The organism is Janthinobacterium sp. DSP2-3-3 (assembly GCF_049897325.1).
GTDB lineage: Bacteria > Pseudomonadota > Gammaproteobacteria > Burkholderiales > Burkholderiaceae_D > Janthinobacterium.
Genome location: NZ_JAFCWA010000011.1, coordinates 1 through 57,355 on the forward strand (window position 1 = coordinate 1; position 57,355 = coordinate 57,355).

Below are 57,355 nucleotides of genomic sequence, written 5' to 3' on the forward strand. Positions count from 1 at the left end.
ACAAAGCGTTGTGTTTGTCAGCTGCGAAGAAGGAAGAGTATGAAGCGTTTGCAGCATTTCGTCAACCTTCTTTTTCACCCTGCTTTACTCGGCATTTGCATGCGTCGTTCAGCGAGGGGTCGAATTATAGCCAAGCTGCGGCGGCTCCGCAAGGGCCATTTGCGGTCATTTATGGCAAGACGAACGATTTCACCAAGGTCAGCTCGCCAGCGGCCCGCATCGGTACCTGGAAGCTCTGCAGTTTTTCACGCGGCGTGCCTTCGTTGGTGATGATCGATATGCGGGCGACGGTCAGCATGGCGGTGTTCTCGCCGCTGCCGTAGTAATTGACATAGGCGTGATAGTTACCCTTTAAGGGCGCCGCGCTGGAAAAGATTTCCGGGCCGTAGCCGGTGGTCACGTCCACATCCAGCGCGCCGCCATCTTTCAAGACGCGATTGCCGTACCAGGCGTGACCACCGTCCGGCGTGAGCACATGCAGATCAAGATCGGTGCTGGCGCTGTCCCACGACAGCACGATACGCAAACGCGCCTGCGTCTTGCCCTGGTAGCTGTCGACAAACTGGGTCCGCGCGCGGCTCCTGCCATCCGGCGAACGCACTTCCACGCTGTTCGAGCCGCTGCCGAATCCATAGGGGCGGCCGTAACTGCCATCCTCGGCCACCTCCATCGGCATCGCCACGCCATTGACTACCAGCGTGGCGGGCTTGCCCTTGACGGCGCGCCCGATACGTCCCCGTATCTGCGCCGTTTCGGCCTGGCCCGGCTGCAGGTTGACCGACGCGGCGGGGTAATTGACCGCTTGCGTATAGTCTTCGCGCGCGTCGGCCGAATTGCGCCAGCCGCCCTTCGGTGCATCGATGGTGACCTGAGCCTGCGCCCAGAGTGGCAATAACATTAGCAAAATCCAGCAGCGGATAGGGGAACTCACAGGGCCTCCAGGTTAAGGTCGACGAGCCGGCGGGCCAGCCGCTCGACATATTCTTCGTCCTGGCCGCGCGGATGGCGGCGCAGACCAAGGTGTAAATATTCATGGGCCAAGGTGATGCGGTCTTCGCGCGTGGCCAGCGGGCGCATGAAGATGCGGTTGCGCGACTGTTCCGAATACGGCGCGCCGCTGGACAGCGCACAGACCAGAGGCGCTTGTGGCGACGCCTCGTAGCCGGCCTCGCGCAGCAGCACGCGCTGCCAGCGCTGCACGGACCGCGCCAGCCAATCCTCGTTCTGCGCCAGGCGACGGCAACGCGCGCCGGTGTTGCCAAAGGTGCTCAGCGCGCCGCCGGGATAAGCCGCCGCCAGCAATTCATCATAGTACTTGCCCTGTTTAGCCTGCCGCACCGCCTCGCTCCACGCCATGGTCCCCTCGGACGGCTGATTGCTGTGATAGCGCACGGTGACGCCATCGACGATCAGTTGATCGGTCCAGCGCGCAATCGCCAGCGCCGCCGGCGTGGCGGGGCTGGGACTGACGCGCTGGGTCGCGCTGCTGTCAGCGATCTGCTGGCAGCCCGCCACGCTCACCGCGTTCTGCTGTAAATACGTGCGCGCAGCAATCGCCAGCGCCTTGGCCGCTTCCGGCTCGCCAGCATTCGCTTCACGGTCAAGCACCCGCGCCACATATTCATTGACGCCGAAGCGGCCGCGCAATTGCGGACGGCCGCCCTTCTCTTGTACCAGCATCAGCTCGCCGGTACTGCGCAAGGCCAGGTTCTGGCCATTTTCGAATTGCACATGGTAGCGGCCATTGAGCGGCCCGGGTACGGCCACGCCACGCTCGCCGCGCACGGCGCGAATCGGATAACGCTTGAAGTAATCGACCACCACGCAGCCGCCATCGTCGGCCGCGCCCACTTTCGGCAGACTGGCGGCCAACTTGGGCGCCCACTGCTCAAAGACATTGCTGCTGCCGCCCGCTCCGCCAAACCAGATCGGCGTACCATCGGCCAGCCAACCGGCCGCGCCGCCGATACGTTCGTCTGCCCGGCGCTGCTCGTGCCAAGAATACGTCTTTACGCGCAACTGGCTGCCAAACCAGCGCGCCGTCCCGGCCCCGCGCCCACCGCGTCCATCTAGCACCACGCGCAACAGGGCCGCTTCGGCGTCCAGGCGGCTGGCGGCCGGGATGCTGTCCAGCGCGCGCAGCAGGCTGTCCAGGCGCACCATGCGCGCCGGGGCCAGCTGAGCGGAGTCAAACAGCCAGGCAAAGTCGCCTGCCGGCGCGCTACCCGAGCGACCAGTCCAGTACTGGCGCCACGAAGCCGGCGCGATCATCAAGCGCTTGGGCGAGAAAAACAGGCCGCAGGACTGCGCCAGTGCTGCGTCGTGGCCAATGCTCTGGCCCGTATCGCAGCAATACACTTCTTCCGGATCGCGGCCGCCGCAGCGGTAATCCGGCATCGCTACCTTGTTATCGGTCGCATACACATACACGAAAAGCTTCCACAGGCTGGCTAGCGGCACTTTCCGCGTGCCGTCGAAGGGCAGAGGCGCCGCGCCGCCCTTGCGTAGCTGGCGCACTTCCGTCTTGCCATCGCGCCGCCAGGCCACATCCAGCGATGCAGACCAAGCGGGCGCGGCCAGCAGCAGGGTCGCCATCAATGCAGGAAGTGCCACGCGCATCACTCGACCTTCAGCGTGCGTGTGGTCTTGCCGCCGCCTTCGAAGGCTTTCTGCTCCGGCTGGTACATGCGGTAGAAGCGCGCGGGCGGCAGCACATAACTGCCCTTCTGCGCGAAGCGAATCAAATGACGCACGGTCACGTCGCCGGCCAAAGGCTCGATCGGCACGGCATAGCCGTCGCGGCGCTCGGTGTGGCGCGCGCGTTCCAGCGCGGCCGGCTTGTCGCCTGCCATGACCATGCCCCAGGTGGTCGATTCGACCATCGCGCCTGGCGGCAACGCCACTTCCAGCAAGCCAAAGCGGTGCTTCGCGCCCGGCGCTGCCTTCAAGGTGATTTCATCGAGGTACAGCGCGTCCGTACTGAGCGCCTCGCCCGGATCGACCAGTTCCGTCGTGTAGCCGCCCTTCCCTTGCTTCATGCGCAGGATGCGACGCTCGACGGCAACCGGCAAGGTTTGCGCTTCGGCGGCGTGGCTGTCGTACTGCAGCACGGCCACCGTGCCGGCCGGTACCGGAGCCGATGTGGCGAGACGCAATTTATCGGGAATACTCCTGGCGTCCGTCCAGCGCCAGAACGGCTGACCGCTGCGGCTGTCGCGTTTTTGCCAGGCGCCGTCCAGCGCCACGGCCGGTCCCTTGCCGAACGATACGCCGCCCAGCTTCTTTTGCACCCACAGCAAGGTCATCGCGCGGTCCAGGGTCGGCATCTCGGCGCGCACGCTGGCCAGTACCGCATCGGCCTGCGATGACGGCACTTCGCCGGCCAGCATCAGCAAGGCCTGCGCCACCGGCGCTTTGGACTCGCGCAAGACTTGCCAGGCGCTGGCCACTTGCAACTGCAGCCCATGCGGCAAGGCGATGCCATTCTGGCTGGCGACCAGCGCCACCAGGCCCAACGCCATCGCTTGCGCTTCGCGGTCAGAGGCGCCGCCCAGCAGCAGGCTGCCGCTATCGCCCGCCTGGCGCGGCTTGCCGCCAAGGATGGCGATGGCACTGTCGTCCACCAGGCCGGCCGCCAGCGTCTGCGTGGGCAGGCCCATCTCGCGCGCCATCCACAGCACCAGCGCGCGGTCGCCCATCGCATCTTTCAAGCCATGTTCGCTGTAGACGGCCAGCAGCTTGTTCCAGTGCTCGGGCGGCAGCTCGATGTGCAGCGCGCGCGCCGCGTACCAGTCGGCATAATAGGCGTAGGCCGTCATCAACGCATTGCCGGCCGTGGCATTGCCCCACCAGCCGAAGACGGCGTTCGGACCGGCCATGGAGACCAGGCGCAGGCGCTGTGCAGTGAGCAGCGTTTGCAGGCGTTCGCTTGCCGCGCCGGCGTCCGGCCCCAGGCTTTGCGTGGACAGCGCGAGCGGAATCAAGCGGCTCGCCGTCTGCTCCACGCAGCCATACGGATAGTCGATCAAGTCGTCGGCAATGCGCGCGAAGTGGTTGGCGGCACCCTGTGCGAACGAGACACGAATATTGCGCGCGTCCGCCGGCAGCTTGAACGCGAGATCACCGGTGCTTTCCCCCAGCGGCAGCACCAGCGAGCGCGGACTGCTCCAGGCGGCGGGCAAGGTTTGCATGGCCGTGTCGAACGCGTCGACCAGTTTTCCGTTCTGTTTTACTTCCAGGCGCAGCGGTCCGGCCCCTGGCGCAAGCGGGAATTCGACATAGTTCACGCCCGGCTTGGCGGACACCTGTTCCGTCTTCGGCTGCGCCCCGCCGGAGAGGATAACGTCGAGCGCTTGCTCCTTGCCAGTCTGGTTGAACACGGCCACCGAGGCGCGCGGCGCGTCGCCGGCGCGCATCCAGTCCGGCGCGGTCCACTTGGCATAGAAGTTCTTGTCCGAACGCAGATAGGCGGTGCGCTGGCCCACGCGACCGTGGCTATCCATCGCGCGGCCGGTGATCCTCCAGCGGGTCAGCGCGTCCGGCATGGTGAAGCTCACGCGCACATTGCCATTCGCGTCGGTCTTCAGCGATGGCGCCCAGTACGCGGTACCGATATTGTCGCGGCGCGGACGCTCAAGCACCTTGACGCCGCGCTCGTTGTAGTTGTGGCGCGCGGGCGCACCGGCAGTGCGCCCCTGCGCCATGTCGTAGCTGATGAAGGACAGGCTGGCCGTGGTGCGCACGTTGTTGCGACGCGGATGGTAGAAGAAGTCGCCGATGTCCGGCGCGATTTCCGGTTGCAGCACATAGATCATTTCATCGACCACGCCCAGCGCCACCAGGGTGCTCAGGGGCTTGCCATCGAGAGTGGCCTTGACGTCCAGGGTCACCTTCTCGCCGGGCTGGTAGACCTCCTTGTCGCTCTTGAACTGCAGCGCGATGCGTGGCTCGATCACTTGCAGGCCGGCGTTCTCGAACACGAAGTCGCCATTGCGCGTGTACGCCACCGAGAACGTCATGTTCGGGCCGTGCTCCTCCTTGACGGGAATGCGCACGCGCCACTGCCGCGGCGCCACGCGCGTAGCCTGGTACCAATCAGCGGCGCCGGCCATCAGGCCATAGTGTTCCACCTTGTCGCGCTCGAGCGTCAACAGCGCCTGGTCGACCTTGTCGGAAAAGGTGATCAAGGCCTCGGCGATGTCACCCGGACGATAGCGGGCGCGATCGAGCACGATCTCGATACTGCCCGGCGTCGTCTGCACGCCATCGCCGGCGACCCAGTGGCTGGCGGCGGCCAGCAGGTTGCCGCGTTCGTCGCGCAACACCAGCTGATACGAGCCGGAGGCCGGGAATGTCACGTCCCAGCCCTTGGCGCTTGGATCGAACGCGCCCTCGGTCTTGCTCTGTTTTTCCAGTTGCACCATTTCCCAGCGCACGGGCTTCGCCGCGCCCTGGCCATCGGCCAGCAAGTCGAAATGCACGGCCTGGCCCGGATCGGAAAACTGGCGCGTGGCCTTCAACTGGTAGCTGCTGCTCGAGCGTTCTATCATCAGCTCGCGCGTCGCCTTGACGCGGTAAGCCGCGCCATCGGTCGCCAGCACGGTCAAGATGTAGCGCGAGGGATCGGCGGCGGGCGGCAAACTGAAGTCCACATTGCCGCTGCCGTCGCTCGTCACTTCCTCGGTTTTCAGGGACACCGGGAACAGGCCGCTGTAACGCAGCTCCCCTTCGACCATGGTGTTTTGCTGGCTGCGCAGCGACAGGGTCATCTTCGCATTTTTCACGGGTTTGCCATCGGGGTAGCGCAGCGCGATGCTGCCCTTGACCACCTCGCCCGTCTTGAATTCCGGCTTCGATGGCTGGACGTTGATTTCAAAGTGCGGCTTGACGTATTCGGCCACGCGGAAGGCCGCGCCATACACGCCATCCTTGTAATTGAAGCGCAATTCATAACCGCCGGCGGTGGCTTCCGTGGGCAGACGGAAGCGCGTGTCAGCGCCCGTGTCACCGGACAGCTGCAGCGATTGCGTCAGCAGCGGCGTGCCGTTCGGATTGAGCACGGTGAGGCTGATCGGCGCGGCAGCCGCCGCCTGCGATGCGCGCGCCGACGTAAATTCACGGCCCAGTAACTTGACGTTGACCTCATCGCCGGGCCGGTACAGTGGTCGGTCGGTCACCGCATAAATCTTGGTGTTATAGATCTCGCTGTCATAGTAAAAATTCTCGGACACGAACACGCCGCCGGCGCGGTCCTGGCCCAGCACATATGTGTGTTCCGGGCTGCCGCGTTCGAGCGACGCGACGCCATCAAAGCCAGTGACCGCCGACTGCAGCACGCCGGTGCCGTCGGTCCACGCCACGCTGGCGCCGGCCACGGCGGCGCTGTTGTCGCGCCGCGCCGTCCAGACCAGCATCTGGCCGGACGACACCTTGGTGACGGCCACCGTGTCCGACACGAACACCAGGGTGGTGGCGCGGTGCTCGCCGATGATCGCTTCGACCAAGTACAAGCCCGGCTTGCGCTTGCCCAGCGGGATCATCACATTGCCGGCGCCGGCGACGATGAAATCGCTGCTCGACCCATCGAGCTTGACGCCCTTCGGCGGTGCGATGGCCTTGGCTTGCCAGATCGGATAGCGGAAGCTGTCGACCAACTCCATGCCCTTGATCGGCTTGTACTGCGGATGGTTGGCGAATACGGTCGGCCGGCGGATCGCGTCATTCGTGGCCAACTGCGGCTGTTCCTTCGTTACCGCGCGGCGCGCCTCGCCGGAAAACAGCTTGCGCCAGGCCAGGCGCGACTGCTTCCACCAGCTATCCCACAGAAAGCTCAAGGTGTTGGCCAGGCCTTCGCCCTGGTAATTGCCTTCGACCTGGATGCGATGCAGATTGCGCTGCTTCTTCAGGAATTCCATCGGCTCGGGCACGCGGTAGATGACGATGTCGGCGCCCGAATACGCTTCCAGGTTCATGCGTCCCATGTCGCGGCCGGGCACTTCCAGGCGCACGCGTGCTTCATCAAGACTGCCATAGCTGGCGTCCGACAGCAGGAAGAAGGGCTCGCCCTTGAAGGTCGTGTAGTTGCTCGGTTCACGTTCCTGCGCCGAAGCGCCGCCAATGAGCACCAACGCCAACAAGCTGACAAAGAATAGCTTCATGATAAAAACGCCAGCCGGAACACACCGGCGAAATTCGGATTGTTGACCACAGCTTGCCACCGCGTGTCCTTCCAGCTCGTAAGTTCTTTGATATCGACGGTCCGCAGACCATTGTCGTCGGGGGTGACGGTGCCGGTGTGATAGGCGATGCGCGCACCCATCCAGACCATCAGGTGCTGTTCGTCGCCCTGGTCGAAAAACAGCAGGTCGCCGGGCAACGCCTGGCTGATCTCGCGGGCGATGAAACGGCTGTTGTGCTGCACCAGCGCCAGCGCCGTGACGAAGTGGCCAACCTTGCCGCCCGTTTGCAGCCAGCGATTGCGCAAGGCGGCCTGGCTGGCATCCAGGTCCAGCTCGGGCGGCAGACGCCGGTCGCTGGCGATGCCGTTCGCATGCAGCCACTTCGCGTCATGCACGGTGAGCGCTTCGTTAACGGCAAAGCGCACCAGGCCGGCGCAATCGCGGTGCGTCCAGCGCGGCGACGGGCCCCGTTCGATTTGCGCGTTGACGATGCGCAGCATCCAGGCCTGGAAGGCACGGCTCTGGGCTTGCGACAACCGCACTTGCGGTTCGGCCGCCGCGCGCAGGGCCCAGGCATAGGGGTTGGTAACAGCGGCAGCCCCGCCAGCCATCCAGCGCAAAACGGCACGGCGCGCATGCCACACCGTCATCGCGCAGTCTCCTGCCATTCCAGTGTTTCCCACACCAGGCCTGTGCCGCTGCCTGGCTGCCGCTTGAGCACCATGCGTAGCGGCGGATATTTTTTCAAGGCGTTCAGGCGCGGCACCAGGTGTTCATTGGCGGCTGCGCGCAAGACCGGTTCCTTATTCGCCGGCAGGGTATCGAAGGCTTCCAGCTGGATCAGCCCGGCCAGCGATGCCGGCGCGATCAGGCCGATGGTGCGCGCGCCATCGGGCAGCAAGTCGCTGGCCGCCGGCGCCTGCTTGCGGCGCACGGCCAGCACCTGGTCCACCAGCTTGCCGTCGGCGGAAAAGACAACAGTATTGCCGGCCACGGCCAGCGCCGGCGTGGACTGGCCCAGGGCAGTGGCGACGCTGCGCTCCCAGCGCACGAACGCACCTTTGCCATCCTTGCCGGTAGTCTTGCGCACGGGGTCCTTGCCGCCGATGGCCGCCTCGAACAGGCTTCCATACAGGGCGTCGTTGCCAGCATCAGGACGGCGAGTGGCCACGAATACGGGCGTATGCAGCCGTGAAGTGCCGTACCAGCAGGCGGCGGCAGGCCCTTGCAAGTGCTCGGCCAGCGGCACCACCGGCTCGGATGTCTTGTCGCCTAAGCGCTTGAGCACGGGCTGCAGCGCGGCCCAGTCCACCGGTACGCTGAAGCAGGCACTGGGACTATGGGGAAGCAGCGGCCACAAGGCGCTGCTGTCGTAACCGCCGTTTTTCAGCTTGTCGGCATTGAGCAGCACCTTGGACTGCCAGGCGCCCTGTTGAAAATCGAAGCGCAGCGCTTCGAGCGCGCCAAAGAAAGGCTGGTAGCCGAACGACAGGAAGTCCGCCTTGACGGCGATGCTGTGGCCCTCTGGCGCGGCATTATCGAGATGGAATTGCGCATGAAAGACATTCTGTTTGGCCGGTTCCGGCGCCAGCAGGCTGGCCACGGTTTTCTCGGCCGTGCCATCGCCATGCTTGCCATCGGTGCCGCCATACAGCATGCCGGGATGGGACAGGATGACCAGGCGCTGGCCATGCGCGGCAAACAGCAAGGTGCGCTGATAGGCATAGTTCAGTGCATACACGGGCACCTGACCGCCATCGACGCGCAAGCTGCCGGCCACGCGCATTTGCGTATCCTTCAAGGCGATCTTGCCCGCTTCTTCGAGCAGGCGTGTCAACTGGTTGCGTGACACGGCGATGGCGAAATGCTTGAGCGAGCCGTCGGCGTCGCGCCACAAGGCCACTTCCGCCGGCTGGTCCAGCACCATGCGCAGCAACTGGTCGCCCCATCCCAGCGCATGTTCGTAGGCGATGCGGCGCAGACTGCCTTTGAGCCCCAGCCGGTCTTCGCTTTGCTCGTAATAGAACAGGAAATCCTCGCGCAGCACGTCGCGCGCCAGCGGCACCGTCAACAAGTCGCGCGGCAAGGTAGACAGGCTTTTCGTGCGGACCAGCGCGTCGGGCCTGGATAAATCCAGCTTCAGGCCGTTGACCGGCCCCATCACGCCCCAGCCTAAGACCCGGTAGCCGACCAGCGCGGCGGCCACCAGCGCCACGCCGGCAAGCGAGCCGAACAGGACTTTTTTATTAAGCACTTTTTTATTAGGCACTTTTTTATTAAGCACTTTTTTATCTTGTACTTTTTTCACCAGCACCGTGTATCCCCTGTTGCCCTGTCGAAGCATTGCCAAGTTGGTAATTATTGACAAATGGTAACATGGCATTTGTGGCCGCAGCGCACAGCTGACGCGACAGCGTAAAATAGCGGTTTCGCCGTTTCAATCGCCTCCCATGACCATCCTGCTCTCCACCCTGAACGCCCGCTACACCCACGCCTCGCTGGGATTGCGCTATTTGCTGGCCAATATGGGGCCGTTGCAGGCGCAGACGCGGCTGCAGGAATTCGTCATCGGCACGAAAACCACGGAACTGGTCGAGCGCATCCTGGTGAACAAGCCGCGCATCATCGGTTTTGGCGTGTATATATGGAACGTCGAAGAAACCACGAAACTGGTGGCCATGCTCAAGCGCGTGGCGCCCGAAGTCATCATCGTGCTGGGCGGGCCGGAAGTGTCGCATGAAGCAGGCGAGCAAGAGATCGTCAAGCTGGCCGATTACCTGATCACGGGCTGGGGCGACGTCACCTTCCCCAAGCTGTGCGGCGAGATTCTCAACGGCCCGAAACCGCTGATGAAGATCCACGCGGGTGTGCAAGCGCCGTTGGCGGAACTGCAGCTGCCCTACTCCTTGTATACAGACGACGATATCCGCCACCGCACGATTTACGTGGAAGCGTCGCGCGGCTGTCCGTTCAAATGTGAATTCTGCCTGTCGGCACTGGACAAGACGGCTTGGCCCTTCGCCCTGGAGAACTTCCTGGCCGAGATGGAATCCCTGCATGCGCGCGGTGCCCGCCTGTTCAAGTTCGTCGACCGCACCTTCAACCTGAACATCAAGACCAGCCTGAAGATCATGCAGTTCTTTCTGGACAAGATCGACGCGAATCCGGACGATCCCATCTACGCCCACTTCGAGCTGGTGCCCGACCACCTGCCCGATGCCTTGAAGGAAGGCATCAGCAAGTTCCCGCCCGGCGCGCTGCAGTTCGAGATCGGCATCCAGAGTTTCAATCCGGACGTGCAATCGCTGGTGAGCCGCAAGCAGGACAATCAAAAGGCGGCCGATAATATCCGCTGGCTGTGCGAGGAATCGAACGCCCACTTGCACGTGGACTTGATCGCCGGCTTGCCGGGCGAAGATGAAGCCAGCTTTGCGGCCGGTTTCAACAAGCTGGTGGCATTGAAACCGCATGAAATCCAGTTCGGCATCTTGAAGCGGCTGCGCGGCACGCCCATCATCCGCCATACGGAGCACTATGGCATGGTGTTCGACCCGCACCCGCCCTACACCATCCTGGCGAACAAGCAGCTCGATTTCATGAGCATGCAGCGCCTGGTGCGCTTCGCCCGCTACTGGGACCTGGTGGCCAACTCGGGCCGCTTTGCCAATACGGTGCAATGGATGCTCGGTGATGCGCCGTTTGAAAACTTCATGGATTTTTCGAACTGGCTGTACGCCCACACGGACGCCACCCACCGCATTGCCATGGAGCGCCTGGCCAAGCTGGTGGCGCAATGGCTTCAGACGCGCGGCATGAGCGCGGCCGAGGCCAATGCCCTGCTGGCCAGCGACTACGCGGGCGGCGCACAGACGGCCGCGCACGCCAAGCCAAGCGAAGTGAGCACTAGCAGCGCCAAGGTGCGCCCGGACGTCGCCCTGCCGCAGCGGCAAGCGCGCCACCTGGCGTCCTGACAGGCCGGCGATTGAACAGCGGTGGCGGTCTGCGCCATTCTCCCTTAAACTGGCGCGATGCCGACTGTACAATCGCCGAAACTGACCCTCTCCCAGACCAGCTCCCAACAGGGAGCCCTTGTCACTGCCAGCGGCACCTGGCAGGTGCACGCCCTCGCGCATGACAATGCGATCAAGGCCATCGACACCCAGCTCAAGCCCTTGCAGGGCGACGCGAATGCCAGCTGGGACCTGTCACAGATCGACAGCATGGACCATATCGGCGCCCAGCTGTTCTGGAATGCCTGGGGTAAGCAGCGTCCCGCGCAGCTGACCCTGGCGCCATCGCAGGAAGAGTTTTTCCGGCGCATCGAAGAGACGGGTCCGCTGGAAACGCCACCCTCGCGCGCCAACCGCCTCACGCCCGTGATGAAACTGGGCATGACCATCTTGCTGTTCTTCGAACACTTGAAGGGGTTTATTGGCCTCGTGGGCCAGGTGACGCAGGATGTCGGCCGCTTCGCGCGCCATCCCATGCGCGGGCCGTGGCGTGAAATTTCCGCCAATATCTTCCATGCGGGCTTCCAGGCGCTGGGCATCACGGCCCTCGTCGGCTTTTTGATCGGCGTGGTGCTGTCCTATCTGTCGGCGCAGCAGCTGCGCGCCTTTGGCGGCGACATTTATCTGGTCAACCTGCTGGGCATGAGCGTCATCCGCGAACTGGGGCCTTTGTTAGCCGCCATCCTCGTGGCCGGCCGCTCAGGCTCGTCCATCACGGCGCAGCTGGGCGTCATGCGCGTCACGGAAGAGCTCGACGCCATGCTGGTGATGGGTATTTCGCACGGTTTTCGCCTGATCATGCCAAAAGTGCTGGCCCTGGCCATTTCCATGCCCCTGCTCGTCATCTGGACGGATACGGCCGCGCTGATCGGCGGCATGGTGGCGGCCAAGGTGGAACTGAATCTGTCGGCGCGCTACTTCATCCAGAAGCTGCCGGACGCCGTGCCGCTGGCCAACTACATGATCGGCCTGGGCAAGGGCGTGATTTTCGGCATGCTGATCGCACTTGTCTCCTGCCACTTCGGCCTGCGCATCAAGGCCAATACGGAAAGCCTGGGGCACGGCACCACCACTGCCGTCGTCACGGCCATTACCGTGGTGATCCTGGCCGACGCCGTGTTCGCCATCGTCTTCAATGGAGTGGGATATTGATGGCGGACAACGATAACGCTTGCAAGGTGAGCGAGGGCAACGAGGGCCGGTTCAACCTGCATGGCAGCGCGCCCGTGGTGGAAATCACCAATCTGTGGACCAAATTCGGCCGCACCGTCGTACATCAGGACTTGAACCTGGAAATCGAACGGGGCGAGATCCTTTCCATCGTGGGTGGCTCCGGCACGGGCAAGACGGTGCTGCTGCGCCAGATGCTGGGCCTGGAACATCCGGCGCGCGGCTGCGTCAAAGTCTTTGGCGAAGATATCAACCAGGCAAGTTCCGACCAGTTGCAGCAATTGCGCAACCACTGGGGCATGCTGTTCCAGCAAGGCGCCCTGTATTCGGCCCTGACCGTGTTCGACAATGTGGCCCAGCCGATGCGCGAATTGCGCGTGCTGCCCGAAGCGCTGATACGCGACGCGGTACTATTAAAAATGAACATGGTGGGACTGGGCCCGGAACATGCGCTGAAAATGCCGTCGGACCTGTCGGGCGGCATGATCAAACGCGTGGCGCTGGCGCGCGCCCTGGCGCTGGAACCGAAGCTGCTGTTCCTCGACGAACCCACGGCGGGCCTGGACCCGGACTTGTCGGAAAGTTTTGTTTCTTTGATCCAGTCGCTGCACCGCGAGCTGGGCTTGACGGTGGTGATGGTCACGCATGACCTCGACACCCTGTTCGCCCTGTCCACGCGCATCGCCGTGCTGGCGGAAAAACACGTGATCGCCATCGGCCCCACGCGCGAGGTGATTGAAGTCGACCACCCGTTCATCAAGCAATTTTTCCTCGGTGACCGCGGCAAGCGCGCGCTGGCCGTCCTCGATGAAAAACAGGCGGCAGCGGGCAATGCTGCGCAGCCAGGCGCTGACGCCGGCACAGACAAGAAAGCGGAGAAGTAATGGAAAACAGATCACATGCCCTGATGACGGGATTTTTTACACTCACCCTGCTGGTGGCCGCCATTTTGTTCGGCGTCTGGTTCAACCGCGACCGCGTGGAAAGAGTCCCGTATCTGCTCGCCACCACCCTGTCCGTGCCAGGCCTCAACCCGCAGGCGACCGTGCGCTACCGGGGCCTGGAAGTGGGCAAGGTTGACGCCATCGATTTCGACACGCAAAAGGCGGGGCAAATCCTCGTGCACATCAGCGTCGCGCCCGACACGCCCGTTACCAACACCACCTTTGCCACCCTGGGCTACCAAGGCGTGACGGGCATCGCCTACATCCAGCTCGACGACGAGCACGTGGGTTCCAAATTATTGGGAACCAGCAAGGACAAGCCTTCGCTGATTCCCCTGCGCGCCGGCTTGCTCGACCAGCTGGAAAAGCGCGGCAAGCGCATCCTCGACCAGGCCGAGCAGATCACCAACAAGGTCAACAATCTGCTCAGCCCCGACAACCAGGCCGCCATGCTGGGCGCCTTCAATGAAGTGGGCAAGGCAGCCAAGGCCTTTGGCACCATTCCGCAGCAACTGGAGCCGACCCTGACGCAATTGCCGCAACTGACGGAACAAACACGCCAAACCTTGACGGCCGTCAGCACGGCCAGCAAAAATGTGTCGGACTTGACAGCAACGTGGAAAAAACTGGGCAACGATATCCAGGCGCCCGGTGGCGTGCTCGACAAGGTCAATGGCACAGTCGACCGAGTCGGCAATTCGGTGGAAACGGTGGCCAATGGCGTATCGCTGGAAGTCTTGCCGCAGGTAATCGAGCTGAGCGGCGAAGCGCGTTCCTCGATGCGTGCCCTGAAAACCACCATGAGCACGCTCAATGAACAGCCGCAGAGCATCTTGTTCGGCGCCCCAGACATTCCACCCGGTCCGGGCGAGCCCGGTTTTTCGGCGCCGGGCAAATAAGGAGAACACAGCATGCACATCCCTCGCAATCTCACCGCACTCATCCTGGCCGGCGCTTTCCTGCAGGGCGGCTGCGCCAGCCGCGGCCCCGTCCCCACTTTTTATGATTTCGGCCCGGTGGCGCCGATGGCGACCGTGCCGGCGAGCACGCCGCCCGTGCCCGTGCTGGTGATCGCCGACGCCAACGGCCCTTCGTGGCTGGACAGCCAGCGCATGTATTACCGGCTGCTGTATGCCGATGCACAACAATCGCGTCCGTACGCCTACAACCGCTGGAACACGCCGCCGCTGCAACTGTTGAGCCAGCGCCTGAAAACCCGCGTGGCGCAAAGCGGCGTGAAAGTGCTGTCTACCACGGACGCGGCCGCCGGCATCCCCCTGCTGCGCATCGACGTCGATGATTTTTCGCAAAACTTCGATACGCAAACGCATAGCAGCGGCCACGTCTCGCTGCGCGCCTCGCTGTTTCGCGGCCACCGCCTGATCGACCAGAAAACCTTCAGCCGCAGTGGCCCGGCCGGCAGTGCCGACGCGCAAGGCGGCGCGCAGGCGCTGGCGGCGGCATCGGACGCCATCGCCACCGACTTGCTGACCTGGCTGGGCACGCTGACCATGCCGAAAGAGTGACCGCAGCACGATGACCGCCCCCGCAGCCCCCGCCAGCCCGTCAGCGCCACTGCCGCCCGTACGCTCGTCGCCCGTGTCGCGCGCGACCCTGCTCGCCTACGTCTTCCTGATCATCTACGCCAGCTGGTTTCCGTTTACGGGCTGGCACAGCAATGGCTTGTCGCCGCTGACTTTCCTGGAAAACACGCGCATGCCCCGCTACTGGACGGGCTTTGACGTGGGCATCAACATCGTCGGCTACATCCCGCTGGGCGCGCTGATCGTGTATTCGCTGTTTCCCAGGATCACGGGTTTCTTTGCCGTCATCGTCGCCAGCCTGTGCGGCATGTTGATTTCCGGCAGCATGGAAGCCGTGCAAACCTATTTGCCCAGCCGCGTATCGTCGAATCTCGATTTTTATACGAATGCGGCCGGCTGCTTTATCGGTTCCATCATCGGTGCCTTGACAGCGCGCAAGCTGCTCGACCATAGCAATCTGTACCGCTTGCGCCAGCGCTGGTTTGCCCAGCACGCCAGCCAGGGCTTGGTGCTGCTGGCCTTGTGGCCGCTGGCACAGATCTATCCGCAAGGCTATCTGTTCGGCCTGGGCCAGCTGCTGCCCATCCTCTCGGACTGGCTGTCGCAGCTAACAGGTATGGAGATCGACCTGGCCACGTATCTGCGCCCCGACGTGATATTGACGGTCGAACAATATTGGCTTTCTGAAACCATCATCACGGCCTGTGGCATGACGGGCGCCGTGCTTACCTTGCTGTGTCTGCTGCGTCGCGCCGCACCACGCGCCATGCTGATGCTGATCTTGATCACCGCCGCCTTGATCGTGCGTTCGATGGCCAGCGCGCTGCTGTTTTCGCCCGAAAACGCCTTCGTCTGGATCACGCCGGGTGCCCAAGGCGGTTTCTTGATCGGCCTGATCATGCTGGGCGGCCTGGCGTTCGCGCCCCATGTGGCGCAGCGCCGCATCGCGGCCGCCACCTTGCTGCTGAGCCTAGTGATGGTGAATACGACGCCGATCAACCCGTATTTCATGTCGACCTTGCAAGGCTGGGTACAAGGCAAGTTTCTCAACTTCAATGGCGCGGCGCAATTCCTCGCCTTGCTGTGGCCATTCATGGCCTTGTGGTTCTTGTGCCTGCCCTCGCACCGCCTGAACCGGCAAGATGACGTGCAGCGCCAGCGTCGCGAAGACCACCCATAAGCGCTATCATGGCGTATTGATGAATCAGCAGGAGAACAGTATGAGCGACGCACCGTATTTTGAACGCCACGTTTTTTTCTGCATGAATAAACGTGAAGACGGCCGCAACAGCTGCGGCGACCATGGCGCGGAAGCGGCGCAAAAGCATTGCAAGCGCCGCATCAAGGAACTCGACATGAATGGCGCGGGCAAGATCCGCATTAACCAGGCCGGCTGCATGGACCGCTGCGAAGAAGGCCCGTTGCTGGTCATTTACCCGGAAGCGACCTGGTACACCTATGTCGACACCAGCGACATCGATGAAATCATCGATACGCACCTGGTGGGCGGCAAGATTGTCGAACGCCTGAAAATCTAAGCCCCATATTTAATCCTAATTTAAGCCTACGCCACCAGTATGAGCATCATGAACAGAAACTCCGAAAAATTTACCCTCGCCGGCCATGCGGGCAGCATGGAAGGCTTGCTCGATTTCCCGGCAGACACCCCGCGCGGCATTACCCTCGTGGCCCATCCGCATCCGCTGTATGGCGGCACGATGGATAACAAGGTCACGCAAACCCTGGCGCGCGCCTTTGTCGCCCTCGGTTACGTAGTGGCGCGCATCAACTTCCGCGGCGTGGGCGCTTCCGAAGGCGTGCATGACCATGGCGTGGGCGAAACAGACGACATGCAATTGCTGTATGAACACATGCGCAGCCTGTACCCGGGCTTGCCCGTGGCCTTGTCCGGTTTCTCGTTCGGTACCTTCGTGCAATCGAAACTGCAGGAACGCCTGGCCGCCGCCGGCACGCCCGTCGAGCGCCTGGCGCTGATCGGCAGCGCGGCCGGCAAGTGGGCCATGGCCGATATTCCGGCCGATACCATTTTGATCCACGGCGAACTGGACGACACGATTCCCCTGTCCGCCGTCTTCGACTGGGCCCGTCCACAAGACATTCCCGTGATCGTGATCCCCGGCGCCGACCACTTTTTCCACCGCAAGCTCAATCACATCAAGCACCTCGTGATTGCGCTGTGGCATGGTGACAAACCCGCCATCGCAGCAGATGATCATTGAAGTGTGGGCTTACTACCGTCACCACGGCTATAATTGATCCGTTTTTTCCACGCGGCCATGTCAGTAGCAACAACATGGCCCCCAGCCTTCATCTTTTTCGCAGACCAGCCTCCATGAAAAAACTTTTAGCGGCACTGGCCTCCAGTGTACTTTTCCTATCCGCCGCCTACGCCCAGAGCGTTCCAGCCCCGACCATCGCCGCCAAGTCCTGGCTGCTGCTTGACGCCACGAGTGGCCAGATCATTGCTTCGCAAGATCCGGACGCCCGCATCGAGCCGGCCTCGTTGACCAAGATCATGACGGCCTACCTGACGTTTGCCGCTATCCGCGAAAAGAAACTGGCGCTGGACCAGAAAGTGAATGTCTCCGTGCGCGCCTGGAAAGTCGATTCGAGCAGCTCGAAGATGTTCATCGACCCGGCCACCCCCGTGTCGATCGACGACTTGCTGCATGGCCTGATGATTCAATCGGGTAACGACGCCGCCGTGGCGCTGGCTGAAGCCGTCGCCGGCGATGAAGGCACCTTCGTCGTGCTGATGAACCGCGAAGCACAACGCATGGGCTTGAAAAACACGCGTTTTGCCAATCCGCATGGCTTGCCTAGCCCCGAGAACTATTCCACAGCACAAGACTTGTCCGTGCTGGCCAAGCGCGTGATCGCCGATTACCCGGAATTCTACAAAATCGATTCCGTGAAAAGCTTTACCTACAACAAAATCACCCAGCCTAACCGCAATCGCCTGCTGTGGCTGGACCCAACCGTCGACGGCATGAAGACGGGCCACACGGAAGCGGCCGGCTATTGCATGATCGCGTCAGCCCGCCGTCCAGGCGGCACCGGCGAGCGCCGCCTGATCTCCGTGGTGCTGGGCACCACGTCCGACCAGGCCCGCACACAGGAAAGCCAGAAGCTGCTGAACTGGGGCTTCCAGAACTTCGATACGGTCAAGCTGTACTCGAAAGGCCAGGCCGTGGCCACGCCGGAAGTGTGGAAAGGCTCGAAAGGCACCGTAAAAATCGGCTTCGCCCGCGATGTGCTCGTCACCGTACCCAAAGGCACGGCTGCCAAGATGAAACCGGTGCTGGAACGCAAGGACCCGCTGGTTGCGCCACTGGCTGAAAACGCCCCTGTCGGCAAGCTGAAAATGATGGTCGACGACAAGGTTCTGCTGGAACTGCCTGTCGTGGCACTGGAAACCATCAACCAGGCCACCATCTTTGGCCGTGCCTGGGATTCGATGCGTCTGTGGATGAAGTAATTATTTCTTGTACTCCATAAAAAATGCCCGCAGACGCTGCGGGCATTTTTTTCGTCTTGCGCTACGTCAAATTACTTCAGCGGCGCATCCTTCAGGTGCGGCTGACGCGCCACGGGCGGGAAGGTGCCGTGGCGGCCTGCCGCAAACGTCGCTTCCGTCTGCGATGCTGCCACCGGCACGGCCACCTTGCGCACCTTGGCCACCTGCGCCGCCGTCACGGGTGCGCCGCGGTTGCCCCAGCTGGTCTGGATGAAAGTCACCACCTGCGCAGTCTGCTCATCGTTGAAGATGTCGGCATACGGCGCCATCGTCAGCGCCGACGGCGCCATGCGCGTGGCCGGCACGGCGCCGCCCGACAGCACGATATTAATGGCCGACGTGGGATCGCTCGTCTGCAGCACGGCATTGCCGGCCAGCGCAGGGAAAGCCTTGTCGTAGCCCTTGCCGTCGGATCGGTGGCAACCGGCGCAGCGGTCCAGGTACAACTGTGCGCCCTTGGAATTGACGATACCGCGGAACAATTGCTTGCCCAGCTTGTCATCAGCGACAAACGCCGACGTGGCCGGGTTCGATGGCGGCAATGACTTCAGGTATTTCGCCATCGCCGCCAGGTCGCCATCCGTCATGTGCTGCATGGAATGGGCCACCACGTCGTTCATGGCGCCGAACGAGGCCGTATGGCTGTTACGACCCGTTTTCAGGAATTCGGCGATCTCGGCCGCGCTCCAGCGCGCCAAGCCGCCGCCATGCTCATTGCGCAAGGAGGGCACGGACCAGCCGTCGATCACGCCACCGCCCGCCAGGAAGGTGGTATTTCCCACGTCCGTCAGCGATTTTTCCTGCATGCCCACGCCGCGCGCCGTATGGCAGGCGCCGCAGTGACCCAGGCCCTGTACCAGGTAGGCGCCGCGCAGCAATTGCGCATCGCCCGTGGCCGGAGCCTGGTAAGGCTGCGGCGTGGGCGCAAAGGCCCAGCGCCAGATGGTCAAAGGAAAACGCATCGACAGCGGCCACGGAATATCGGCCGCCTTGTTTGGCGTCGGGTCCGCCTTCACGCCATGCATGAAGTAGGCGTACAAAGCTTGCATGTCGGCCTCGCTCAAGCGCGAATACGATGGATAGGGCATGGCCGGATAGACGGTGTAGCCATGTTTCGTCACGCCAGTGCGCATCAGCTTATCGAAATCGGCAAAACTCCAGTCGCCGATGCCGGCCTTTTTATCTGGCGTAATGTTGGTGGAATACACCTTGCCGATCGGCGTTTCCATGCCCAGGCCGCCCGCGAACGGCTGACCTTTCGTGCCGGCCGTATGGCAGGCGATACAGTCGCCGGCGCGGGCCAGGTATTCGCCCTGGCGTATCAGCTGGGCGTTCGGGACGGTGGCGGTGGTAGCGGTGCTAACCGCGCTGGCGGACCAGGCGGTGCTGGGAGTACTGGCGGCGAGCGCCAGCAGCAGCGCGCCCACGGTAGTGGTGAATGTGTTGTTCATCTTCTTGTTCTTTATCAAGCGACCAGGGGACGGGGATCTTTCAGGTATTGCTCGCGGATGGCTTTGGCCGACCAGTAGGTCAGCGCACAGGCGAGGCCCGTCGGGTTGTAGCCGATGCCGACCGGGAACACGCTGGAACCGACGGCAAACACGTTGTGCACGTCCCAGCTTTGCAGGTAGCGGTTGACGACGCTGGTCTTGCGGTCCGCGCCCATGGCCGTACCGCCCGCCCAGTGGGTGGTCTGGTAATTGCGCAAATCGAGGTGGTCGCCCACGCTCTTGACGGAGACTTTGATAGCTTCCGGATTCATGGCTTCGGCCACCTTCATCATCTTGTCGGTAACGAAACGGCTCATCTTGATGTCGTTTTCCTTCCAGTCGAAGGTAAAACGCAGCAATTGCTGGCCATACTTGTCCGTGTAGGTCGGGTCGAGGTCGACATAGCAGTCGCGGTAAGTCATGTTGGCGCCATGGCAATCGAAGGACACCGTGTTCAGGTAGCTCTTCTTGACAGCCTTTTTCCAGGCCGAACCCCAAGCGGGCGTGCCATCCGGCGTGGCAATGCCCGAGATCGGCTTCGAGCCGGCCGGGTTGCACCAGGCGGGCGAGCCGCCCACAAAGCCCAGCGGGCCATGGTCGAAGTTGTCGCCATTCCAGTCATCGAGCGCGACCCCGGTGCCGCCGGCGCCGATGAAGGGGTTGGTGTTCGTGTCTTCCTTGAAGAAAGTCTGGATGGTGGACATCATCTGGTAAGCGATATTGCGCCCCACCACGCCTTCATTGCTGACGGGATCGTATGGCTTGCCGATGCCCGACAGCAAGAACAGATGCGCATTATTGTAGGCAAAGGCGCTGGCGATGACCAGGTCGGCCGGCTGCTCGACGGCCTGGCCATCCGCATTGATATAGGTCACGCCCGTTGCGCGTTTTTTACTACTGTCGAGGTTGATGCGCACGACATTGCAATTGGCGCGCAATGTAAAGTTCGCCACCATGCGCAGGGCCGGCATGATGTTGACGTTGGGCGAGGCCTTGGAATAGTTGTAGCAGGCGTAGCCGGAGCAGAAACCGCAGAAGTTGCACGGTCCCATCTGGCAGCCATACGGATTCGTGTACGGGCCGGAGGCGTTCGATGAGGCATTGACAAACGGGTGGTAGCCGACGGCCTTGGCCGCGCGGCGGAACAGCTCGGCCGTGTACGGCACTTTTTGCGGCGCCAGCGCGTAATTGTCGGAGCGGTCGCCCTCGAACACATTGCCGTCGCCGACGACGATGCCATTGACTTTATACGCCTGGCCCGAGGTGCCAAACACTTTCTCGACGAAATCGAAGTGCGGCTCCAGTTCGGCGTAAGTCACACCAAAATCCTGGATCGTCATGCCTTCGGGGATGAATTTCTTGCCATAGCGGCGTTCGTAGTGGCTGCGGATTTGCAGCTCTTCCGGCAAGACGCGCCAGTGCATGCCCGACCAGTGCAAGCCCGCACCGCCCACGCCCGTGCCGGGTTTGAAGGCGCCGATCTGGCGGTACGGCACGGCCACGCCGGTGATGCTGTGGCGGAAGGTGAACGTGCTCTTCGACATATCCTGGAACAGCTTGCTGCGCTGGATGTAGGTCAGCTCGTCGAGGGTCTTCGGATAGGCGCCGTCCGGATAGGTGTCGCGGTACTCGCCGCGTTCCAGCGCGACCACATTCAGGCCCGCTTCCGTCAATTCCTTGGCCATGATGGCGCCGGTCCAGCCGAAGCCGACAATCACGGCATCGACAGGCTGCATTTTCAAATCTGCTTTGATATCACTCATGATGGTTTTTCTTTTTCTTTGATCTGGTACAACAAAGTTACGGTTACAGGCTCAGGCAATCGACACGGGAGGAAGCGGGTATTTTTTCCCGTACTGTTCCACCCAATCCATGTAGTCGGCGCGCGCGCCGGGGAAACCCACCATCTTCCAGGCCAGCATGTCTTTGTTGCCACCGTGTACGGGGTCGCAAAAGTAGCCTTCGCGCGTATTTTGCAGCAGCTGGTTGAAGAAGATCTTCGATGGCACCTCGCCGATGTCCAGGGTACCCTTTTGCAATTGCGTGATGACGGCATCGCGCTCGGCCGCGTTCAACTGCACGAAAGGCTTGCCCGACTGCTTGTTGACGGCCGTGTTCACGCCGGCCAGGGCGCTCTTGTACAGCGCGCGCGGCGCCATGTGGAACTGGTAGCCGAATTGTTCGATCGAGGGCACGAACGGCCCCTGCATGTACCACAGCGCGCCATACGCGTAAGGCGTGTTCATCTGCGAGTCGATGAATTCATGCACACCCGATTCCAGCGCGCCCGGCCCTTCGGCGTCGGCGGGAATCAAGCGATCGACCAGTGCGCTCAGGGTGGCCCATTCGGTGGCGTCGAAGAAGCGCGGTTTGTAGGCAGGCTGGTCCTTGGAGACGGCCATGGCCAGGCCGCCGCCGGCACCGGCCAGCAAGGCCACGGCAGGCGCGGCGCCGACGGCCTTGCGCAAGAAGTTACGCCGATGGGGCGAAATCCCGATGATTTTCATAGGTTTTCCTCAGGCGGCGCGAGCCGCCACAGTGATGGATGTGGGAGTCAGAAAGAAAATGCGGGCAAGCGCCGCTGATATTGCAGATTTCACGTAGAGATGACTGAGGGGTATCGCGGCGCGGCGCGGCGCATCCACTTGCCGGTTAATTGATCAAGGTGATTGACAAGCAGTTGCTTTGCATTTACGGTGCACATCGTACCATAATTAAAATAAATATTCAGAGACAGGTTCAAGGTGATTAAAAATGCAGCAGCGCCGCGTGGACGTCCGCGCAAGGCGGGTGTGGAAGATGCGGTGCTCGAAGCGATCGTCATGCTGGTTAGGCAACATGGACTGGAAACGGTGACGATACAGATGGTGGCCGATGCGGCTGGCGTGGGACGCCAGACGATATACCGGCGCTGGCCGCGACGCGAAGACATGCTGCTCGACGCGCTCGTCAAGCGCACGGCGGAAAAGCTGCAGCGCGCGCTCGACATGCCGGACGGCCAGGAAATCGAGGCGATCTGCGCGCGTATCTTCGACAACCTGAACGCCGATGGCCGCTTTACCTGCGATTTATTGGTGCTGATCCACAACGATGCGGCGGCGCAGCTGCGCTTTCGCGAGCAGATCGTCGCGCCATGGATCAGCCTGGTGGTACAGCGCCTGGTGAACATCGGCGTGCGCGCCGACCTCGACCTGCGTTTATTTGCCTTCATGCTGCAATCGGCACTGGTGTACCAAATGCAACTGGGCGGCCAGCTCGACCTTGCGCTGCAGGAACGTTGCTGCCGCTTTATCCGCAGCATGCTGTAGCACTGGATATAATCGTGGCGAATACTTCTTCACCACCACCAGAAAGCCAGCCCATGAGCCATGTATTTTCCGCCAGCCTGCAAGCACCGCGCAGCCGTTTAAGCAGCAACGGCCCCGAACTGTCGCGCATCGTCGCCGGCATGTGGCGCATCGGCGAATGGAATATGACAGCGCAACAACGCCTGGCCTTCATCGAGCAATGCCTGGCGTTGGGCGTATCGAGTTTCGACCACGCCGATATCTATGGCGACTACAGCGCCGAAGGCCTGTTTGGCGAAGCGCTGGCCCTGCAACCGGGTTTGCGCGACAAGATGGAGCTGGTCAGCAAGTGCGGCATCAAGCTGCTCTCGCCGCACCGTCCCGGACACGCCATTCAGCATTACGACACGAGCGCGGCGCACATCACCAGTTCCGTGGAACACACCTTGCGCCAGTTGCACACGGACCGCCTGGACTTGCTGCTGATCCACCGTCCCGATCCGCTGATGGATTTCGACGAGATCGCCGGCGCGTTTACCCAATTGAAGAAAGATGGCAAGGTGCTGCATTTCGGCGTGTCGAACTTCAGCCGCCACCAGTTCGAGTGCCTGCACCGACGTTTCCCGCTGACAACAAACCAGGTGGAGTTTTCTCCGCTGCACGTGGCGCCCCTGTTCGACGAAACCTTCGACGGCTTGCAGGATGTGGGGGTGGCGCCGATGATCTGGTCGCCGCTGGCCGGCGGCAGGCTGTTCCAGGGTGGCGATGCGAATGTGGAGAACTTGCGCAATGTCATCAAGCAGATCGCCGACCAGCTGCAGCGCCCGTTTGCCAGCGTGGTGTTTGCCTGGATCATGCAATTGCCATGCCGCCCGCTGCCGCTGACGGGCTCGGGCCGCATCGAAGCCGTGGGCGTGGCCGTGGAAGGTACGCAATTCACACTCAGCCGCAGTGACTGGTTCGCCATCCTGCGCGCCGCGCGCGGACACGAGGTCGCCTAGTCTATCTCGTCGGGGTCGTTGAATACCTGCGGCAGCGCAATGCCGCGCCAGCCCAGATACCAGGCCAGGTTCAGCGCCAGGGTGGCGGCGATGTAGACGGCGAAGAACAGCGCGAAGAAGCTGGTCTTCAGCCACACCAACAGGGCGACGGCAACGATCAGCACCAGCAGCGCGGCCAGGCTTTTCTTTTGCTTGGAGCTGGGGAAACGCAAGGTCGACACCATCAGGCTGCCCACGCCCACCAGCAGCAACATCAGCAGATAGCTGTGCAGCATGGAATCGATGGGCGCCGGCCAGGCCACCACCACGGCCGCCACACAGGCGGCACCGGCCGTGATCGGCATGCCGACAAAATACAGCGGGTCGGTACGCCCGACATTCACATTGAAGCGCGCCAGGCGCATGGCGCCGCAAGCAACAAAGAAGAAGCTGGCCATGCCGCCAAAGCGCAGCAGCAGCGGATCGTGCACGCCCATCTGCACAAAGCCGTAGCAGTACAACAAGACGGCCGGGGCGCAGCCGAAATTCATCACGTCGGCAATGGAATCGAGCTGTACGCCGAACTGCGAACTGGTGTTCGTCAGCCGGGCCACATAGCCGTCAAGCGCATCAAACACCCCGGCGAGCACCAGCAGCGCCGCAGCCAGGCGATAGGCATCCGCGTCGCCCACCGCGGCGTTATCGACGGAAATGACGATGCTGGCAAAGCCGCAGGCTATCGACAGCAAAGTCACCATGCTGGGCAAGGCGTACTTGGCGCGCTGCAGGCGCGACTTGGGCAATGTGTTCAAATTATGGGCAATCAAAGTAGCGGGAATGAGGCAATGCAGCTGCAAACGCTGCGCTACGCTCATTCTACCCTGTGCAGCCACGGCACCGTCTGCGCACGAGCGGGCGGCATATCTTTTCATGGATGCTCTACGACAGATCAAAATGCCTTAGAATCGTTTCACAGGGCAGCACACCGGCCCCCATCTCTGTCCGCCTACCTATACAGGAGTCAACTTGATTGTCTCGTCACTGCGTTGGAAACACTGGATACCCGCCCTGCTGAGCGCAGCCCTGTTGAGCGCCTGTGGCGGAGGCGGCAGCGACAGCCGCAATGCTGCGCAAACCACCTCAACTCCGGCCGGGCAGCTAGTACAGGAACCGGGCGCTCCCGTCCTCAGCAACAATATTGCTACCGATGGCTTCAACTGGTTCAACTACCGGCGCAGCCAGGTCGGGCTGTCGCCACTGGCGCGCAGTGGCTTAATCGACAGCGCCGCCCTGGGCCATTCCAGCTATCTCAATCTCAACAGTACGGTGGCGCACGAACAAGTGCTGGGCAAGCCCGGCTTTACCGGCGTCAAACTGGGCGACCGCCTGGCCAAGGCCGGCTACGTCGTCACGTCGCTGCAGGGCGAAGTCATCGCCGGCGCGAGCAACACGTCCGGCTTTTACCTGGCCGAAGAACTGGTCACGGCCATCTATCACCGCTTCGTCATTTTCGAGCCGCTCTTCAAGGAAGGTGGCGCGGGGGCGGCCGTCAGTGGCGCCGGCTACGCGTATTTCACCACCGACCTGGCAGGCAACCGTAACTATGGCCCCGGGCTGACGGCGGCGCAAATCGTCACCTATCCCTTTGGCGGACAGCAAAAGGTGGCCGTCAGTTTTTCCAGCGATAACGAAGCGCCCGATCCCGTGCCGAACCAGGACGTGGTCGGCTACCCGATCAGCGTGCATGCCAACTACGGCACCAGCGTCAGCGTGACGGCGTTCAGCGTGCGCCAGCGCGGTGCCGGTACGGACTTGACGGTGCGCCTGCTGACCAGCGGCAGCGATGTGCATACGCCGGTCTCGGCCGCATCCATCATTCCGCTGGCACCCTTGAGCGCGAACACCAGCTATGACGTGAGTTTCATTGGCAAAGTCAATGGCGCGGACATCACGTACAACTGGTCATTCAGCACACGCTAGCCTGGCATCGCATGGCAAGCGGGCGCGGTATTGAGGACGACAGGATGTAAAATAGTGCTTCCTGCTTTACTGACAGTGACAAGTTTTGGGGCTCTCTGCACAGCATGCTGAAACCACACGCCACTTGCGATGATGATGCCGCCGTCGCGGCATCCAACATGGTTCGTATTCTCGACGTCGAGAACGGACTGGGCCGCATCATGGGCGACCGCATCCTGTACCTGAAAATCCTGCGCCGCTTCCTGCATGACCACAGCACCACGCCGTGCCAGATCCGCGCCGAATTCGACGCCGGCAACTATGCCTGCGCGCGCCTGAAGGCGCATACCCTGAAGGGCGCCGCCGGCATGATCGGTGCGCACCACGTGCATGGCCTGTCGGCAACATTGGAGTCGGCACTGCGTGCACAGGCGCCCGATCTGGCCCAGCAGATGCTGCAACTGGAACTGGCGCAAGATCAATTGCTCGGTGCGGTCAGCAGCATGCTGGGCACGCCGGAAGCGACCCATACGGCGGCGCAGGACGTCGCGCCCGATCCAGCCGCCCCCGCCATCCAGTTGCTGCTGGCGCGCCTGGCCAGCCATCTGCGCGAAGGCGATGGCGCGGCCATCGACATCCTGGAAAACTCGGCCAGCCTGCTGGCCGCCAGCCTGGGCGTGCACGTCTACCAGGAAGTGGCTGCCGCTGCGCATGAGTTCGACTTCGACGGCGCGCTGGCGGCGCTGCTGCGGCGCCGCTAGCGCTCAGCTGCTGTACTGCGCCTCTTCCGCATACGCCACGCAACAACTCTTGCAACAGAAACGGCGCACGGCATCGAGCGGCTTGTCGCAGTACCAGCACGCGCCTTTGGGCGGCAAGGAGGCGATCAATTCCGGCATGGCGGGCAGTGGTCGCGCCACTACCTCATCCTCGCATTCCACGACATCCGGCTGTTTGCTGTCCATGGCGCTTCCTTTCCTAGCGGCACTTCAAGGCCGCTCAGCAAGATTACGTCAGCGCAGTTTGCAGCCCATGACATTTCTCAACGGCGGCCACGCTTGCCCCAACGGCACGCTGAAATTTCCGAACGACAACGTTGTCACTTAACACTACAATCCGTGTTCCGTTCACTTGCGCGTTCGCCATGAAACCTATCCCTCTACTGCTCTCCTGCTTGCTGCTCAGCGCCTGCGCCACGCGCGCGCCCACCGCCTACACCCTCAATTCGGGTGCCGAACGCACGCCGGAACAACTGGCAGTGGTATTCGAACACGCCGACCTGACCCTGCGCATCGACCCGGCCAGCCGCAGCATCACCGGCGATGCGCGCCTGACCTTCCTGGCGACCCAAGCGATCTCGCGCTTCGCGCTGGACCTGGACAGCAACCTGCCGGTCGATACCATCGAAGTCGACGGCAAGGCGCTGCGACCGCAAGACTATGCCAACCCGGACGGGCGCCTGAGCATGACCTTGCCGGCCACCGTCGCGGCAGGTGCGCGTACCACCATCCGCATCGTCTACCACGGCGCGCCGCACGTCGCCGTGAAAGCGCCGTGGGATGGCGGCATGGTGTGGTCGAGCACGGCCGCTGGCGCGCCATGGATCGCCAGCGCCGTGCAAGGCGAAGGCTGCGACCTGTTCTGGCCCTGCATCGACCACCCGATGGGCAAGGCCCAGCTGATCGACCAGCACATCCAGGTGCCGGCGCCGCTGGTGGCGGCTGGCAACGGCATCGCGCTGGGCATGGATGAGGCCGATGGTTGGCGCACCTGGCACTGGCGTGCCAAGCATCCGAGCACCTATGGCATCGCCCTGAACGTGGCGCCCTACCGCAGCCTGCAGGGCGAGTATGCGAGCCGCTACGGCAACCGCATCCCCCTGCAGTTCTGGTACCTGCCGGAAAGCGAGGCCAAGGCAAGTGCCCTGTTCGCGGAATTGCCGCCCATGCTAGATTTTTTTGAAAGCACCATCGGCCCCTACCCGTTCGGCGACGAAAAAGTCGGCATTGCCGAAACCCCGCACAAGGGCATGGAACATCAGACCATCAATGCCTATGGCAACAAATTCGCCAGGACCAGCTACGGCTACGATGAACTGCTGCAGCATGAATTTGCGCATGAATGGTTCGGCAACCAGCTAACCAACAGCAACTGGGACGATATGTGGCTGCACGAAGGCTTCGGCACGTATATGCAACCGCTGTACATGCAATATCTGCGCGGCGATCAGGAATACTTTGCTTCGCTGCAGCAAATGCGTGCCGGCATCGTCAACAAAGCGCCCATGGTCTCGGGTAAGCCGAAAAGCGAGGAAGAGGTCTACGATTTGAAAAAGGGCGGGCCGGGCGGCGACATTTATGTGAAAGGGGCGCTGGTGCTGCACACCTTGCGCGGCCTGATTGGCGACGAGGCCTTCTTCCGCGCCGTGCGCCTGCTCGTGTACGGCACGGAACAGCCGCAGCCGGGCCACTTCCACCCGCGCTATGGCAGCACCAAGGAATTCATGGCCATCGTCAACAAAGTCACGGGCAGCAATTACGACTGGTTTTTCCAGGCCTATCTGTACCAGGCCGCGCTGCCAGAGCTGTCCGCCGTGCGTGACGGCGACACCTTGCGCCTGCTATGGAAGACTCCTGCCGACATCGCCTTTCCGATGCCAGTGGAAGTGCGTATCGGCAAGGAAATCCATACCGTTTCCATGTCGCTGGGCTTTGGTGAACTGCCCCTGCCGGCTGGCGCCACTTACACACTCGACCCGCACTCACGCGTGCTGCGCCGCGCCGAGCATATCGAGATGTTCCATCAATTCAGGGAAGAACAGGCCAAGCGCAAGAAGAGCTGAGCAGCCACAGACCAGGGCAGCCGCTATTTCCGGAAACTGCGCACCGCGTCATTGGCATTCTCGGCAATGATTTTTTGCAGCGTCGGCTGTCGCGCATACTTGGCGGACAGCCGTTTCCACTGGCGTTGCGCCTGGCCGCACGATTGCTCGATGGCTTGCGTGATTTCGCGCTGGCGCGCCTTGTCGTGCTCATCCCATTCGCCGGCAAAGTGCTCGCACATTTGCGCATGCTCAATGAATTGCGCCACGTCGCGCGGCAGTTTTTCCTCGGCCATCGCCAGCAAGGGCAGACAGCACAGCACGCAAGCGAGCAGTCTTTTCATCATGTCCTCTTACTTGCCGATACAGAAACGGCTGAAGATCACGCCCAGCAAATCGTCAGGCGAAAATTCGCCCGTGATGCTCGACAGTTGCACCTGCGCCAGGCGCAGCTCTTCGGCGAACAGGTCCAGCGACTGGTCATCCTGCGCCGCGTGCGCGGCAGCGATGTTCAAATGCTTGCCGGCCGACTTGAGCGCGATCAAATGGCGTTCGCGCGCCAGGTACAGCGATTCGCCCGTCTGCTGCCAGCCGGCGATGCGCAGCAGCTCGGCGCGCAGCAAATCGATACCGATGTGCTCGTGCGCCGACAGGTAGACGTGCGTGGCGTCCGGCAAGCTGTCGACGCCGGGCTTGTGGCCGGACAAATCGATCTTGTTCCACACGCGCACCACGGGCACGCCTTCGGGGAACGCGGCAACGATGGTTTCATCGGCCAGGGTGGGACCATGGTCGGCGTCGAGCAGATGCAGGATCACGTCGGCCTTGCCGATTTCACCCCAGGTGCGTTCGATGCCGATGCGCTCGACGGCGTCGATGGTGTCGCCGGCGCTGCGGATGCCGGCCGTGTCGATGATGTTGAGCGGAATGCCTTCGATCTGGATGGTTTCGCTGACCTTGTCGCGCGTGGTGCCGGCGATCGGCGTGACGATCGCTACATCGGCGCCCGCCAGCGCGTTCAGCAACGACGATTTACCGACGTTGGGCTGGCCGGCCAGCACGACATTCAGACCTTCGCGCAGCAGCGCGCCCTGCGCCGCCTGGGCAAACACTTTATTCAAGGCTTCGATGACGGCTTTCAATTGACCGCGCGCATTCGATTTTTCCAGGAAATCGATCTCTTCTTCCGGGAAATCCAGCGTTGCCTCGACCAGCATGCGCAAGCCCGTCACCTGCTCCACCAGCGCGTGGATGGTGTTGGAAAACGCGCCCGACAGCGATTGCGAGGCGGACTTGGCCGCCGCTTCCGTGGACGCGTCGATCAGGTCGGCCACGGCTTCGGCTTGCGCCAGGTCAAGCTTGTCATTCAAGAACGCGCGGCGCGTGAATTCACCGGGTTCGGCCAGGCGCAAGCCGCTGTCCTTGCCCGCTTCCAGCACGCGCGCCAATAATAATTGAAGCACCACAGGGCCGCCGTGGCCCTGCAATTCCAGCACGTCTTCGCCCGTGTAGGAATGCGGGCCCTTGAAATGGATGGCGATGCCCTGGTCGATAATGCTGCCATCGTTTTCCGTAAATGGCAGATAAGTGGCATGGCGCGGTTTCAGCTGCTGCGCGCCGAACAGGGCCGTCATCAGGGGAGCGAGGTTTTTGCCGGAGGCGCGTACCACGCCGATGCCGCCGCGTCCGGGTGCGGTGGCGATGGCGGCGATAGGGGAAGAGTCGAGTTTCATGGGGTTATTGTAGATTATTCGCAGGGCGCGGAACTGAGCCGCATAAAAAAAGCCCGCGCGAGGCGGGCTTTCTGTTCGCTGGCCGGAATTACTTGGCGGCGACCGCGTATTTCTTGGTGATCACCCATTGCTGGCCGATCGACAGGACGTTGTTGACGACCCAGTAAAGTACCAAGCCCGACGGGAAGAAGAAGAACATTACCGAGAATGCCAGTGGCATGAACAGCATCATCTTCGCTTGCATCGGATCGGCCGGAGCCGGGTTCAGCTTGGTCGTGATGTACATCGAGATCGCGTACAGCACGGGCAAGATGCACCATGGGTCATGCTGGGCCAAATCGGTGATCCAGCCTATCCATGGCGCGCCGCGGATTTCCACGGACGCGTTCAGCACCCAGTACAGGGCAATAAACACGGGCATCTGGATCAGGATCGGCAGGCAGCCGCCCAGCGGATTGATCTTTTCCGTCTTGTACAGCTCCATCGTGGCCTGGTTCATCTTTTGCGGATCGCCTTTGTAGCGTTCGCGGATGGCTTGCATCTTCGGCGTGACCAGTTTCATCTTGGCCATGCTGCGGTAGCCGGCGGCCGACAGCGGGAAGAACGCCAGCTTGATCAGGATCGTGAAGGCAATGATGGTCCAGCCCCAGTTGCCCAGCACGCTGTGGATCTGTTCCATGACCCAGAACATCGGCTTGGCGATGATGGTCAGCCAGCCATAATCCTTGACCAGTTCCAGGCCAGGCGAGACCGGTTCGAGCAGGTGCGCAATTTGCGGACCCGAATACAGTTTGCTGTCCATGCTGGCCGTGGCGCCGGGCGCCAGGGTAGGCAGTGGCAGCACGTTGCCGATGGCGTACAGGTTGGGGCCGACCTTCTTGGTGAAGATATCGCGCTTGGCATTTTCAGGCGGCACAAAGGCGGATACAAAGAAGTGCTGCGAAATCGCAAACCAGCCGCCATTCGCCGTGGCAGGGTGCAGGCCCTTCATGGCGTTGTCGTTGCCCTTCTTCTCGTCTTCCACAGCCGCTTTTTCGATTTTCTCGAACGTCAGCTTCTGATACTTGTCTTGCGGCGTGTACAGGGTCGGACCCGTGAAGCTGCTGTTGAAGAACGAGTCGCCAACCGGCTTGTTGCCGTCATGCGTCAGTTGCAGATACAGCTGTGGCGTGACAGGCGCGGCACCCACGTTGGCCACGTCATGGCGCACGTCGATGACGTAGTCGCCACGTTTGAAAGTGAACGTCTTGGTCAGCTTGACGCCGCCTTCGACCGCTTCCATCACCAGTTGAATCTGCTTGCCATCGGCCAGGGTACGCACGCCAGGCTGCACGGTGAAACCGCTCGCGTGGGTAGGGAATGGACCGCCGACCAGGCCCGATTGCGCCAGGTAAGTATGGTTCGCGCCTTCGTCGAACAACACTTCGTTTTGCTTGCCATCGTCAGGCTGGCACCATTTGAACAGGCCGAAGCAGCCGCCAAACCAGCCCGGATTGCCCGCGCCCTTGAATTTCAGCAATTCCAGACGCTTGACCTGGCCGCCCAGGGTGTCGATATCGACCTTGATGACGTCGGTGGTGATGGTAATCACTTCGCGCTTGAACGCGGCGGAATCGACAGCCTCACCCGGCAGGGCAGGCACGCCTGCCGCAGCCGCGGCAGCCAGGGCATCCGTCTTGGCAGGGGTCGCTGGCGCCTTGGCGGTTTGTTCCGTGTTCGCGGAGAACATCGACGGCTTGCCGTTCGAGATCATCCATTCGTTCCAGAGAATTACCAGCGAGACGGAAAACACGATCCACAGGATGGTACGTTTATTGATATCCATTAGGGTATTTGTCAGGAGTGGTTGCAACCGCAAGCGGTCGTTGAAGATTGTTTAGCATCGGCCGGCGGCACCGGGTCGACACCCCCTTCATTCCAGGGGTGGCAACGACACACGCGTTTGGCAGCCAGCAGGCTGCCTTTGGCGGCGCCGTGCACGCGCAGCGCTTCCATCGCGTAATGCGAACAGCTCGGATAGAAACGGCAATTCTGTCCCAACATGGGGCTGATCAGCAACTGATAAGCGCGCAGCAGGAACAGCAACAGGGTTTTCATGGCGCTGACGGTGGTGGCGCAGCAACAGAACGGGCCTGGGCGGCGATTTGCGCCGCAAACAGGCGGCTCAATTCTTCACGCAGCTCGGCTTTGAGCCGGGTCGTGGTGGCCGGGCCATCCTTGCTGTTGACGGCGCGCGACAAACGCACCACGCAGTCGACCGGCGGCATCGCGCTGTTGCGAAACAGCTCGCGCGTGACGCGCTTGATCGTGTTGCGGGTCGCCGCGCGCGGTGCGAAACGCTTCGCCACAACGACGCCCAGCCGCGCATGCGGCAATTGATTGTGTCGGGTGTACAGCACAAAATGCGCTGTTTTTTGCGAAGGGCGCAAACGAAAAACGGATGAAAATTCATCCGTTTTAACGATACGCCGAACGCGCGCGAAGTCGTGTGAACCTTCGCGTTGATTGCCGACTGGAGTACAGCTAGCCACGCGATCAGCTGTCAACGACAAGCCTATACGGCCAGACGTTTGCGGCCCTTTGCGCGACGTGCGTTGAGCACATCACGGCCACCACGGGTAGCCATACGAGCGCGGAAGCCGTGCGTACGCTTGCGACGAACGACGGAAGGTTGGTAAGTACGTTTCATGTTGGTCTCGCTAAAAACAAAAAAAATGCAAAATCGGGTCTGACGTCCCGTCAGTTTTTGGTGCCAATGACAATCGCGCACTTATGCCAAGGCACAAGCTGGCCAATCTCATCGCCCGCTTAATCCACGCTTAGTCCATATTGTCGTTCCAAATGAATAAACACGGAATACGGGCGGGGAACCCTGAATTATTCAGCATATGCCCCCCTCTTGTCAAGGATTGCCGTGATCGCCCGGAAATTTGCGCGCCGGACCCCGTCTGCCGGCAAGCCCCCGCCACACCCCGCGCCAGCACTGACTGTCACGGGATAACCGGGGGATAAGTCGCCTCTTATACACACGGCGCCCCACCCTGGCACAGAAAAATAACAGCCGTGCCTGTGGATAACTTTGGCAGTCGGGAGTAGAATAGCGCGTTACGTGTGGCGAGCCCTCGCGCGACGCCGGCCTTGCAACACGGTGAACGCAGGGCAGAATCGATACGCCCTCCCACACCTTTTCACATAGACATACATGGATAATTTCTGGCAGGCCTGTTCCGCGCAGTTGGAACTGGAGCTGACACCGCAACAATTCAGTGCGTGGATCAAACCGCTTATCCCTCTCGATTACGAAGAGGGCAAGCTGCGCATTGCTGCGCCCAATCGCTTCAAGCTCGATTGGGTCAAGACCCAGTTCGCCAGCCGCATCACTGCGCTGGCCATTCAGTACTTCGAAGCGCCCACGGAAGTGCAGTTCGTGCTCGACCCGCGTCTGGCCCTGCCGAAGAAGCCCGTCACTACCAGCACCCCGGCCAGCGATCCGAATGGCGGCGCGCCCAGCGCGCGCGCCGCGGAGCCGCAGCCGAGCGTGCCGGAACTGAGCATCGGCGCCGCGCCGCGCCGCGAGCAGAGTCGCATCAACACCGACCTGACCTTCGACAGTTTTGTAACGGGTAAGGCCAACCAGCTGGCGCGCGCCGCCGCCATCCAGGTAGCGAACAATCCGGGCGTGTCGTATAACCCGCTGTTCTTTTACGGCGGCGTCGGCCTGGGCAAGACCCACTTGATCCACGCTATCGGCAACCAGGTGATGGCCGACAATCCGGGCGCGAAGATTCGCTACATCCACGCAGAACAGTATGTTCGAGACGTAGTGACCGCTTACCAGCGCAAGGGTTTCGACGACTTCAAGCACTATTATCACTCGCTCGACATGCTGCTGATCGATGATATTCAATTCTTTGGCGGCAAGAGCCGCACGCAGGAAGAGTTTTTCTATGCGTTCGAGGCATTAATTGCTGCGAAGAAACAGATCATCATCACCTCGGATACGTATCCGAAGGAAATCACGGGCATGGACGACCGCCTGATCTCGCGCTTCGACTCGGGCCTGACGGTGGCCATCGAACCGCCGGAACTGGAAATGCGCGTGGCGATTTTGCTGAAAAAAGCCAAGCAGGAAGGCGTGACCTTCTCGGACGACGTGGCCTTCTTTGTCGCCAAGCACTTGCGCTCGAACGTGCGCGAGCTCGAAGGCGCGCTGCGCAAAATCCTGGCGTACTCGCGTTTCCATGGCAAGGACATCACGATTGATATCGTCAAGGAAGCCCTGAAGGACTTGCTGTCGGTGCAGAACCGCCAGATTTCCGTGGAAAACATCCAGAAAACGGTGGCCGACTTCTTCAATATCAAGGTTGCCGACATGTATTCGAAGCGCCGGCCCGCGAATATCGCCCGACCGCGCCAGATTGCCATGTACCTGGCCAAGGAATTGACACAGAAGAGCCTGCCGGAAATCGGCGAGCTGTTCGGCGGCCGCGACCACACCACGGTGCTGCATGCCGTGCGCAAGATCGCACTGGATCGCACCAAGAACCCGGAATGCAACCACGAATTGCATGTGCTGGAGCAAACCTTGAAGGGCTAAGCACCATTTGGCAAGACTGGCTCAAAACGTGCTTTACCCTTATTATCTGGGAGGGCACCGCAGCCGGTCTATCGGGGCTCCCTATGGCGACAATTGTTAAATTAATACGTTAAACGTCGTACTGTTCAACCTATACATTGAGGATAAATATGCAATTGGTCAAAACCACCCGAGATACCCTTCTCCGGCCACTGCAGATCGTGAGCGGTATTGTCGAGCGTCGGCACACTATGCCGATTCTGGCCAATATCCTCATCCGCAAAGACGGTGAAAATGTCTCCTTCCTGTCGACCGACACCGAAGTGCAGATCACCACGCACGCGGAAATCGGCTCCGGCGCGGACGTCACGGGCACCACCGTGGCCGCGCGCAAGCTGCTGGACATTTTGCGCGCGCTGCCCGAATCGGGCGACGTCACGATGACCCTGCTGAACAAGCGCCTGACCGTGCAAACGGGCAAGTCGCGCTTCGCCCTGCAAACCCTGGCGGCAGAAGAGTTTCCAACCGTGCAACAAGCGGAAAGCTACAACGCCTCCGTCACCCTGCCGCAGAAAACGCTGAAGCACCTGTTCAACATGGTGCATTTCTCGATGGCGCAGCAAGACATCCGCTATTACCTGAACGGCTTGCTGCTGGTTCTGGATGGCAATCATGTCATCGCCGTGGCCACCGACGGCCACCGCCTGGCGTTTTGCCAGGTCGCCACCGAGCAGACGTTTGCGCGCCAGGAAGTGATTATTCCGCGCAAGACCATCATCGAACTGCAGCGCCTGCTGGAAGAGAACGATGAGCCGGTGCAGCTGGACATCGCCGCGAACCAGGTGAAACTGACCTTTGCCGACATCGAGCTGATCTCGAAGCTGGTGGAAGGCAAGTTCCCCGATTACACGCGCGTGATTCCAAAAGGCTACAAAAACGACTTCACCATCGGCCGCGATGAACTGCTGCGCTCGCTGCAACGTGCCGCCATCATGACCAGCGACAAGTTCAAGGGCGTGCGCTGCATCATCACCCCGGGCAGCATGAAGATCAGCTCGACCAATGCGGACCAGGAAGAAGCCGTCGAAGAGCTGGAAATCGACTACGGCGGCGATTCAGTCGACATCGGCTTCAACGTGACGTACCTGCTGGACGTGCTGAACAACCTGAAATGCGAATACGTCAACATCGCGCTGGGCGACTCGAACTCGTCCGCCCTGATCTCCATCCCGGACAATGCCGACTTCAAGTATGTCGTCATGCCGATGCGGATTTAAGCGTAACCCAATGCAAAACTGGGGTCTGATCCAACAGGGTCAGGTCCCGCAATCAGCAATCGTTATTTGAGAAAGCAGTCCATGTCCGAGAATCCACAAGACACCCCGATCCAGGCCAAAACGGAAGAATACGGCGCCTCCTCCATCCAGATCCTGGAAGGCCTGGAAGCCGTGCGCAAACGCCCGGGCATGTACATTGGCGACACCTCGGACGGCACCGGCTTGCACCATCTGGTATTCGAAGTGCTGGACAACTCTATTGATGAATCGCTGGCCGGCCACTGCACGGACATCCACGTCACCATCCACAGCGACAATTCGATCTCAATCACCGACAATGGCCGCGGCGTGCCGACCGGCCTGAAAATGGACGACAAGCACGATCCGAAGCGTTCGGCGGCGGAAATCGTCATGACCGAGTTGCACGCGGGCGGCAAGTTCGACCAGAACTCGTATAAAGTCTCGGGCGGTTTGCACGGCGTGGGCGTGTCCTGCGTCAATGGCCTGTCGAAATTGCTGAAACTGACCATCCGCCGCGATGGCAAAGTGCATCACATGGAATTCGTGCGCGGCGTGCCGCAAGATCGCCAGATCGTCATGGTGGGCGACATCGCCACCTCGCCGATCAAGGTCATCGGCGACACGGACAAGCGCGGCACCGACGTGCATTTCTGGGCCGATGAAGAGATTTTCACGCACGTGGAATTCCACTACGAAATCCTGGCCAAGCGCATCCGCGAACTGTCCTTCCTGAACAATGGCGTCAAGATCAAATTGTCCGACCAGCGCACAGGCAAGGAAGAAATCTTCGCCTTCGAAGGCGGCACGCGCGGCTTCGTCGAGTACATCAACAAGGCCAAGTCTGTCTTGCACCCGACCATTTTCCAGGCCACGGGCGAGCGCCTGTCGGACCAGGGCACGAACATCTCGGTCGACGTGTCGATGCAGTGGAACGATGCCTACAATGAACAAGTGCTGTGCTTTACGAATAACATCCCGCAACGCGACGGCGGCACCCACTTGACGGGCTTGCGCGCGGCGATGACGCGCGTGATCAACAAATATATCGATGAACACGAGTTCGCCAAGAAGGCGAAAGTGGAAATCAGCGGCGACGACATGCGCGAAGGCTTGACCTGCGTGCTGTCCGTGAAAGTGCCGGAACCGAAATTCTCGTCGCAGACGAAAGACAAGCTGGTATCGAGCGAAGTGCGCGGCCCCGTCGAAGAGATCGTCGCCAAGACCCTGGCCGATTACCTGCAAGAAAAACCGAACGACGCCAAGATCATTTGCGGCAAGATCGTCGAAGCAGCGCGCGCGCGTGAAGCGGCCCGCAAGGCCCGCGACTTGACGCGCCGCAAAGGCATCATGGACGGCCTGGGCCTGTCGGCCAAGCTGGCCGACTGCCAGGAAAAAGACCCCGCCCTGTGTGAACTGTACATCGTCGAGGGTGACTCGGCAGGTGGCTCGGCAAAACAGGGGCGCGACCGCAAGTTCCAGGCGATTTTGCCGCTGCGCGGTAAGGTACTGAACGTGGAAAAAGCCCGTTTCGAGAAAATGCTGTCGTCCGAGCAGATCACCACCCTGATCGCCACGCTTGGCACCTCGATCGGACCGGACGAATTCAACGTCGAAAAACTGCGCTACCACCGCATCATCATCATGACCGATGCGGACGTCGACGGCGCCCACATCCGTACCCTGCTGCTGACCCTGTTCTACCGCCAGATGCCGCAACTGGTCGAACGCGGCCACATCTATATCGCGCAACCGCCGCTGTACAAGGTGAAAGCCGGCCGCGACGAGCGCTATCTGAAAGATGACGCCGAAGAAGCCAGCTACATGATGACGGTGGCGCTGAACACGGCCGTGCTGGTGCCGCGCACAGGCGCTGAAGGCATTTCCGGCGAGACGCTGACGGAACTGGTGCGCAAGTTCAACCTGTCGAACACCATCATGACGCGTCTGACGCGCGTCATCGACCGCGCTGCCCTGACGGCCATCATGACGGGCGTGCAGCTGGACCTGTCGACCCTGGACTTGGCGGAAACCTCCGCCCTGGCCCTGCAGACGGCCATCAACGACAGCGCCGTGCGCGTGCATGTGCGTTCCGACGACTTGTCGGAAAAACACATGCTGCGCATCGAGCGCATGCACCACGGCAACATCAAAGTAACGGCCATCGACGCCGACTTCGTGCAAGGCCCCGATTACGCCGTGCTGAGCAGCGGCGCCGCCACCTTCGAAGGCTTGATCGGCGAAGGCGCCTTCGTGCGCCGCGGCGAAGGCGAGCGCATCAAAGAAATCGCCGTGGTCGACTTCCACCAAGCCATGCAATGGCTGCGCGACGAAGCCGAACGCACGGTCTCGAAACAGCGCTACAAAGGTCTGGGTGAAATGAACCCGGCCCAGCTGTGGGAAACCACGATGGACCCGACCGTGCGCCGCCTGCTGAAGGTACAGATCGAAGACGCCATTGCGGCGGATCAAATCTTCACGACGCTGATGGGCGACGACGTGGAACCACGCCGCGCGTTTATTGAGAATAATGCCCTACGGGCGGGGAATATTGACGTGTAAGTTGACGTTTTATTAAACAACATCAAAAGCCAACCCTGCGGGTTGGCTTTTTTTATTTTTAAATGCTAGGATAGCAATATTTAAAAATGCACTTCTTAAATTAGGTTAAGCATTAATGGAACCATTTGACGCGTTACAAGGCATAGAGAACCTAACAAAATTCAGCGGCATTGCTGCGGTACTAGGAACCGTACTGCTGATATTTCTAGTTTGGCGCAGAACAAAATCGACCCATCCGTTAATGTCTATGCTTTGGAGAATCGCCGATGGAAAAAATAAATGCAGTGACAAAGAAATAAGTAAATTTCTCAGCACTCGATCCTCACTTATGCAATTTCGCTTTACAACAGGCATTCCAATTCGGCTTCATTCTCAAATTTCGACACTATTGCAATGGAGCAAAAATAACGAAGAAGATATTGGAGATATAGCTGGATGCGGAGGCTATTTTGATTTCGAAAAACCAGAGCTTATTGAAAATAATATACCTAAAACATGGTATGTCGGCATGCTCATACTGCTTGGAATTTTTTGCCTTCTCTTCTCTATAACATTGGGTATTGCTGCGATCCCCGATAAAGCATTTTTGCAAATAAAGAAAAGTGAAAAGTGGGTAATGGTCGATACGCAATTTGTAAAAAGATTTTCCCTATTTTATGATTTCCCTGCTTTTGGCACAGAAAACTGCGAAAAAAACAAATCCGACATAGAAAAAAGATCTGGGTTAAACAACAATGATATAAATTTGATGTGCAATCTTCTTAAAGACGAAAAGAAAATAAATTACCTAAAGGAAACTATCCGAGAACAAAGATTTATTTTTATTTTTTATATGGTATTCATATTGGCATTCCTTCCGTCCAACTACAAAGGAATATTCAATTATTTCATGGCTATTGCAATGAGGAATCGCCAAACTGCTCGAAATAAAGCCATCCGGGAACTTGAAGACTACTCCGTGTAAATTACGAGGAGACGGGGTCAGGAGACGGGGTCAGGTCCGCCATTACAGGAGACGGGGTCAGGTCCGCCATTACGACACGATCTCAGCCATGCCGACATTCAAACCTCTGCGCAATCTCAGCGCCAATACATCATCACGCAGCACATCGCTGGGGTTCCAGAGTTTCTGGACAATATCGTTGTCGTTCAGTAGCTTGTTTCCTGATTCAAAATGTTGATGTAAGCACCATAGGCATACACGCGGTTGCGTTTTTGGCCAGTCACTTCCTGCACCATGCCCAGCGTACCTGCCATGGCGTCGAGAGCCTTGCCCACCGTCGCGGCGGTCAAGCCGGTGGTCTTGCTCAAGGCAGCAATATTCAAGATGGGATGCGCAAACAGCGCATCGAGGATTTTCCTGGCCGACCCCGCCAAGCGCCCGAGTTCCGCCAGCCGCGCCTTGTCTTGCGCCAGCAACTGCGTCAGCGCCTGGGCCGTGCTGACGGCCTGATTGGCGGTGGCGGTGATGGCGTCGGCAAAGAACAGCAGCCACGCTTCCCAGTTGCCGCTGATGCGTACCTGTTGCAGCAAGCTGTAGTAGGTTTCACGATGCTGTTTGAAAAACACGGAAAGATACAGCAGCGGTTCCTGCAAAATACGGGCTTCCATCAGTATCAACGGTATCAACATGCGGCCGAGGCGGCCATTGCCATCCAGGAAGGGATGGATGGTTTCAAATTGCACATGCGACAATGCCGCCTTGATGATGGCGGCAGTCGGCTGCGGCACGTCGTTGATGAAGTTTTCCAGTGCCGCCCAGCAGTCAGCGAGCTGGTTAGCGGGCGGCGGCACGAACGTTGCCTCGTCGGCGCGATGGCCGCCGATCCACACCTGATTGCAACGAAATTCGCCAGGGCTGCGCTGCACGCCCCTGCCCGACGTCATCAGCACTTGATGCACTTCCGTCAACAATCGAAAACTAATGGGCTGCCCTTGCCGTATCCGTTCCACGCCCAGCGACATCGCCTTGACATAGCACGAGACCTCTTGCACATCATCCAGCGGCACGCCAGGCTGCCCTTCTATCTCATATAGCATCAGGTCGCTAAGCGATGATTGCGTGCCTTCAATTTGCGAAGACATGACGGCTTCCTTGCGCACGTAGCTGTACAGAAACAGCCGTGCATCGGGCAAGAGCGTGCTGATGGCATCGAGTCGTCCCAGTGCGATCAAGGCTTCGTCCAGCCGGCTTTGCAGCTTGCCGTTCAAGTCCAATCCCGGCGTGGGTGGCAGTGGCAAGGGTACAAAGGCCTGGCACGCCACACCACCGGCAATGGTCGATGTGTAGTTCCCCGTGAGTCCACGTTGCATAGGTTCGCTGAAGTTAAAATGAATGGAGGCATTATTTTAACTTAAAGAGAAAAATGAAATAATGAAATCCTTATTTTATGTTGCCGTAATCAAGCCGCCTTCGGCCACAGCACTTCCCCAAAGGTTTGCAACACTTGTTCCAACTTACCGTCCAACATCGCGTTAAGACGCGGACGATGCTGGCGGCGATATCCTGATTGGTCTTGCTGCGCCAGACGATTTGCAGCATGGCCTCGGTATAGCTGTGTTGATCGAGCAATAAGCGCACTTCCTTCATAATGTGGCGGCGGCAGGACAGTAGCTGCCGATTTCCTCGCCAGGATCACCATTCCCCCCGAGAAACCAGTACACTAGTTCCTGAGCGCAACTAATTTTGTGCGCGCGCCAAGCCGCCTGCCTTTGCCGGGAGGCGTCCCTGCCGCAAGGCTTGTTGTCTGCCTGGACAAATGCCATGTTCACTTCGCGCAGCCTGTCTCCTGCCTTGTATTACCTGTTCTTTTCAGGAGAACGGGAGCAGCAGCAGCGCTTTTTCAAGGAACTGCATTTCATTTCAATAGCCATCCTGACGTTTGGCCTGGCCTGCTGGCTGGTCACGTTCAGCCTCACCTTGCCGCGCGCCTCACTCGAACATGCGCATGCCGCGATGGCCGTGACGGGCATGGTGGTCGGGCTGGTGCTGACCAAGTATGCGAAGTCGCTGCAAGCGATCATCGTCAGCGGCACCATCAGCGTGCTGTTCATTGCTTTCGGCTTTCGCGTGCTGATGTTGGGCACGGAAGACCCCGCTTTCTGGGTATTGCCGCTGGGCGTGATGATCACCCTGACGACGGCGCCGATCTTTAGCGGCATCGCCTATTACCTGGGCGTATCGCTGGGCGTGTGGGCCATCCTGGGGCTGGGACAGTTTCCCGTGCATGCGGGCCAGGCCGACCAGCATTGGCCCGTGCTGGCCGTTACCATCAGCGTAATCATCGGCCTGGCGCTGAATATCTATTTTCTCGTCTTGCGCATACATAACTACCGTGCCCAGCGCGAACTGACGACGATGGCCTACAAGGATGGTTTGACCGGGCTCAACAACCGACGCATGTTTACCCAAAGCGCCCGCGTCTTGCAGCGTACGGCGCACACGCCCGCGTATTTTTTAATGATCGACATCGATGACTTCAAGCAAATCAACGACGTGTACGGCCATGACGTGGGCGACGAAGTGCTGAAAAAAATCGCCGAAGTGATCGCGGGGCTGTCGGGCGAGCATCTATGTGGTCGTCTGGGCGGCGAGGAGTTTGCCGTCATTTACCTGGGCGAAAAGAACGCGGCCTGCGCCTTTGCCGCGCAACTGGTTGACAGCGTCGAGGCAGCTTTCGTGCCGGAACGCAAGGTGTCCGTCAGCATCGGCATGGCGGAAATGATCAAGGAAGCGGACTTGTCGCACAGCTACCGGCGTGCCGATGAGTCGCTATACCAGGCCAAGAAAAGCGGCAAGAACCGCTACGTGCTCAACGCCGCCTGAACATCGCCGTCGGGCGTGGCATCGAGCAGCGCCAGCAAGGCTTGCGGCGAAATCTTCCAGGGATCGCGCTGCTTGGAGTCCACCTCATCCCAGCTGTCCTGGGCGCCGATCTTGAGGATAGTCAAGGGAATGTCCTTGCTTTCAAAGAACGCCAGCATGCGGCGAATCAATCGGCTCACCTTGGCGTGCTCATCTTGATACAAGGAGCAGCTATAGAAACAGCCCTTCTCTCCCATGCGCAATTTCCTGGCCACGCCGAGACGCGAGTGGACCACATACTTGTGCAAGAACTCGCTGACTACCTCATCGTCAACGGGAATACTGCAGGAAATGGTGATCTGGGCCATGGCAACGGGGGACAGTGATTCAATAGCCAAGCTTAGCAGAAAGCGATTTATTCCTGAAATGCTAAGATCGCGGCGCGCGCATGCCGTGCTGACCTTGTTTTTGCCAGCGGGCGCAGAGGACGAGATGGCCGCGCCGCTGCTGGTGTGCCGCAGAGGCTGCGCCGGCACAGCGGCAAAGCATTGCTGCGGTGGAATACATCACGACCCGCCCCGGCCAGCCCGGCTGGGAGCCGCGCGACGTGCCACCCGGCTTTCCCGCCAGCTTGCTGCACCTGCTGCTGCCGAATGCGGAACTCAACAGCAGTTTCAGCGGCGGCAAACGCATCGCACCGGCCGGCCTGGCCGGCTTGCCCATGCGCACGCCCACGGAAGCGGCCGAGGCGGGCGACGAGCCCATGCCCGATGCCTGCATCACCCTGCGCAGCTATGCCGACTTCCACTGGGTGCTCAACACTTACGCCAAACTGGCCAAGGGCGCGCAAGTGAAGGGGCATGACGACAAGGTCGTGTTCACCGGCAGCGATACCAGCGGCCGCTACACGGTGACCTTGCGCGAGCCGGACAAGGAAAACGGCGTGTTCATCACCGTGGCCAGCTGGCGGGAAAAATAGGCCGGAGGGGAGTTCGGACAAGGGAAAGCATTGCCATTACGCACAGGAGCATGGCATTTTGTCATTTTGCGGTATGATTTCCGGCCGTGCGGCGCTGCCCGATTCCTGCCTTGCCCACCCAGTCCGTTAAGCCAGCCACGCTTGCGTAACATCCTGCCCTAAGGAATTCATATGTTCGGTTTTAACTTGCGCGTTGCCAAGATGGTGTGGACGGCTTTCCTGATCGCCTTCCTGCTATTTCTCACCTACAAGGTCTCGTCAACCCTGATCGTGGTGGTCTTTGCCATTTTCTTCAGCTACCTCGTGTATCCGCTGATCGGACTGCTGGAACGGTATGGACCGAAGCGCCTGCCGCGCACGGCCGCCATCGGCATCGTCTTCCTGGTGGTGATTTTGCTGGTGGCGGTGTTGGGCTCGATCTTCGGCGCGCGCATCGAGGAGGAAGCGATCAAGCTCAGCGATCAGTTGCCGACTCTGCTCAAAGGCAACAACTTTGCCGAGCGCATCCCTTTGCCGGAATTCATGGAACCCTTGCGTGCGCGCCTGCTGTCATTCATGCAGACACAGCTGAGCAGCGGTACCGGACAAGCCATGCCGCTGGCGAAAGAACTGGGCTTGACCGTCATGCATGCGGCAAGCAACCTGATCTATCTGGTGCTGGTGCCCGTGCTGAGCTTTTTGCTGATCAAGGAAGGCCCGGACATGCGCGACGGCTTGCTCTCCTTGCTGAACCGCCCGAACAAGAAACTCTGGGGCGCCATCATCGATGACCTCGACATCTTGCTGTCGCGCTATGTACGCGCCCTGCTGCTATTGTCGATCGCCACTTTTGTGTCTTACAGCATCGCCTTTTCCCTGATGGGTGTGCCGTACAGCCTGCTGCTGGCGGGTGCCGCCGCCCTGCTGGAATTCATCCCGTTTGCCGGTCCGCTGGCGGCCGCCATCATCGCCGTTGTCGTGGCCGGCTTCAGCGGCTTCGAGCACGTGTTCTGGCTGATCGGCTTTATCGCCGCCTACCGTTTGTTCCAGGATTACGTGGTCAACCCGTACTTGATGAGCGAAGGCGTGGAAGTGAGTCCGCTGATGGTCATCGTCGGCTTGCTGGCCGGCGACCAGCTGGGTGGCGTGGTCGGCATCTTCCTGTCCGTACCCGTGATGGCGGCCATCAAGATCGTCTTCGTGCGCGCCCGGGCGGCCTTGCAGGCACGCCACGATGCGCTGGAAAAAGCGGAACAAGCGGCAGAGGAAGCGCGCGCCCAAGCCTTGGCCGAGGCGGCGCTGCTGCAGGAACAGGGCAGCAAGGCCACCCTGCCAGCGCAGTAACTTAGAACTCTTCCCACTCGCCGCTGTTATCCGCGGCGGGCTTGGCCGGACGCGGTTTTGCGGCAGCGACAGGTGCTGCCGCGGCGCGGGACGGCGCCAGGCGCAATGCGGGGCGTTTCAAGGCCGTGCTGGCGGCGGCCACGACAGGCTTGCGCAAGGCAGGCTTGGGTGCTGCCGGGCCGCTATGGTTGGCGTCGAGCTTGAAGATGCTGACCATTTCGGCCAGCGCCGCCGCCTGCTCCTGCATCGACTCCGAAGCGGCTGCCGCTTCTTCCACCAGGGCCGCATTCTGTTGCGTCACGGTATCCATTTCCGCCACGGCTTGATTGATCTGGCCGATGCCCAGTTCCTGCTCACGGCCGGCGGCGCTGATTTCGCCCATGATGTCCGTCACGCGGCGGATGCTGGAAACGATCTCGTCCATCGTCGTGCCCGTCTGGCTGACCAGCGTGCTGCCGGCGCCCACGTTCTGTACCGACGCTTCGATGAGCACCTTGATATCCTTGGCGGCGCTGGCCGAGCGGTGCGCCAGGTTGCGCACTTCCGTGGCGACGACGGCAAAGCCACGGCCTTGCTCGCCGGCACGCGCCGCTTCCACGGCCGCGTTCAGGGCCAGAATGTTGGTCTGGAAGGCGATGCCATCGATCACGCCGATGATGTCGGCGATCTTTTTCGACGATTCGCTGATGGTGCCCATGGTCTCGACCACTTGCGCTACCAGCGCGCCACCCTTGACGGCCACGTCCGAAGCGGAGACGGCCAACTGGTTCGCCTGGCGCGCATTGTCGGAATTCTGCTTGACGGTCGAGGTCAGCTCTTCCAGCGACGAAGCCGTTTCTTCCAGGCTGGAGGCTTGCTGCTCCGTGCGGCTGGACAAGTCCAGGTTGCCCGAGGCGATTTCATTGCTGGCCGTGGCGATGGCGCCACTGCCGTCGCGCACGCCGCGCACGGTAGTCGACAGGCGTTCCTGCATTTTCTGCAAGCCCGTCAGCAAAGCGCCCATCTCATCGTGACGCGTAATGACGATGTCATTGGCCAGGTTGCCGTCCGAAATGGCGTCGAAATGGCGCAGTGCCTGGTCCAACGGGCCGAAGATGGCGCGCAGCAGCAAGATGCTGGAAATAATGGTCAGCAAGGCGCCCACTACCATGCCGATGATGGCCATGGTCACTTGCGTGCGGTAACTGGCTTGGCTGTCCGCATACATTGCGGCGGCAGAGGTGGCCTGGAATTGCGTCAATGTTTCGGCTGCCTGGTCCAGCGTGCGGTAGAGGGGCGAAAGGCCCGTCATCATCAGCTTGTCCGCCTGCTCGATATTGTTCTCGCGCAAAGCCTTGCCCATGGCCAGCACGCCATTGTTGATATAGTCGCTACGCTTCTTGTCCATGTCGTCGGACAGGCGCTTTTCTTCCGCGTTTTGCGGCAAGGCCAGGTACGCCTTCCAGGACTTGCTCGACGCTTCCAGGAATTGCTCGGAGCGTGCCAGAGTCTCCTTGGCATCCGGCGCATCCGGGTGCACCATCACGCGGTCCATCGTGAAACGGGCACGGCCCAGGGCAATTTGCGACTCGCCGATGGCTTGCGTCGATGCCAGCTGATTGCTGTAGACCTCGTTGAGAGTATTGTTGGCCGATTTCAAGCTGATGATACTCATGACGCCCAACACGGCGATCAGCAAGCCCAGCACACTCATGGTGGCAATCAGGCGCATTTTTATTGTTATATTTGACAGCATGCTATTTTCCTTGGTAAGGGCGCAACCATGCTTGCGCATGCCGGACGGAAGCACAAGCGCCAGATGGGCGGGACAGTTCTTAATTGTTCAGGACAAAATTCGGTCGACGGAGCGTTACTGGCGGCTGGGGGAAGGCGGCCCGCTCATCATCGTCAGGAGTGAAATACAGGGCAACAGGGTTGAGGTTTCCTGTACTTTTAATTTCCTAACTGCAAGATACAGGGAAAAATTACCAGTAGCAACATCCAGCATGGATTTTCACGCTTTGTAACAAGCGGATGATGTTTTTTGCGCAGAACTGGCATTCCGCTGTCGTGCGCGGTCGCGCCGGAATGCCAGGTATGTTAATAGACGGTTTCTTCGATGAGCTGGCCATCGTCGCGGAAAGACTGATGCAGCCCCACCTTCTTGCCCATATTGTAGGCACCGATCTGACTGGGCTTGCCGTTTTGGAAATTCTCAATGCTGACGCCATGCAGCACGCCCTTGTTCCAGTTGCGGTGAAATTGCGGCAGTTCGCCGTCCGGATAAAACAGGGTTTCCGCGCCATCGCGCTTGCCGTCGGCAAAGGTACCCTGGTGACGCCGCTTGCCATCCGGATAAAAACTTTCCATCATGCCATCGAGCACGCCCAGGCGGTAATGCTCGACCAGTTGCAGCTGGCCATCGGCCGCATATTGCTCCAGCTTGCCATCGGGCTTGCCATCGAGCATGGTCAGCACTTGCCTGCCACCGTCCGGCGTCGCCTTCTTCCACGGCCCCTGCTTGACGTCATCGACGTAGTTACCGCCACCGCCAGGTTGGATCCACTGACCCTGCTTCTTGCCATTTACATACTGTCCCTGCCATTGCACCACGCCATCGATGCGGCGCTCGCTGGGTCCATTCAAGCGGTCTTTCACAAAATGGTCATAACCGGTGAAACTGTGCATGTCCGCTGCACGCCATTCGGCCACGCCCGGGCTCACTTCCCAACGGCCCGTGCGCTGGCCTCGCTGCATCATGCCCGTCGTCGTTTCATCGCCGCTTTCATACGTCCATGGCCCTTCTGCCCTGTCGTCGACAAAGGCGCCAAACGAGCGGATGGTGTTCGGCTCTTCGTAATGCCATACGCCGGTACGCTTGCCCTGCGCATACTGGCCGCGGGCAAGCACGCTGCCCACGCAGCAGTTCACCTCGTATTCGATGAATAGCCCATCCTGGCTGGCGGCAAAGCGCTGCGGCTGCGTTTCCCAGGTGATCCACTTGACGTGGTAACTGGGTACGCGGCCCCCTTGCCTATCCTTGCCCAGCAAGTAGGTGACGGTAAGGAAATGGCCCTCCTTTTCCTGGAAGGTTTTTTTATAGGCAAACGCGGGCGCTTCCGTTGGCTTGCCCGGCAACAACTCACCATCGATATTGAAATAGCCGACCAGGGTGCCATGCGCATGCTCGATGGCGTCGAACTCGGCCACGCCCGAGGGCGCGTACGCGATGCTGTAATCGATCAGCTGCAGGGACGCCAGCGCCGCGCGCACCCGCGCTTCATCCATGGCGGCGGCACCGCGCACGATGGCGTCCAGCGCGGGCTGCAAGGTGGCCACCTTGAACATCTTGCCGCCGCTGCGTTCGTAGCGGTAGGCATGCAAACCATAGGCATTAGCACTGCGGCTGAGTACCAAGGTGGTCTCGCCTTCGCTGTCGAGGTCAAGCTGGAACACGGCTTCGATGCTGGCCTTGCCGTATTTATCCAGGTTCATGCGCTTCTCGCTGCCTTCATTGCACTGGCAATAGTAGCCGTTGACCTCGCCATTTTCCCGCAGGAAGGCCAGCACCACGCCGCCATCGCGGCGCTCGACGGCGCTGCCGGTGGCCATGGGTGCGCCTTCATAAAAACGCGCCGCCTGTGCCGGCGCCAAGGCGCCCAGCGCCAGCAGCGCCGCCATCGTGCTCATCAAAAATGTTTGCCGCATGCCAACTCCACTGCCGAAAAGCACCATTATGCATGGCCGTTCAGGCAAGACCGGACACGCCAGGACGCCGGCGCCACAGGGGCCGCTGCACCGTCTGCGCCAGCAGCACGCCCAGCAGCGAGATGCCGCCGCCGACCAGGTGATAAATATGCATGCTTTCGTGCAGCCAGACGATGGCCAGCAAGGCCGTCAGCAGGGGCAAGAGGTTGACATAGATGCTGCAGCGGTTCGGCCCCAGCAGTTTGACACCTTCGATCCACAGATAGGACAGCACGATGGATGAACCAATGCCCGCATAGCCGATCAGCGGCAAGGTGGTGGCATCCAGCCTGGCGCTGCCGGGCGGCAGCAGCAGGAACAGCGGCAGCATGCAAGCCAGGGCCGCCAGCGCCTGGCAATAAATGGATTGCCAGGCAGGAATGGATAAACGCCAGCGGCGCAGCAGCACGCCGTACAGGGCAAACACCAGGCAAGCGAGCAGCATCAGCGCATCACCCGCGTGCACGCCCTGCTGCAGCAAGGCCAGCACATCGCCGCGCCCCACCAGGTACAGCAAGCCGCCGAACGACAGCACGCCGCCGGCCGCCATGCCCACCGTCAGGCGCTCGCCCAGCAGCAGCACGCTGAGCAGGGCCGTCATCAGGGGTGCCAGTGCCGTGACGATGGCCATGTTGGTAGCCGTCGTCGATTCGGCGGCGCGGTAGGACAGGCTCTGGAACAGCGCCATCGACATCACGCCGCACAGGGCTAGCTGCCACCACTGGCGACGGATGGCGGCGCGATTGCGCCACACGGGCCGCGCGATAAACGGCGTCATCACCAGCAAGACCAGCACCAGGCGGTAAAAGGTGATGGCCGTGGGGGCGATGCTGGACGCGGCCAGCTTGGACACGACGACGTTGCCGGCCCACAGCAGCATGGCCAGAAACGGATACAGATAGGCGCGCACAGGCATGTGTAGCTCCGGGAATAGTTACGGGGGGAACCATCATGCCGCAGGTGCGCCGCGCCTTCTCGCGCTAAGATGTCTGTACCTATCGCAAAACTGACCTTATTTGTATGGATTGCACCTCCCCCGCCTTTCAGGAATTGCTGCCCGTCACGGCGCGCGCCATGGCGCTGGCCGTCGACTATGCGCATGGCCGCGTGATTTCCGTGCACCGCCACACGCATGCACAGTTGCTGTATGCCATCGAAGGCGTGATGACCATCGAGGCGCAAGGCGGGCGCTGGGTGGTGCCCCCCACGCGCGGCGTGTGGCTGCAGCCCGGCATCGCGCACCAGGTGCGCATGAGCGGCGCCGTGAAAATGCGCACCGTCTTCATCGACTGCGCCAGCTCACCCCTGCTGCCGCGCCACAGTTGCGTGCTCGACATCAGCCCCCTGCTGCGGCAATTGATCGTGGCGGCCGTCGACATCGCGCCCGATTTCACGGAAGGCAGCCGCGACTGGCATCTGCTGCAATTGCTGTTGCACGAGCTCGACAGCTTGCCCGTGCTGCCCCTGTATTTACCGTTACCCGTGGATGCGCGCCTGCGCGGCATCTGCGCGCGGCTGATGGCGCAACCAGGCGAACAGCAGACGGTGGCGCACTGGGCGCAGGAACTGGCGATCACCGAGCGCAGCCTGCACCGTTTGTTCCAGAAACAGACAGGCATGCGCTTTGGCCAGTGGCGCCAGCAGGCGCGCCTGCTGCGGGCACTGGAACAATTGGCGCATGGCAGCAAGGTCATCGATGTTGCCATGGACAATGGCTACACCAGCCAGAGTGCCTTCAGCGCCATGTTCAAGAAGCATTTCGGCACCACGCCGACCGCGTTTTACCAGGCAAAAGTCATCGCAGCGTAAAAAAAATGCTGCTATGCATCAATAATCATGGGAGATAGTCTCCGCGCTTGTTATCATCGCAAGCCTTATCGCACCGCGCCCATCCTGGCAGCGGTGTTGACCTTATTTCACGCCACCATGACACAGAATTTCTTCCAGACTTTTATCCTGCTCTTGCTCGTCACCGACCCGTTCGGCAACGTTTCCCTGTTCGTCAATGCCCTGAAACGGGTACCGGTCGAACGGCGCTGGAAAGTCGTGGTGCGCGAATGCATGATCGCCTTCGGCATCTTGCTGCTGTTTATGTTCTTCGGCCGCCATTTCCTGAACGCCTTGCAACTGTCGGAAGTAGCGCTGCGCATCGGCGGCGGCGTGATCCTGTTCCTGATCGCCATGCGCATGGTGTTTCCGCAGCCCAACGCCGGCAATAGCGACCACGAGATGGGCGGCGAACCGTTTATCGTGCCGCTGGCCATCCCTGCGCTGGCCGGCCCGTCGGCACTGGCGACCGTGCTACTGTTTTCCTCGCATGAAATGAACGAAGTCATCGCCCACGTGGCGGGGCTGACGGCCGTGGCAGTGGTCTGGCTGGCCGTCTTCCTGTGCGCCGAACGCTTGCAGCGGGCGCTCGGTCCAAGGGTCATGACGGCATTTGAACGGCTGATGGGCTTGATTTTGACGGCGATGGCCATTGAAATGTTGCTCGCTGGCATACGCGCGTTCCTGAAATCCGTTTAATTTATTCAGCTTACTATTGTCATTCATCCACTGAAGGAGTCCAGCATGAGCCGTTGCGCCCACCTTTGCCTGATGGCCGATTACAACCAGTGGATGAATGCCAAAGTCTATGCGGCCGCGGCCGGCCTGCCGCCCGGCGAACTGCAGCGCGAGCGGGGTGCGTATTTTGGCTCCCTGCTGGCCACCTTGAACCACGTGATGGTGGGCGACACCCTGTGGCTGCAGCGCTACGCGCAGCACCCGGCCGGCTTTCTCCTGCTCGACCCCATCCGCGCCATCACGCCGCCCGTATCGCTCACGCAGCCGCTGTTCGCGGCCGAGGATTTTGCCACCATGCACGCGCACCGGCAATGGCTGGACCAAGTCATCGTCGACTGGGCCGCCTCCATCACGGAAGCCGACCTCGACCATTTGCTCGACTACCGCAACAGCAAGGGACCGAACCGGCGCGAGTTTTTCAGCCTGCTCATGCATTTCTTTAATCACCAGACCCATCACCGGGGCCAGGCCAGCACCCTGCTGTCGCAAGCGGGCGTGGACATCGGCGATACGGATTTACTGTTTCGCATCCCCAACCATATTGCCGACTGACGGCAAGCGGTAGTACCACGCTTTCAGCGCAATCAATGCCATCGCCAGCGCACCCAGCAGCGCACCGCAGCCCAGCGCCCCCGGCATGCCGTAGCGGGCGATGGCCATACCACCGGCCAGCGCGCCCACCGTTACACCCAGGTTGATGGCGGCGATATACACGCCGATGGCAAACGCGGGCGCCTCGCGCGCTTCGCTGCTGAGCCACACTTGCGTCACGATCAACCCGCTCGTATGCGCCGCGCCCCAGAACAGCAGCAAGACAGCCAACGCTGCCCAACCGGCACCAGTGTCCGCATACCGATACAGCAACCAGTACGCCAGCCCCAGCAGCACGGGCTGCAGCAAGACCGTGCGCAGCACATGCGTGCCCAGCTGGCGCCCCGCGAACAGATTACCGGCCACGCCGCCCACGCCAAACACCGCCAGCGCCAGCCCCGTCTGGCGCGCCGACAAGCCCGCTTCCTGCTGCAGATACGCGGCCGCATACGCATACACGGCAAACATGGCGGCAAAGACAAAGACGGCGGAGGCAATCGTCAGCCACAGCGCGGGCTTGCGCAGCACGGCCAATTGGCGGCCATACGCCATCGGCGCCTCGCGCGGCATGTCCGGCAAGAACAGGTACAGCCCCAGCGCGGCCAGGACATTCACCAGGGCGCAGGCAAGGAACGATGCCTCATAGCCATACTGCGCGGCGATCCACGTCGTCAGCGGGATGCCCAGCACCATGCCCATGCTGGTGCCCGTGAACGCATGCGCGCCGGCCCGCGCCGCTTGCTGCGGCGGATACAGGGCGGCGGCGGCCACCATGGCCAGCGAGAAATACACGGGATGGAACAGGGCCGGCACGATGCGCAGCGCCAGCAACACCTCGAAGCGGGGCGCATACGCCGAGGCCACGCTGGCCAGCGCGAACACCAGCAGGGAGACGATCAGCACCCGCTTGCGGCGCCAGCGCGTGGCCAGCAGCACGAGGAAAGGCCCGCCCACGGCGATCACCAGGGCGAACAGGCTCACCAGCGATCCCGCCTGCACCGCCGTCACGCCGTAGCGCTGCATGATCATCGGCAAGATGCCCACCACGCCAAACTCGATGCAATACACGCCGAACAGGCCCAGCGCGAGGAAGACGATGGGCGTCATTGCCCTTGCTCCACGCCATACACAGCCTGGCACAGTTCCATCACGAACGGACCCGCCATGCCTTCCAGCGCCGTATTCGTGAACGCCACCACAGACAGTTCTTGTGCAGGGTCAACAAACCACGCGTGGCCATACGTGCCGCCCATGCGCCACGTGCCCGCCGTTTCCGGCGTGGCCGCCAGTTGAGGATCGGTCAAGACGGTAAACCCCAGGCCGAAGCCACGACCAGGCCAGAACGGCAAGTCGAACGCACCTGTCTGGCTTACGCCCATCTGGCGCGCCAGCGCAAGCGGCAACAGGGGCGCGCCGCCCAAACGCAGGGTTTCCAGCAGGCGCATGAAGTCAGGGGCGGAGCCGAGCATGCCGGCGCCGCCGGACGGGTAGGCCTGCGCATCGCGGGCGCGCGCCGGCGACAAGGTAAAACCTGCCATGCCATCGAGAAACGGCAGATGGTCATCCCCTTCGTCCAGCAAACGGCGCGGCCGGGACTCTCCCGCTGCGCGGTCTGCATAGGCAACAACCAGGCGCGCCGGATCGGTAGCCAAAAAGCCCGTTTCGCGCATGGCCAGCGGCGCCGTCACCAAGGCCGCCACGGCCTGCGCCAGCGGCATGCCGGCCGCCTGTTCGATCACGGCGCCCAGCACGTCGGTGGCGATTGAGTACGCCCAGCGCGCACCGGGCGCATATGCCAGCGGCACGGTGGCCAGGCGACGCAGGTTGTCCTCCAGAGAAATACCGGACGCATCCATGCCGTCGGACACCCCCGCCCGCGCATACGCGCCGCCCGGCGGCTGGAAGAAGCCGTAGTCGAGGCCGGCCGTGTGCGTGAGCAAGTGGCGCACGGTCATCGCCGCCACGGCGCCGTCCGGCTGGCGCGGTGCAAAATACGGCAGCCAGCGCGTCACCAGGTCGTCCAGCCCCAGGCGCCCCTGCCCCACCAGCGCCAGCGCGGCCGTAGAAACGATGGGCTTGCTGACGGACGCCAGGCGGAAGACGGCGTCCTCGCGCATGGGCGTGCCTGCCTCGCGGTCCAGGTAGCCGGCCGCGCGGCGATAGATTTCCTGGCCCCGGTGGCGCACCAGCACGACGGCGCCCACCAGGCGCTGCTGCTGCACGACGGCATCGAGCAAGGGATCGATACGGGCGGACAAGGCCGCAGGAGAGCAGTTGTAAATCATGGCGGAGCCTTTCAAATGATCAAGCTGCCAAGGTAAAGCAGGCGCAATCAAAGAAAAACAGGCTATAGTTTCTGTCTGTGCGGACGTTAGCATCCGCAATCAATGGTGACAGGGGACGATATGGATAACCTGGCGGGATTCACGGCCTTCGTGCAGGCGGCGGAAACGCGCAGTTTTGTGGCGGCGGGCCGGCTGCTCGGTATTTCCGCCTCGGCCATCGGCAAAAGCATCGCGCGGCTGGAAGAGCGCCTGGGCGTGCGCCTGTTTCAGCGCAGCACGCGCAGCATCGCGCTGACCAGCGAAGGCACGGTGTTTCTCGAACGCTGCCGGCGCATTCTGGGCGAGATCGAAGCGGCCGAGCTGGAGTTATCCAACAGCAAGAACGCGCCGCAAGGCAGGCTGCGCATCAGCCTGCCGCAGGTCGGCAGCTTGCTCAATCCCGTGCTGGCCGCGTTCGCGCGCGCCTATCCGCAGGTGGAACTCGATCTCGATTTCAGCGACCGCCGGGTCGACGTGATCGAGGAGGGCTACGACGCCGTCGTGCGCGCGGGAGAGAGCGCCGACAGCCGTTTGATGAGCCGCCAGCTGGGCCAGTTCCAGCTGCAGCTGGTGGCCGCGCCCGCCTATCTGGCGCAGCACGGCACGCCGGAGCTTCCCGGCGACCTGCTGCGCCATACTTGTTTGCTGTACAAGTTTCCCAGCAGCGGCAAGGTCGAGGCCTGGCCCCTGCCCGAGTGGCCAGCCCTGCACGCGGCCGGCTTGTCAGCCCTGCTCAACTGCAACAATGTGGAAACCCTGCTGCACTTTGCCGAAAGCGGCCTGGGCATCGCCGCCCTGCCCGACTTTACCGTACGCGCGTCGCTCGCGGCGGGCCGCTTGCAGCCGGTGCTGGACGCGCACCGCCAGCACGCTGGCGCCTTCCGCATCCTGTGGCCCAGCAGCCGCCACCTGACGCCAAAACTGCGCGCCTTCATCGATTTTCTGGCCATCCACGTGTTTGCGGAAAGCTGACGTCTGCTGGCGCCGCGCCCGTTGTTTCCACACGACAACTTATTTAATTTGCTAACAATTTTCAAACTTTTCGCGGACTTGATACAAGTTTTTGTATTGCAGTGCGGAATTTTGAGGAACAATTACAGCCTGGCTGTCGTTACGTACTAACCCGTAGTGGCAAGGTATGACCGTGTCTGGCATCTGGCCTGTCGACGTTTTCCCTCACTTCCGCACCACGAAAGCAATCATGTCACTCACACAATTCAAAATCGGCACCCGGCTCGGGATCGGGTTTGCTGTCGTCCTCGGCCTGCTGGTGGCCGTCTTGCTCGTCGGCCTGTATTCCATGGGTCAACTGAGCGCACGCACGCACGACATCGTGGCCGACAAGAACGTCAAGATGGCGGCCGCCAATACCATGAGCGACAACGTGCGCAACATTACTTTGGCGATCACCAGCGTGGTGGTGGCGCCGACGGAAGCGCTGGTGCAGGCGGAATTGGCAAAAATTGGCGAAGCGCGCAAGAAATACGGCGCCGCCAAGGAAACCTTGCAAAAGAAAATCTCGACGGACAAGGAAACGGCCCTGATGGCCGAACTGGACGCCGCCCTCAAATCGGGCGCGCCGCTGAACAACAAGGTCATCGAGCTGCGTAATGCGGGCCAGACGGAAGAGGCGATCGCCTTTTTGACGCAGCAGGCGGCACCGAGCCTGAAGATCGTGCTGGGCGCGCTCGACAGCCTGGTCGCCTATGAAGCGCAGCAGGCGGCGCAGGCGGCAACAGACGCCGAAACGCTGAGCGCCAGCGCGCGCGCCTCCATGATTACCCTGGGCAGCGTGGCCGTGCTGCTGGGCGCTTTTGTTGCCTGGATCATCACGCGCTCGATCACCCATCCCATCAATGCAGCCGTGGCCGTGGCGGAAACCGTGGCCTCGGGCGATTTGTCGTCGCACATCGTCGTCAATTCCAGCGATGAAACGGGCCGCCTGCTGGGCGCCTTGAAAGCCATGAACACCAGCCTGCTGGGCGTGGTGGCCCAAGTGCGCCACGGCACGGATGCGATCTCCACGGCATCGAGCGAAATTGCCGCCGGCAACCTCGACCTGTCGTCACGCACGGAAGAGCAAGCCAGTTCGCTGGAAGAGACGGCGTCGGCCATGGAAGAACTGACCTCGACCGTGAAACAGAATGCGGACAATGCACGCCAAGCGAACCAGCTAGCGAAAAGCGCATCGGAAGTGGCCGTGCGCGGCGGCAGCATCGTCGCGCAAGTGGTCGACACCATGGGCACCATCAACGCGTCGTCGAAGAAAATCGTCGACATCATCGGCGTTATCGATGGCATCGCCTTCCAGACGAATATCCTGGCCTTGAACGCGGCCGTGGAAGCGGCGCGCGCCGGCGAACAGGGACGCGGCTTTGCCGTGGTGGCAACGGAAGTGCGCAACCTGGCGCACCGCTCCGCCACGGCGGCCAAGGAAATCAAGGAATTGATCGCCGCGTCCGTCGCCAACGTGGACACGGGTTCGCGCCTCGTCAATGAAGCGGGCCAGACCATGGGCGATATCGTCGACAGCATCGTGCGCGTGACCGACATCATGGGAGAAATCACTTCCGCCACGCACGAGCAAACCATCGGCATCGAGCAGATCAACATGGCTATTGCCCAGATGGATGAAGTGACGCAGCAAAACGCTGCCCTGGTGGAGGAAGCGGCGGCCGCCTCGCAAAGCATGCAGGAACAGGCAGGCGAGCTGGCGCACGTGGTGGGTTTCTTTAAAACCGGCAACGCCGTTGCCGCATCTCAACCCGCAGTCAAGCTGGCCGCCGCCCGCAGCAGCATCGCGGCGCCAGCACCAGCGCGCCCCGAGGCCCGCAAGGCACCCGTGCGCCAAGCCGTGGCCGCCGCACCGGCACGCCGCAGCAATCCCGCCGCCGAAAGCGAGTGGGAAGAGTTTTAAGTAGAGCAACACCTCCAGACGTGCAGGCCAGGCAGGAA

General features: G+C 61.2%; 49 protein-coding genes. 26 read left to right on the plus strand and 23 right to left on the minus strand.

The features are described 5' to 3' along the window. Nucleotides 1-169: 169 nt before the first annotated feature. Genes ACP7DE_RS20640 through ACP7DE_RS20660 form a run of 5 tightly spaced genes read right to left on the minus strand, consistent with a single transcriptional unit; the run spans nt 170 to nt 9,447 of the window. Complete coding sequence (locus tag ACP7DE_RS20640) at nt 170-898, minus strand: YfaP family protein (RefSeq protein WP_426073841.1); 729 nt, start codon at nt 896-898, stop codon at nt 170-172. 29 nt (nt 899-927) lie between these two features. Then, on the minus strand, nt 928-2,613 hold the full coding sequence (locus tag ACP7DE_RS20645; protein WP_426073842.1) for a DUF2300 domain-containing protein: 1,686 nt from the start codon (nt 2,611-2,613) through the stop codon (nt 928-930). A 5-nt stretch (nt 2,614-2,618) separates the two neighbouring features. Next, nucleotides 2,619-7,157 carry an alpha-2-macroglobulin family protein gene (locus tag ACP7DE_RS20650; protein ID WP_426073843.1) on the minus strand — a complete coding sequence of 1,513 codons (4,539 nt, stop codon included), beginning with the start codon at nt 7,155-7,157 and terminating at the stop codon, nt 2,619-2,621. Beyond that, the gene (locus ACP7DE_RS20655; protein ID WP_426073844.1) at nt 7,154-7,828 is read right to left on the minus strand and encodes a DUF1175 family protein; all 675 of its coding nucleotides are present in this window, start codon (nt 7,826-7,828) and stop codon (nt 7,154-7,156) included. The genes ACP7DE_RS20650 and ACP7DE_RS20655 overlap by 4 nt, the downstream gene beginning before the upstream one ends. After that, complete coding sequence (locus tag ACP7DE_RS20660) at nt 7,825-9,447, minus strand: DUF2138 family protein (RefSeq protein WP_426073845.1); 1,623 nt, start codon at nt 9,445-9,447, stop codon at nt 7,825-7,827. The genes ACP7DE_RS20655 and ACP7DE_RS20660 overlap by 4 nt, the downstream gene beginning before the upstream one ends. Nucleotides 9,448-9,628: 181 nt before the next feature. On the opposite strand from ACP7DE_RS20660, the gene ACP7DE_RS20665 reads away from it, so the two are divergent. From ACP7DE_RS20665 to ACP7DE_RS20705, 9 genes are all read left to right on the plus strand, one after another. After that, a complete protein-coding gene (locus ACP7DE_RS20665; RefSeq protein WP_426073846.1) occupies nt 9,629-11,149 on the plus strand; it encodes a DUF4080 domain-containing protein in 1,521 nt (506 codons plus the stop codon). A gap of 57 nt (nt 11,150-11,206) precedes the next feature. Continuing rightward, on the plus strand, nt 11,207-12,340 hold the full coding sequence (locus tag ACP7DE_RS20670) for an MlaE family ABC transporter permease (RefSeq protein ID WP_426073847.1): 1,134 nt from the start codon (nt 11,207-11,209) through the stop codon (nt 12,338-12,340). Next, nucleotides 12,340-13,242 (plus strand): ABC transporter ATP-binding protein, encoded by a 903-nt coding sequence (locus ACP7DE_RS20675; protein ID WP_426073848.1) that lies wholly within the window; start codon nt 12,340-12,342, stop codon nt 13,240-13,242. The genes ACP7DE_RS20670 and ACP7DE_RS20675 overlap by 1 nt, the downstream gene beginning before the upstream one ends. Beyond that, complete coding sequence (locus ACP7DE_RS20680; RefSeq protein WP_426073849.1) at nt 13,242-14,201, plus strand: MlaD family protein; 960 nt, start codon at nt 13,242-13,244, stop codon at nt 14,199-14,201. The genes ACP7DE_RS20675 and ACP7DE_RS20680 overlap by 1 nt, the downstream gene beginning before the upstream one ends. Nucleotides 14,202-14,213: 12 nt before the next feature. After that, nucleotides 14,214-14,828 carry an ABC-type transport auxiliary lipoprotein family protein gene (locus tag ACP7DE_RS20685; protein WP_426073850.1) on the plus strand — a complete coding sequence of 205 codons (615 nt, stop codon included), beginning with the start codon at nt 14,214-14,216 and terminating at the stop codon, nt 14,826-14,828. A 10-nt stretch (nt 14,829-14,838) separates the two neighbouring features. Further along, nucleotides 14,839-16,026, plus strand: a complete 1,188-nt coding sequence (locus tag ACP7DE_RS20690) for a VanZ family protein (RefSeq protein ID WP_426073851.1) — start codon at nt 14,839-14,841, stop codon at nt 16,024-16,026. 40 nt (nt 16,027-16,066) lie between these two features. Continuing rightward, the gene (locus tag ACP7DE_RS20695) at nt 16,067-16,384 is read left to right on the plus strand and encodes a (2Fe-2S) ferredoxin domain-containing protein (protein WP_034781335.1); all 318 of its coding nucleotides are present in this window, start codon (nt 16,067-16,069) and stop codon (nt 16,382-16,384) included. A 48-nt stretch (nt 16,385-16,432) separates the two neighbouring features. After that, on the plus strand, nt 16,433-17,086 hold the full coding sequence (locus ACP7DE_RS20700; RefSeq protein ID WP_426073852.1) for an alpha/beta hydrolase: 654 nt from the start codon (nt 16,433-16,435) through the stop codon (nt 17,084-17,086). 113 nt (nt 17,087-17,199) lie between these two features. After that, nucleotides 17,200-18,345, plus strand: coding sequence for a D-alanyl-D-alanine carboxypeptidase family protein (locus ACP7DE_RS20705; RefSeq protein ID WP_426073853.1), 1,146 nt, complete (start codon nt 17,200-17,202; stop codon nt 18,343-18,345). 71 nt (nt 18,346-18,416) lie between these two features. Here ACP7DE_RS20705 and ACP7DE_RS20710 read toward each other — a convergent pair whose 3' ends face one another. The 3 genes from ACP7DE_RS20710 to ACP7DE_RS20720 are packed head-to-tail and all read right to left on the minus strand — an operon-like array spanning nt 18,417 to nt 22,381. Continuing rightward, a complete protein-coding gene (locus ACP7DE_RS20710) occupies nt 18,417-19,835 on the minus strand; it encodes a cytochrome c (RefSeq protein WP_426073854.1) in 1,419 nt (472 codons plus the stop codon). 14 nt (nt 19,836-19,849) lie between these two features. Further along, nucleotides 19,850-21,637, minus strand: coding sequence for a GMC family oxidoreductase (locus ACP7DE_RS20715; protein ID WP_426073855.1), 1,788 nt, complete (start codon nt 21,635-21,637; stop codon nt 19,850-19,852). Between the two features lie 51 nt (nt 21,638-21,688). After that, entirely contained in the window at nt 21,689-22,381 is a 693-nt protein-coding gene (locus ACP7DE_RS20720) for a gluconate 2-dehydrogenase subunit 3 family protein (protein ID WP_426073856.1), read from the minus strand. Between the two features lie 237 nt (nt 22,382-22,618). Between ACP7DE_RS20720 and ACP7DE_RS20725 the strand changes: the two genes are divergently transcribed. Both ACP7DE_RS20725 and ACP7DE_RS20730 read left to right on the plus strand, forming a co-directional pair. Next, the gene (locus ACP7DE_RS20725) at nt 22,619-23,182 is read left to right on the plus strand and encodes a TetR/AcrR family transcriptional regulator (RefSeq protein ID WP_426073857.1); all 564 of its coding nucleotides are present in this window, start codon (nt 22,619-22,621) and stop codon (nt 23,180-23,182) included. 53 nt (nt 23,183-23,235) lie between these two features. Further along, a complete protein-coding gene (locus ACP7DE_RS20730; protein ID WP_426073858.1) occupies nt 23,236-24,162 on the plus strand; it encodes an aldo/keto reductase in 927 nt (308 codons plus the stop codon). On the opposite strand, the gene pssA is transcribed toward ACP7DE_RS20730, so the two are convergent. Continuing rightward, nucleotides 24,159-24,929, minus strand: a complete 771-nt coding sequence (gene pssA, locus ACP7DE_RS20735) for a CDP-diacylglycerol--serine O-phosphatidyltransferase (protein ID WP_426074001.1) — start codon at nt 24,927-24,929, stop codon at nt 24,159-24,161. The two genes, ACP7DE_RS20730 and pssA, sit on opposite strands and share 4 nt — an antisense overlap. Nucleotides 24,930-25,167: 238 nt before the next feature. Between pssA and ACP7DE_RS20740 the strand changes: the two genes are divergently transcribed. Together ACP7DE_RS20740 and ACP7DE_RS20745 are read left to right on the plus strand one after the other, a co-directional pair. Beyond that, the gene (locus tag ACP7DE_RS20740) at nt 25,168-26,121 is read left to right on the plus strand and encodes a CAP domain-containing protein (RefSeq protein WP_426073859.1); all 954 of its coding nucleotides are present in this window, start codon (nt 25,168-25,170) and stop codon (nt 26,119-26,121) included. A gap of 158 nt (nt 26,122-26,279) precedes the next feature. Beyond that, complete coding sequence (locus ACP7DE_RS20745; RefSeq protein WP_426073860.1) at nt 26,280-26,861, plus strand: Hpt domain-containing protein; 582 nt, start codon at nt 26,280-26,282, stop codon at nt 26,859-26,861. A gap of 3 nt (nt 26,862-26,864) precedes the next feature. On the opposite strand, the gene ACP7DE_RS20750 is transcribed toward ACP7DE_RS20745, so the two are convergent. After that, on the minus strand, nt 26,865-27,065 hold the full coding sequence (locus ACP7DE_RS20750; protein ID WP_426073861.1) for a hypothetical protein: 201 nt from the start codon (nt 27,063-27,065) through the stop codon (nt 26,865-26,867). Between the two features lie 179 nt (nt 27,066-27,244). On the opposite strand from ACP7DE_RS20750, the gene ACP7DE_RS20755 reads away from it, so the two are divergent. After that, complete coding sequence (locus tag ACP7DE_RS20755) at nt 27,245-28,942, plus strand: M1 family metallopeptidase (protein ID WP_426073862.1); 1,698 nt, start codon at nt 27,245-27,247, stop codon at nt 28,940-28,942. Nucleotides 28,943-28,965: 23 nt separating this feature from the next. Here the strand turns inward: ACP7DE_RS20755 and ACP7DE_RS20760 are convergent, their stop codons facing one another. The 6 genes from ACP7DE_RS20760 to rpmH form a co-directional block, all read right to left on the minus strand. Then, nucleotides 28,966-29,268, minus strand: coding sequence for a hypothetical protein (locus tag ACP7DE_RS20760; protein WP_426073863.1), 303 nt, complete (start codon nt 29,266-29,268; stop codon nt 28,966-28,968). Nucleotides 29,269-29,274: 6 nt separating this feature from the next. Beyond that, nucleotides 29,275-30,654, minus strand: coding sequence for a tRNA uridine-5-carboxymethylaminomethyl(34) synthesis GTPase MnmE (gene mnmE / locus ACP7DE_RS20765; protein WP_426073865.1), 1,380 nt, complete (start codon nt 30,652-30,654; stop codon nt 29,275-29,277). Between the two features lie 88 nt (nt 30,655-30,742). After that, the gene (yidC, locus tag ACP7DE_RS20770) at nt 30,743-32,479 is read right to left on the minus strand and encodes a membrane protein insertase YidC (RefSeq protein ID WP_426073866.1); all 1,737 of its coding nucleotides are present in this window, start codon (nt 32,477-32,479) and stop codon (nt 30,743-30,745) included. A gap of 11 nt (nt 32,480-32,490) precedes the next feature. Continuing rightward, nucleotides 32,491-32,751, minus strand: coding sequence for a membrane protein insertion efficiency factor YidD (yidD, locus tag ACP7DE_RS20775; protein WP_102123285.1), 261 nt, complete (start codon nt 32,749-32,751; stop codon nt 32,491-32,493). Continuing rightward, on the minus strand, nt 32,748-33,185 hold the full coding sequence (gene rnpA, locus ACP7DE_RS20780) for a ribonuclease P protein component (protein ID WP_071653349.1): 438 nt from the start codon (nt 33,183-33,185) through the stop codon (nt 32,748-32,750). Before rnpA ends, yidD begins: the two co-directional genes overlap by 4 nt. A 23-nt stretch (nt 33,186-33,208) precedes the next feature. Continuing rightward, nucleotides 33,209-33,343 (minus strand): 50S ribosomal protein L34, encoded by a 135-nt coding sequence (gene rpmH / locus ACP7DE_RS20785; protein WP_010401996.1) that lies wholly within the window; start codon nt 33,341-33,343, stop codon nt 33,209-33,211. A 513-nt stretch (nt 33,344-33,856) separates the two neighbouring features. On the opposite strand from rpmH, the gene dnaA reads away from it, so the two are divergent. The 4 genes from dnaA to ACP7DE_RS20805 all read left to right on the plus strand — a co-directional run bounded on the left by dnaA (nt 33,857) and on the right by ACP7DE_RS20805 (nt 40,051). Beyond that, the gene (gene dnaA, locus ACP7DE_RS20790; RefSeq protein WP_230523232.1) at nt 33,857-35,251 is read left to right on the plus strand and encodes a chromosomal replication initiator protein DnaA; all 1,395 of its coding nucleotides are present in this window, start codon (nt 33,857-33,859) and stop codon (nt 35,249-35,251) included. 149 nt (nt 35,252-35,400) lie between these two features. Next, nucleotides 35,401-36,507: a DNA polymerase III subunit beta gene (gene dnaN, locus ACP7DE_RS20795; protein WP_086147318.1), complete on the plus strand. Its 1,107-nt coding sequence runs from the start codon at nt 35,401-35,403 to the stop codon at nt 36,505-36,507. Nucleotides 36,508-36,588: 81 nt separating this feature from the next. Then, nucleotides 36,589-39,087: a DNA topoisomerase (ATP-hydrolyzing) subunit B gene (gyrB, locus tag ACP7DE_RS20800; RefSeq protein WP_426073867.1), complete on the plus strand. Its 2,499-nt coding sequence runs from the start codon at nt 36,589-36,591 to the stop codon at nt 39,085-39,087. A 115-nt stretch (nt 39,088-39,202) separates the two neighbouring features. After that, on the plus strand, nt 39,203-40,051 hold the full coding sequence (locus ACP7DE_RS20805; RefSeq protein ID WP_426073868.1) for a DUF6216 family protein: 849 nt from the start codon (nt 39,203-39,205) through the stop codon (nt 40,049-40,051). A 185-nt stretch (nt 40,052-40,236) separates the two neighbouring features. Here the strand turns inward: ACP7DE_RS20805 and ACP7DE_RS20810 are convergent, their stop codons facing one another. Next, nucleotides 40,237-41,400, minus strand: coding sequence for a Fic family protein (locus tag ACP7DE_RS20810; protein ID WP_426073869.1), 1,164 nt, complete (start codon nt 41,398-41,400; stop codon nt 40,237-40,239). Between the two features lie 451 nt (nt 41,401-41,851). Here ACP7DE_RS20810 and ACP7DE_RS20815 point away from each other — a divergent pair, with 451 nt between their 5' ends. Next, on the plus strand, nt 41,852-42,913 hold the full coding sequence (locus ACP7DE_RS20815) for a GGDEF domain-containing protein (protein ID WP_426073870.1): 1,062 nt from the start codon (nt 41,852-41,854) through the stop codon (nt 42,911-42,913). Here ACP7DE_RS20815 and ACP7DE_RS20820 read toward each other — a convergent pair. Continuing rightward, nucleotides 42,892-43,260 (minus strand): hypothetical protein, encoded by a 369-nt coding sequence (locus tag ACP7DE_RS20820; RefSeq protein ID WP_426073871.1) that lies wholly within the window; start codon nt 43,258-43,260, stop codon nt 42,892-42,894. The two genes, ACP7DE_RS20815 and ACP7DE_RS20820, sit on opposite strands and share 22 nt — an antisense overlap. 188 nt (nt 43,261-43,448) lie before the next feature. On the opposite strand from ACP7DE_RS20820, the gene ACP7DE_RS20825 reads away from it, so the two are divergent. Both ACP7DE_RS20825 and ACP7DE_RS20830 read left to right on the plus strand, forming a co-directional pair. Further along, nucleotides 43,449-43,871 carry a hypothetical protein gene (locus ACP7DE_RS20825; RefSeq protein ID WP_426073872.1) on the plus strand — a complete coding sequence of 141 codons (423 nt, stop codon included), beginning with the start codon at nt 43,449-43,451 and terminating at the stop codon, nt 43,869-43,871. Between the two features lie 171 nt (nt 43,872-44,042). Continuing rightward, entirely contained in the window at nt 44,043-45,194 is a 1,152-nt protein-coding gene (locus ACP7DE_RS20830) for an AI-2E family transporter (protein ID WP_426073873.1), read from the plus strand. Nucleotide 45,195: 1 nt separating this feature from the next. On the opposite strand, the gene ACP7DE_RS20835 is transcribed toward ACP7DE_RS20830, so the two are convergent. From ACP7DE_RS20835 to ACP7DE_RS20845, 3 genes are all read right to left on the minus strand, one after another. Continuing rightward, entirely contained in the window at nt 45,196-46,929 is a 1,734-nt protein-coding gene (locus ACP7DE_RS20835; protein ID WP_426073874.1) for a methyl-accepting chemotaxis protein, read from the minus strand. Nucleotides 46,930-47,273: 344 nt separating this feature from the next. Next, on the minus strand, nt 47,274-48,881 hold the full coding sequence (locus tag ACP7DE_RS20840; protein ID WP_426073875.1) for a hypothetical protein: 1,608 nt from the start codon (nt 48,879-48,881) through the stop codon (nt 47,274-47,276). A gap of 40 nt (nt 48,882-48,921) precedes the next feature. Then, nucleotides 48,922-49,836: a DMT family transporter gene (locus tag ACP7DE_RS20845; RefSeq protein ID WP_426073876.1), complete on the minus strand. Its 915-nt coding sequence runs from the start codon at nt 49,834-49,836 to the stop codon at nt 48,922-48,924. A gap of 104 nt (nt 49,837-49,940) precedes the next feature. Between ACP7DE_RS20845 and ACP7DE_RS20850 the strand changes: the two genes are divergently transcribed. From ACP7DE_RS20850 to ACP7DE_RS20860, 3 genes are all read left to right on the plus strand, one after another. Continuing rightward, nucleotides 49,941-50,729, plus strand: coding sequence for an AraC family transcriptional regulator (locus ACP7DE_RS20850; RefSeq protein WP_426073878.1), 789 nt, complete (start codon nt 49,941-49,943; stop codon nt 50,727-50,729). Nucleotides 50,730-50,846: 117 nt separating this feature from the next. Continuing rightward, nucleotides 50,847-51,446 carry a MarC family protein gene (locus tag ACP7DE_RS20855; RefSeq protein ID WP_070302926.1) on the plus strand — a complete coding sequence of 200 codons (600 nt, stop codon included), beginning with the start codon at nt 50,847-50,849 and terminating at the stop codon, nt 51,444-51,446. A gap of 45 nt (nt 51,447-51,491) precedes the next feature. Further along, entirely contained in the window at nt 51,492-52,037 is a 546-nt protein-coding gene (locus ACP7DE_RS20860) for a DinB family protein (RefSeq protein ID WP_426073879.1), read from the plus strand. Here ACP7DE_RS20860 and ACP7DE_RS20865 read toward each other — a convergent pair. Together ACP7DE_RS20865 and ACP7DE_RS20870 are read right to left on the minus strand one after the other, a co-directional pair. Then, nucleotides 52,002-53,183 carry an MFS transporter gene (locus ACP7DE_RS20865; RefSeq protein WP_426073880.1) on the minus strand — a complete coding sequence of 394 codons (1,182 nt, stop codon included), beginning with the start codon at nt 53,181-53,183 and terminating at the stop codon, nt 52,002-52,004. The two genes, ACP7DE_RS20860 and ACP7DE_RS20865, sit on opposite strands and share 36 nt — an antisense overlap. Next, nucleotides 53,180-54,361, minus strand: coding sequence for a serine hydrolase domain-containing protein (locus ACP7DE_RS20870; RefSeq protein WP_426073881.1), 1,182 nt, complete (start codon nt 54,359-54,361; stop codon nt 53,180-53,182). The genes ACP7DE_RS20865 and ACP7DE_RS20870 overlap by 4 nt, the downstream gene beginning before the upstream one ends. Nucleotides 54,362-54,481: 120 nt before the next feature. Here ACP7DE_RS20870 and ACP7DE_RS20875 point away from each other — a divergent pair, with 120 nt between their 5' ends. Both ACP7DE_RS20875 and ACP7DE_RS20880 read left to right on the plus strand, forming a co-directional pair. Continuing rightward, a complete protein-coding gene (locus tag ACP7DE_RS20875; protein WP_426073882.1) occupies nt 54,482-55,372 on the plus strand; it encodes a LysR family transcriptional regulator in 891 nt (296 codons plus the stop codon). A gap of 229 nt (nt 55,373-55,601) precedes the next feature. Then, the gene (locus tag ACP7DE_RS20880) at nt 55,602-57,317 is read left to right on the plus strand and encodes a methyl-accepting chemotaxis protein (protein ID WP_426073883.1); all 1,716 of its coding nucleotides are present in this window, start codon (nt 55,602-55,604) and stop codon (nt 57,315-57,317) included. Nucleotides 57,318-57,355 lie beyond the last annotated feature (38 nt).

What these genes read in the sequence shown, in the direction of transcription:
- ACP7DE_RS20640 (WP_426073841.1), bottom strand. Translation starts at nt 898, where the DNA reads ATGTTATTGCCACTCTGGGCGCAGGCTCAGGTCACCATCGATGCACCG.
- ACP7DE_RS20650 (WP_426073843.1), bottom strand. Translation starts at nt 7,157, where the DNA reads ATGAAGCTATTCTTTGTCAGCTTGTTGGCGTTGGTGCTCATTGGCGGC.
- ACP7DE_RS20655 (WP_426073844.1), bottom strand. Translation starts at nt 7,828, where the DNA reads ATGACGGTGTGGCATGCGCGCCGTGCCGTTTTGCGCTGGATGGCTGGC.
- ACP7DE_RS20665 (WP_426073846.1), top strand. Translation starts at nt 9,629, where the DNA reads ATGACCATCCTGCTCTCCACCCTGAACGCCCGCTACACCCACGCCTCG.
- ACP7DE_RS20670 (WP_426073847.1), top strand. Translation starts at nt 11,207, where the DNA reads ATGCCGACTGTACAATCGCCGAAACTGACCCTCTCCCAGACCAGCTCC.
- ACP7DE_RS20675 (WP_426073848.1), top strand. Translation starts at nt 12,340, where the DNA reads ATGGCGGACAACGATAACGCTTGCAAGGTGAGCGAGGGCAACGAGGGC.
- ACP7DE_RS20680 (WP_426073849.1), top strand. Translation starts at nt 13,242, where the DNA reads ATGGAAAACAGATCACATGCCCTGATGACGGGATTTTTTACACTCACC.
- ACP7DE_RS20685 (WP_426073850.1), top strand. Translation starts at nt 14,214, where the DNA reads ATGCACATCCCTCGCAATCTCACCGCACTCATCCTGGCCGGCGCTTTC.
- ACP7DE_RS20690 (WP_426073851.1), top strand. Translation starts at nt 14,839, where the DNA reads ATGACCGCCCCCGCAGCCCCCGCCAGCCCGTCAGCGCCACTGCCGCCC.
- ACP7DE_RS20695 (WP_034781335.1), top strand. Translation starts at nt 16,067, where the DNA reads ATGAGCGACGCACCGTATTTTGAACGCCACGTTTTTTTCTGCATGAAT.
- ACP7DE_RS20700 (WP_426073852.1), top strand. Translation starts at nt 16,433, where the DNA reads ATGAACAGAAACTCCGAAAAATTTACCCTCGCCGGCCATGCGGGCAGC.
- ACP7DE_RS20705 (WP_426073853.1), top strand. Translation starts at nt 17,200, where the DNA reads ATGAAAAAACTTTTAGCGGCACTGGCCTCCAGTGTACTTTTCCTATCC.
- ACP7DE_RS20710 (WP_426073854.1), bottom strand. Translation starts at nt 19,835, where the DNA reads ATGAACAACACATTCACCACTACCGTGGGCGCGCTGCTGCTGGCGCTC.
- ACP7DE_RS20715 (WP_426073855.1), bottom strand. Translation starts at nt 21,637, where the DNA reads ATGAGTGATATCAAAGCAGATTTGAAAATGCAGCCTGTCGATGCCGTG.
- ACP7DE_RS20720 (WP_426073856.1), bottom strand. Translation starts at nt 22,381, where the DNA reads ATGAAAATCATCGGGATTTCGCCCCATCGGCGTAACTTCTTGCGCAAG.
- ACP7DE_RS20730 (WP_426073858.1), top strand. Translation starts at nt 23,236, where the DNA reads ATGAGCCATGTATTTTCCGCCAGCCTGCAAGCACCGCGCAGCCGTTTA.
- ACP7DE_RS20745 (WP_426073860.1), top strand. Translation starts at nt 26,280, where the DNA reads ATGGTTCGTATTCTCGACGTCGAGAACGGACTGGGCCGCATCATGGGC.
- ACP7DE_RS20750 (WP_426073861.1), bottom strand. Translation starts at nt 27,065, where the DNA reads ATGGACAGCAAACAGCCGGATGTCGTGGAATGCGAGGATGAGGTAGTG.
- ACP7DE_RS20755 (WP_426073862.1), top strand. Translation starts at nt 27,245, where the DNA reads ATGAAACCTATCCCTCTACTGCTCTCCTGCTTGCTGCTCAGCGCCTGC.
- ACP7DE_RS20760 (WP_426073863.1), bottom strand. Translation starts at nt 29,268, where the DNA reads ATGATGAAAAGACTGCTCGCTTGCGTGCTGTGCTGTCTGCCCTTGCTG.
- mnmE (WP_426073865.1), bottom strand. Translation starts at nt 30,654, where the DNA reads ATGAAACTCGACTCTTCCCCTATCGCCGCCATCGCCACCGCACCCGGA.
- yidC (WP_426073866.1), bottom strand. Translation starts at nt 32,479, where the DNA reads ATGGATATCAATAAACGTACCATCCTGTGGATCGTGTTTTCCGTCTCG.
- yidD (WP_102123285.1), bottom strand. Translation starts at nt 32,751, where the DNA reads ATGAAAACCCTGTTGCTGTTCCTGCTGCGCGCTTATCAGTTGCTGATC.
- rpmH (WP_010401996.1), bottom strand. Translation starts at nt 33,343, where the DNA reads ATGAAACGTACTTACCAACCTTCCGTCGTTCGTCGCAAGCGTACGCAC.
- dnaA (WP_230523232.1), top strand. Translation starts at nt 33,857, where the DNA reads ATGGATAATTTCTGGCAGGCCTGTTCCGCGCAGTTGGAACTGGAGCTG.
- dnaN (WP_086147318.1), top strand. Translation starts at nt 35,401, where the DNA reads ATGCAATTGGTCAAAACCACCCGAGATACCCTTCTCCGGCCACTGCAG.
- gyrB (WP_426073867.1), top strand. Translation starts at nt 36,589, where the DNA reads ATGTCCGAGAATCCACAAGACACCCCGATCCAGGCCAAAACGGAAGAA.
- ACP7DE_RS20805 (WP_426073868.1), top strand. Translation starts at nt 39,203, where the DNA reads ATGGAACCATTTGACGCGTTACAAGGCATAGAGAACCTAACAAAATTC.
- ACP7DE_RS20810 (WP_426073869.1), bottom strand. Translation starts at nt 41,400, where the DNA reads ATGCAACGTGGACTCACGGGGAACTACACATCGACCATTGCCGGTGGT.
- ACP7DE_RS20815 (WP_426073870.1), top strand. Translation starts at nt 41,852, where the DNA reads ATGTTCACTTCGCGCAGCCTGTCTCCTGCCTTGTATTACCTGTTCTTT.
- ACP7DE_RS20820 (WP_426073871.1), bottom strand. Translation starts at nt 43,260, where the DNA reads ATGGCCCAGATCACCATTTCCTGCAGTATTCCCGTTGACGATGAGGTA.
- ACP7DE_RS20830 (WP_426073873.1), top strand. Translation starts at nt 44,043, where the DNA reads ATGTTCGGTTTTAACTTGCGCGTTGCCAAGATGGTGTGGACGGCTTTC.
- ACP7DE_RS20835 (WP_426073874.1), bottom strand. Translation starts at nt 46,929, where the DNA reads ATGCTGTCAAATATAACAATAAAAATGCGCCTGATTGCCACCATGAGT.
- ACP7DE_RS20840 (WP_426073875.1), bottom strand. Translation starts at nt 48,881, where the DNA reads ATGCGGCAAACATTTTTGATGAGCACGATGGCGGCGCTGCTGGCGCTG.
- ACP7DE_RS20845 (WP_426073876.1), bottom strand. Translation starts at nt 49,836, where the DNA reads ATGCCTGTGCGCGCCTATCTGTATCCGTTTCTGGCCATGCTGCTGTGG.
- ACP7DE_RS20850 (WP_426073878.1), top strand. Translation starts at nt 49,941, where the DNA reads ATGGATTGCACCTCCCCCGCCTTTCAGGAATTGCTGCCCGTCACGGCG.
- ACP7DE_RS20855 (WP_070302926.1), top strand. Translation starts at nt 50,847, where the DNA reads ATGACACAGAATTTCTTCCAGACTTTTATCCTGCTCTTGCTCGTCACC.
- ACP7DE_RS20860 (WP_426073879.1), top strand. Translation starts at nt 51,492, where the DNA reads ATGAGCCGTTGCGCCCACCTTTGCCTGATGGCCGATTACAACCAGTGG.
- ACP7DE_RS20865 (WP_426073880.1), bottom strand. Translation starts at nt 53,183, where the DNA reads ATGACGCCCATCGTCTTCCTCGCGCTGGGCCTGTTCGGCGTGTATTGC.
- ACP7DE_RS20870 (WP_426073881.1), bottom strand. Translation starts at nt 54,361, where the DNA reads ATGATTTACAACTGCTCTCCTGCGGCCTTGTCCGCCCGTATCGATCCC.
- ACP7DE_RS20875 (WP_426073882.1), top strand. Translation starts at nt 54,482, where the DNA reads ATGGATAACCTGGCGGGATTCACGGCCTTCGTGCAGGCGGCGGAAACG.
- ACP7DE_RS20880 (WP_426073883.1), top strand. Translation starts at nt 55,602, where the DNA reads ATGTCACTCACACAATTCAAAATCGGCACCCGGCTCGGGATCGGGTTT.